The sequence below is a fragment of the Curvibacter sp. GW821-FHT01G03 genome (assembly GCF_059422285.1).
The window spans coordinates 1-52,524 of the sequence record NZ_JBWKWP010000029.1 but is presented as its reverse complement, the minus strand read 5'-3'; the positions used below and the strand labels follow the sequence as shown (position 1 = coordinate 52,524).

The 52,524-nt window shown below is 63.6% G+C and carries 47 protein-coding genes and 2 pseudogenes; 16 read left to right on the top strand and 33 right to left on the bottom strand.

The window, feature by feature from the left end; all coding sequences use genetic code 11:
- Positions 1–225: 225 nt before the first annotated feature.
- The gene (locus tag AC07VS_RS27280; protein WP_494658719.1) at positions 226–1,068 is read right to left on the bottom strand and encodes an NADPH-dependent oxidoreductase; all 843 of its coding nucleotides are present in this window, start codon (positions 1,066–1,068) and stop codon (positions 226–228) included.
- 30 nt (positions 1,069–1,098) lie between these two features.
- Positions 1,099–3,312, bottom strand: a complete 2,214-nt coding sequence (locus tag AC07VS_RS27275) for a rhodanese-like domain-containing protein (RefSeq protein ID WP_494658720.1) — start codon at positions 3,310–3,312, stop codon at positions 1,099–1,101.
- Between the two features lie 236 nt (positions 3,313–3,548).
- On the opposite strand from AC07VS_RS27275, the gene AC07VS_RS27270 reads away from it, so the two are divergent.
- The 3 genes from AC07VS_RS27270 (at position 3,549) to AC07VS_RS27260 (ending at position 7,411) form a co-directional block, all read left to right on the top strand.
- Positions 3,549–4,559 (top strand): tripartite tricarboxylate transporter substrate binding protein, encoded by a 1,011-nt coding sequence (locus AC07VS_RS27270; protein WP_494658721.1) that lies wholly within the window; start codon positions 3,549–3,551, stop codon positions 4,557–4,559.
- 411 nt (positions 4,560–4,970) lie between these two features.
- Positions 4,971–6,065, top strand: coding sequence for an ABC transporter substrate-binding protein (locus AC07VS_RS27265; protein ID WP_494752529.1), 1,095 nt, complete (start codon positions 4,971–4,973; stop codon positions 6,063–6,065).
- Positions 6,062–7,411 carry a sulfatase family protein gene (locus AC07VS_RS27260; RefSeq protein ID WP_494752528.1) on the top strand — a complete coding sequence of 450 codons (1,350 nt, stop codon included), beginning with the start codon at positions 6,062–6,064 and terminating at the stop codon, positions 7,409–7,411. Before AC07VS_RS27265 ends, AC07VS_RS27260 begins: the two co-directional genes overlap by 4 nt.
- Before the next feature lie 60 nt (positions 7,412–7,471).
- Here the strand turns inward: AC07VS_RS27260 and AC07VS_RS27255 are convergent.
- The 8 genes and pseudogenes from AC07VS_RS27255 to AC07VS_RS27220 all read right to left on the bottom strand — a co-directional run bounded on the left by AC07VS_RS27255 (position 7,472) and on the right by AC07VS_RS27220 (position 15,662).
- Positions 7,472–8,386: pseudogene (locus AC07VS_RS27255) on the bottom strand (TauD/TfdA dioxygenase family protein).
- Positions 8,387–8,449: 63 nt separating this feature from the next.
- Positions 8,450–9,799, bottom strand: coding sequence for an LLM class flavin-dependent oxidoreductase (locus tag AC07VS_RS27250; protein WP_494752527.1), 1,350 nt, complete (start codon positions 9,797–9,799; stop codon positions 8,450–8,452).
- A 25-nt stretch (positions 9,800–9,824) separates the two neighbouring features.
- Positions 9,825–10,931: an ABC transporter substrate-binding protein gene (locus tag AC07VS_RS27245; protein WP_494752526.1), complete on the bottom strand. Its 1,107-nt coding sequence runs from the start codon at positions 10,929–10,931 to the stop codon at positions 9,825–9,827.
- Positions 10,932–11,130: 199 nt separating this feature from the next.
- The gene (locus AC07VS_RS27240) at positions 11,131–11,670 is read right to left on the bottom strand and encodes a c-type cytochrome (protein WP_494752530.1); all 540 of its coding nucleotides are present in this window, start codon (positions 11,668–11,670) and stop codon (positions 11,131–11,133) included.
- Between the two features lie 76 nt (positions 11,671–11,746).
- Positions 11,747–13,045, bottom strand: coding sequence for a sulfite dehydrogenase (gene soxC, locus AC07VS_RS27235; protein WP_494752525.1), 1,299 nt, complete (start codon positions 13,043–13,045; stop codon positions 11,747–11,749).
- Positions 13,046–13,049: 4 nt separating this feature from the next.
- The gene (locus tag AC07VS_RS27230) at positions 13,050–13,877 is read right to left on the bottom strand and encodes an ABC transporter ATP-binding protein (RefSeq protein ID WP_494658728.1); all 828 of its coding nucleotides are present in this window, start codon (positions 13,875–13,877) and stop codon (positions 13,050–13,052) included.
- Between the two features lie 58 nt (positions 13,878–13,935).
- Positions 13,936–14,763 carry an ABC transporter permease gene (locus AC07VS_RS27225; RefSeq protein ID WP_494752524.1) on the bottom strand — a complete coding sequence of 276 codons (828 nt, stop codon included), beginning with the start codon at positions 14,761–14,763 and terminating at the stop codon, positions 13,936–13,938.
- Positions 14,764–14,777: 14 nt separating this feature from the next.
- Complete coding sequence (locus tag AC07VS_RS27220; protein ID WP_494752523.1) at positions 14,778–15,662, bottom strand: ABC transporter permease; 885 nt, start codon at positions 15,660–15,662, stop codon at positions 14,778–14,780.
- Positions 15,663–15,935: 273 nt separating this feature from the next.
- Between AC07VS_RS27220 and AC07VS_RS27215 the strand changes: the two are divergent.
- Positions 15,936–16,347: pseudogene (locus tag AC07VS_RS27215) on the top strand (ABC transporter substrate-binding protein); the annotation flags it as partial.
- 33 nt (positions 16,348–16,380) lie between these two features.
- On the opposite strand, the gene AC07VS_RS27210 reads toward AC07VS_RS27215, so the two are convergent.
- Positions 16,381–16,641, bottom strand: a complete 261-nt coding sequence (locus AC07VS_RS27210; RefSeq protein ID WP_494658731.1) for a TauD/TfdA dioxygenase family protein — start codon at positions 16,639–16,641, stop codon at positions 16,381–16,383.
- Positions 16,642–16,648: 7 nt separating this feature from the next.
- On the opposite strand from AC07VS_RS27210, the gene AC07VS_RS27205 reads away from it, so the two are divergent.
- Positions 16,649–16,951, top strand: coding sequence for a TauD/TfdA dioxygenase family protein (locus AC07VS_RS27205; protein ID WP_494658732.1), 303 nt, complete (start codon positions 16,649–16,651; stop codon positions 16,949–16,951).
- 506 nt (positions 16,952–17,457) lie between these two features.
- Here the strand turns inward: AC07VS_RS27205 and AC07VS_RS27200 are convergent.
- Positions 17,458–18,918, bottom strand: coding sequence for an APC family permease (locus AC07VS_RS27200; RefSeq protein ID WP_494752522.1), 1,461 nt, complete (start codon positions 18,916–18,918; stop codon positions 17,458–17,460).
- Between the two features lie 339 nt (positions 18,919–19,257).
- Here AC07VS_RS27200 and AC07VS_RS27195 point away from each other — a divergent pair, with 339 nt between their 5' ends.
- Together AC07VS_RS27195 and AC07VS_RS27190 are read left to right on the top strand one after the other, a co-directional pair.
- Entirely contained in the window at positions 19,258–20,298 is a 1,041-nt protein-coding gene (locus AC07VS_RS27195; protein WP_492349747.1) for a Bug family tripartite tricarboxylate transporter substrate binding protein, read from the top strand.
- 103 nt (positions 20,299–20,401) lie between these two features.
- Positions 20,402–20,998 (top strand): nitroreductase family protein, encoded by a 597-nt coding sequence (locus AC07VS_RS27190; protein WP_492349746.1) that lies wholly within the window; start codon positions 20,402–20,404, stop codon positions 20,996–20,998.
- Between the two features lie 24 nt (positions 20,999–21,022).
- Here the strand turns inward: AC07VS_RS27190 and AC07VS_RS27185 are convergent, their stop codons facing one another.
- The 15 genes from AC07VS_RS27185 to AC07VS_RS27115 all read right to left on the bottom strand — a co-directional run bounded on the left by AC07VS_RS27185 (position 21,023) and on the right by AC07VS_RS27115 (position 36,676).
- Positions 21,023–21,763, bottom strand: a complete 741-nt coding sequence (locus AC07VS_RS27185; protein WP_492349745.1) for an IclR family transcriptional regulator — start codon at positions 21,761–21,763, stop codon at positions 21,023–21,025.
- Between the two features lie 139 nt (positions 21,764–21,902).
- A complete protein-coding gene (locus tag AC07VS_RS27180; protein ID WP_492349744.1) occupies positions 21,903–22,643 on the bottom strand; it encodes an IclR family transcriptional regulator in 741 nt (246 codons plus the stop codon).
- 298 nt (positions 22,644–22,941) lie between these two features.
- Positions 22,942–23,868, bottom strand: coding sequence for a Bug family tripartite tricarboxylate transporter substrate binding protein (locus tag AC07VS_RS27175; RefSeq protein WP_494752521.1), 927 nt, complete (start codon positions 23,866–23,868; stop codon positions 22,942–22,944).
- Positions 23,869–23,986: 118 nt separating this feature from the next.
- The gene (locus AC07VS_RS27170; protein WP_494752520.1) at positions 23,987–25,024 is read right to left on the bottom strand and encodes a Bug family tripartite tricarboxylate transporter substrate binding protein; all 1,038 of its coding nucleotides are present in this window, start codon (positions 25,022–25,024) and stop codon (positions 23,987–23,989) included.
- Positions 25,021–26,472: an NADP-dependent succinate-semialdehyde dehydrogenase gene (gabD, locus tag AC07VS_RS27165; RefSeq protein WP_492349741.1), complete on the bottom strand. Its 1,452-nt coding sequence runs from the start codon at positions 26,470–26,472 to the stop codon at positions 25,021–25,023. The genes AC07VS_RS27170 and gabD overlap by 4 nt, the downstream gene beginning before the upstream one ends.
- Positions 26,473–26,601: 129 nt before the next feature.
- Positions 26,602–28,029 (bottom strand): NAD-dependent succinate-semialdehyde dehydrogenase, encoded by a 1,428-nt coding sequence (locus AC07VS_RS27160; RefSeq protein WP_494752519.1) that lies wholly within the window; start codon positions 28,027–28,029, stop codon positions 26,602–26,604.
- Positions 28,030–28,099: 70 nt separating this feature from the next.
- Entirely contained in the window at positions 28,100–29,074 is a 975-nt protein-coding gene (locus AC07VS_RS27155; protein ID WP_492349739.1) for a Bug family tripartite tricarboxylate transporter substrate binding protein, read from the bottom strand.
- Between the two features lie 116 nt (positions 29,075–29,190).
- On the bottom strand, positions 29,191–30,816 hold the full coding sequence (locus tag AC07VS_RS27150) for a bifunctional 3-(3-hydroxy-phenyl)propionate/3-hydroxycinnamic acid hydroxylase (RefSeq protein WP_494752518.1): 1,626 nt from the start codon (positions 30,814–30,816) through the stop codon (positions 29,191–29,193).
- Positions 30,817–30,843: 27 nt separating this feature from the next.
- A complete protein-coding gene (locus tag AC07VS_RS27145; RefSeq protein WP_494752517.1) occupies positions 30,844–31,140 on the bottom strand; it encodes an NIPSNAP family protein in 297 nt (98 codons plus the stop codon).
- Positions 31,141–31,188: 48 nt separating this feature from the next.
- Positions 31,189–32,034: an alpha/beta fold hydrolase gene (locus tag AC07VS_RS27140; protein WP_494752516.1), complete on the bottom strand. Its 846-nt coding sequence runs from the start codon at positions 32,032–32,034 to the stop codon at positions 31,189–31,191.
- A gap of 12 nt (positions 32,035–32,046) precedes the next feature.
- On the bottom strand, positions 32,047–32,649 hold the full coding sequence (locus AC07VS_RS27135; protein ID WP_492349735.1) for an amino acid synthesis family protein: 603 nt from the start codon (positions 32,647–32,649) through the stop codon (positions 32,047–32,049).
- A 30-nt stretch (positions 32,650–32,679) separates the two neighbouring features.
- Positions 32,680–33,162 (bottom strand): VOC family protein, encoded by a 483-nt coding sequence (locus tag AC07VS_RS27130; protein ID WP_494658738.1) that lies wholly within the window; start codon positions 33,160–33,162, stop codon positions 32,680–32,682.
- 14 nt (positions 33,163–33,176) lie between these two features.
- Positions 33,177–34,214, bottom strand: coding sequence for a WD40/YVTN/BNR-like repeat-containing protein (locus AC07VS_RS27125; RefSeq protein WP_492349733.1), 1,038 nt, complete (start codon positions 34,212–34,214; stop codon positions 33,177–33,179).
- Positions 34,215–34,242: 28 nt separating this feature from the next.
- Positions 34,243–35,037 carry an SDR family NAD(P)-dependent oxidoreductase gene (locus AC07VS_RS27120; RefSeq protein WP_492349732.1) on the bottom strand — a complete coding sequence of 265 codons (795 nt, stop codon included), beginning with the start codon at positions 35,035–35,037 and terminating at the stop codon, positions 34,243–34,245.
- 70 nt (positions 35,038–35,107) lie between these two features.
- Positions 35,108–36,676: an acetolactate synthase large subunit gene (locus AC07VS_RS27115; protein WP_494658739.1), complete on the bottom strand. Its 1,569-nt coding sequence runs from the start codon at positions 36,674–36,676 to the stop codon at positions 35,108–35,110.
- Between the two features lie 765 nt (positions 36,677–37,441).
- Between AC07VS_RS27115 and AC07VS_RS27110 the strand changes: the two genes are divergently transcribed.
- A complete protein-coding gene (locus tag AC07VS_RS27110; RefSeq protein WP_492349730.1) occupies positions 37,442–37,873 on the top strand; it encodes a MarR family winged helix-turn-helix transcriptional regulator in 432 nt (143 codons plus the stop codon).
- Positions 37,874–37,889: 16 nt separating this feature from the next.
- Here the strand turns inward: AC07VS_RS27110 and AC07VS_RS27105 are convergent, their stop codons facing one another.
- Genes AC07VS_RS27105 through AC07VS_RS27085 form a run of 5 tightly spaced genes read right to left on the bottom strand, consistent with a single transcriptional unit; the run spans position 37,890 to position 44,058 of the window.
- Positions 37,890–39,185, bottom strand: coding sequence for an amidase (locus tag AC07VS_RS27105; protein ID WP_494752515.1), 1,296 nt, complete (start codon positions 39,183–39,185; stop codon positions 37,890–37,892).
- A 37-nt stretch (positions 39,186–39,222) separates the two neighbouring features.
- On the bottom strand, positions 39,223–40,011 hold the full coding sequence (locus tag AC07VS_RS27100; RefSeq protein WP_494752514.1) for an ABC transporter ATP-binding protein: 789 nt from the start codon (positions 40,009–40,011) through the stop codon (positions 39,223–39,225).
- Positions 40,008–41,864, bottom strand: coding sequence for a branched-chain amino acid ABC transporter ATP-binding protein/permease (locus tag AC07VS_RS27095; RefSeq protein ID WP_494752513.1), 1,857 nt, complete (start codon positions 41,862–41,864; stop codon positions 40,008–40,010). Before AC07VS_RS27095 ends, AC07VS_RS27100 begins: the two co-directional genes overlap by 4 nt.
- On the bottom strand, positions 41,861–42,883 hold the full coding sequence (locus AC07VS_RS27090) for a branched-chain amino acid ABC transporter permease (RefSeq protein WP_494752512.1): 1,023 nt from the start codon (positions 42,881–42,883) through the stop codon (positions 41,861–41,863). Before AC07VS_RS27090 ends, AC07VS_RS27095 begins: the two co-directional genes overlap by 4 nt.
- A gap of 20 nt (positions 42,884–42,903) precedes the next feature.
- On the bottom strand, positions 42,904–44,058 hold the full coding sequence (locus AC07VS_RS27085) for an ABC transporter substrate-binding protein (protein ID WP_492349725.1): 1,155 nt from the start codon (positions 44,056–44,058) through the stop codon (positions 42,904–42,906).
- A gap of 367 nt (positions 44,059–44,425) precedes the next feature.
- On the opposite strand from AC07VS_RS27085, the gene AC07VS_RS27080 reads away from it, so the two are divergent.
- Genes AC07VS_RS27080 through AC07VS_RS27045 form a run of 8 tightly spaced genes read left to right on the top strand, consistent with a single transcriptional unit; the run spans position 44,426 to position 50,597 of the window.
- Entirely contained in the window at positions 44,426–45,604 is a 1,179-nt protein-coding gene (locus tag AC07VS_RS27080) for an acyl-CoA dehydrogenase family protein (protein WP_494752511.1), read from the top strand.
- A gap of 31 nt (positions 45,605–45,635) precedes the next feature.
- Entirely contained in the window at positions 45,636–46,010 is a 375-nt protein-coding gene (locus tag AC07VS_RS27075) for an IacB protein (protein ID WP_492349723.1), read from the top strand.
- 8 nt (positions 46,011–46,018) lie between these two features.
- Positions 46,019–46,552: a nuclear transport factor 2 family protein gene (locus AC07VS_RS27070; protein WP_494658745.1), complete on the top strand. Its 534-nt coding sequence runs from the start codon at positions 46,019–46,021 to the stop codon at positions 46,550–46,552.
- A 17-nt stretch (positions 46,553–46,569) separates the two neighbouring features.
- Positions 46,570–47,844 (top strand): aromatic ring-hydroxylating oxygenase subunit alpha, encoded by a 1,275-nt coding sequence (locus AC07VS_RS27065; RefSeq protein WP_494752510.1) that lies wholly within the window; start codon positions 46,570–46,572, stop codon positions 47,842–47,844.
- Between the two features lie 20 nt (positions 47,845–47,864).
- On the top strand, positions 47,865–48,341 hold the full coding sequence (locus AC07VS_RS27060) for an aromatic-ring-hydroxylating dioxygenase subunit beta (RefSeq protein WP_494752509.1): 477 nt from the start codon (positions 47,865–47,867) through the stop codon (positions 48,339–48,341).
- 9 nt (positions 48,342–48,350) lie between these two features.
- Positions 48,351–49,097 carry an SDR family NAD(P)-dependent oxidoreductase gene (locus AC07VS_RS27055; protein WP_492349719.1) on the top strand — a complete coding sequence of 249 codons (747 nt, stop codon included), beginning with the start codon at positions 48,351–48,353 and terminating at the stop codon, positions 49,095–49,097.
- Between the two features lie 25 nt (positions 49,098–49,122).
- Positions 49,123–50,085 (top strand): PDR/VanB family oxidoreductase, encoded by a 963-nt coding sequence (locus tag AC07VS_RS27050; protein ID WP_494752508.1) that lies wholly within the window; start codon positions 49,123–49,125, stop codon positions 50,083–50,085.
- A gap of 11 nt (positions 50,086–50,096) precedes the next feature.
- A complete protein-coding gene (locus tag AC07VS_RS27045) occupies positions 50,097–50,597 on the top strand; it encodes a flavin reductase (protein ID WP_492349717.1) in 501 nt (166 codons plus the stop codon).
- 56 nt (positions 50,598–50,653) lie between these two features.
- Here the strand turns inward: AC07VS_RS27045 and AC07VS_RS27040 are convergent, their stop codons facing one another.
- Positions 50,654–52,276, bottom strand: coding sequence for a methyl-accepting chemotaxis protein (locus AC07VS_RS27040; protein WP_494752507.1), 1,623 nt, complete (start codon positions 52,274–52,276; stop codon positions 50,654–50,656).
- Between the last annotated feature and the right edge of the window lie 248 nt (positions 52,277–52,524).

Genomic DNA, 52,524 nt, shown 5'->3' with positions numbered 1-52,524 from the left:
GAGACATCGCAGAAGCACAAGGAAAAAATCCCCTCCATTGGATCGATGAAAGACCCAATCGATTTCTGTGCTCCGGATCTATTTTGTGACAGACGACAAAATGGGGTGATCATTATTTTGCATATCCATGGTTGGAGATAATCAACCAGCATTCACCTTAAAAATCAAATCCAATCAAAAACCCGGCGCCGGGCCGGGCTCCAAAGGCGGCATCCAGGAGAAGCTTCAAGTCAGCTCAAACCCCTGCCAGGTAATGAAGCGCCGCAAGTGATCCCGCCCCGACAGGCTTTGCGGCCCGGCCACGCGTTGGCTGGCCTGCTGCGACCACGGCACGGGGGGCAGGCCCTGATCGCGCTGAAAGGCCTGGATGGACTGGTCGTACCGCGGCACCTCGCCGGCTTCGGCCTCGGGGCTGTAATGCTCGTGGTGCAGCACCACCGACTGCGCCAGGCGCGGCTTGACGGCCGCGGGCTGGGCTGGATCAGGGTGACCCACGCACAGGCCGAACAGTGGAAACACGTGCGACGGCAGCTTCAGTTCAGCGGCCACCTCGGGGGCGCGGTTGCGCAGGGCCCCGATGTAGACGGTGCCCAGGCCCAGGGCCTCGGCGGCGACCACGGCATTTTGCGCGGCCAGCGAGGCGTCGATGCTGGCGACCAGAAACTGCTCCAGGTACTGGTTGGCATCCGAGGGCTGGCCCAGGCGCTGGGCCAGCCGATCCAGGCGCGAGAGGTCGGCCAGCCAGACCAGGAACAGCGGCGCCTGGCGGATGTGAGCCTGATCGCGCGACCACTCGGACAGGCGCGCCTTGCGCTCGGGGTCGGTGACGGCCAGGACGCTCCAGGCCTGCAGGTTGGATGAGGTGGGTGCCGATTGGGCGGCGGCCACCAGATGGGCCAAGGTGCCTTCTGGCAGGGCGTCGGGCAGGTAGGCGCGCACGGATCGGTGTGCCAGCAGGTGCTGCAGCACCGCGGTCTGGGCCTGTGCGGGCGGGGTGGGCAGCGTGGCCTGCGGGTTGCCGTAGCGGGCGGTCAGGGCTGGGTTCAGGTCAAAGGTTTCGTGGGTCATGGAGATCTCCAAGGGGTGGGTGCCGGCGGGTCAGGCCGGGATCAGCTGGATGCCGATATCGCCCTCGCGCTCCAGCTGGGCCACCAGGCCCAGCTCCCAATCGAGGTAGGCCTTGAAGCCCGCATCGCGCTGGGCCAGGTCGGCATGGGCATAAGGGCTGTACCAGTGGTCGTCGTCCCCCGTGAGCACGCCGTCGGCACCGCTTTGCAGGGGCAGGCCGGCAGCGGCCCAGGCCTCGGTGCCGCCGGCCAGGCTGCGCACGGTGCGCGCCAGCAGGCGCCGGGCCAGCTCGGCCGCCACGGTGGCCGCCAGCACGCCATCGGGCGAGGTGATGACGATCGGTGTCTGGTCGTCGGCACCACCGGCAAATTCCTGTAGCCGGTCGGGCACGGCAAAGCGGCTCCCGGGGATGTGGCGGCGCTCAAATTCGGCACGGCGATCGACATCGAAGACCTGCACGTCGCCCTGCTGTTGCCAGGCCTGCAGTTGCAGCGGCGACAGCCGGGCTGCGGCAGGTTGCGAGGCCAGCACACGCACCGGCTCGGGGCCGGTCACCGTGGTGGCCTGGGCAGGCGGGGTGAACACATAGACCTCATGTCCACCGAGCTGGGCCAGCCAGGCGGCCGTGGTCAGCGCACGCACACCGTCCCAGTCGGCCAGCACGATGCGGCTGCGGCGCGTGCCCACGTATTCATCGGTGGCCTGCACCAGCTGCCCACCCGGGGCCCAGCGCCAGCCCTCGAGGTGGCCGGCCTGGTACTCATCACGGGTGCGCACGTCGAACAGGTACAGCGATCGCTCATGGCGGTGGCGCTGCAGACGGACCAGGCCCGCTGCGTCGAGGCGCTGTACACCGGCCCGTTCGGCCACCCGGGCAGCCTGCTCACGCGCCCGGGCCAGGCCCTGGGGCGAAGGCTCGGGCAGGGCCGCGCTGCGCCCGTGCGCCAGGCTCTGCCCGGCCAGCAGCCAGGCCATGGTGCCGTCCTTGAGCGAGACCACGCGGTTCGGGATGCCGGCGTCGATCAGCGTCTGGGCACCCACGATGCTGCGGGTGCGCCCGGCGCAGTTGACCACCACCAGGGTGTCGGGATCGGGCGCCAGCTCATGGATGCGGTAGACCAGCTCGGCCCCGGGCAAGCTGTGCGCAAAGGGCAGGCTGAACTGCCCGAATTCCTCGGGGGTGCGGCTGTCCACCACCACCAGGTTCTGGCCCTTCTCCAGCGCCTGACTCAGGCCGGCCACGTCGATCCAGGGGGTATGCTTGTCGTGCTCGATGACCTCGCCAAAGGCCTTGCTGGGCACGTTGGTGCCGGTAAAGATCTCGAAGCCGGCGGCGGCCCAGGCCTCGGAGCCGCCCTCCAGCACCGACACCTGGGCATAGCCCAGGCGCACCAGCTTGCGGGCCGCCTCATGAGCCAGCGACTCGTCACCGTCGACTAGCACGATGCGGGTGCCACGGCGTGGCACCAGGCGGTCGATCAGCAGCTCCAGCCGCCACAGCGGGGCCGAGGCGGCCAGCAGCAGGTGGCCGTGGGTGTAGACGCCGGTTTCGCGTACGTCGAGCAAGGCGATCTCTTCGCCGTCAAGCAGGGCCTCACGCAGGGCCGCCGGGCTGATCAGCGGGTGGCGGATCAGGGCCGGGGGCGCAAAGGTGCGGTAGCTGCCACCGCTGCGGCTTTCAAACACCACGCGCCCGGGCAGGCGGTCCAGCCCCAGGCCGTAGAAGTGCAGGTGCAGGCCGGTCTCGGCCCCCACCAGCTCGATGGTGTGCACATCCGTGGGCTGCAGGGTGATGTAGCTGCCAGGGCCCACGTCGACGGTGCGGAGGGGGCTCAGGCTGACACGTGCCGGGTCGGCCGTTGGGCTGCGCTGGTAAAGCACGTTTTCTTCATGGCCCTGGATGCCGGCGATGATGGCCCAGGTGGTATGGTCGTGCGGCGGCTGGGCCTTGCCCGGCTGGCCGGCCGACACGTACAGGGCATAGTGGCCGTCCAGGTCTTCGTACAGGCGGTAGACCCGGGCCGGCACCTCTTCGCTGAGCGGAAAGTGCGCCTCTGGGAACAGCTCGCGGCGCAGGCCCAACTGCGCCAGGGCCTGGGCCACCTCGGCCAATTGGGCATCGCTGGCCTGTTGGGGGTCGAGCACGGTGCGGCGCGCATGGGCGATGAAATCCAGCACCGCACGGGTGCGGCGGCTGGCGAGGTCACTGCCGCTGAAGTCGAGGCTGAGGTCGGTCTGGCTCATGCGATGGGTCTTTCAGATACAAGTACAGGTGCAAGGGTGGGTGCAAGGCAACGCAAGGTTGCGGTCGCGCAAGGCTAAAAGCGCCCGCCGGCTCGCCCAAGGAATGATTTCGGCTAACCATATGCGCGCCGGCCCGCGCGCCCCGTTGCGCGCCCGGTTCTACGCCTGGTGCGCATATGCTTAGCCGAAGAACTTCGTTCACGGCAGCGCTACCCCTGCCTAGAGTAGCGCCCACCATGCATGCCACCCCCACCCTGCCCCGCCGCTGCCTGCTGCGCGCCCCGCTGATCCTGCTGGCCGCCCTGGGCCTGTTGACCGCCGCTGCGGCCACCCCAGCGGCCGAGCCCCCGGCCTTCCCGAACCGGCCCGTGCACATCGTGGTACCCGTGGCCGCCGGCGGCAGTGCCGATAAGCTGACACGCGCCCTGGCCGAGAAGCTGACCGCGCGGTGGGGGCAGCCCGTGGTGGTCGACAACGTGCCCGGCGCCAGCGGCAACATCGGTGCCGCCAAGGTGGCCCGGGCTGCCCCCGACGGTTACACCCTGCTGCAGCAAGGTGAGGGCCTGACGCTGAACAACATCCTGTTCACCGAACTGCCCTACGACGCCAACAAAGCCTTTGCCCCGGTGATCAAGGCGGTGGTGAATCCGCAGATCCTGGTGGTGAACCCGAACAGCGGCCTGAACAGCTTTGCCGACTACCTGGCACGCGCCAAGGCCCAACCCGACACCCTCACCCTGGGCCTGCCGGGCAACGGCGGCATCGCCCACGTGGCCCATGAGATCCTGAGCCAGGAGACCGGCGCCAAGGTGCGCTACATCCCGTATTCGGGTGGGGCCCCAGCCGCACTGGATGTGCTGGCCGGGCACACCCAGGCCACCCTGATCACGCTGGCCGCCGTGACCGAGCATGTGCGCAGCGGCAAGCTGCACGCCCTGGCGGTGACCACGAACTACCGCTCGCCCGCCCTGCCCCAGGTGCCCACCATGGCGGAGGCCGGCGTGCCGGGCTTTTCGGTGGAAAGCTGGCAGGGCTACTTCGTGCCGGCGGGCACACCCGCTGCCGTGGTGGCCAAACTGAACCACGACATCGACACGGTGCTGCACTCGCCCGAGCTGCGCAACAAGCTTGAGGACATGGGCTTCAAAGTGGCCGGCGGCAGCGCCGCCGACCTGGCCACCAGCCTGCAGCAAGAGCGCCCGCGCTACAGCCGGGCGATTCGCACGGCAGGGATCTCGCTGCGCTGAGGGGACCAGCCACTGCGCTTCGGCGGCAGGCTTGAGGGTGGTCGTCACGCCTGCCAGGGATGGAGACGGCCAGGCCAGCCTGCTGAAAGGCCAGGTCGCGGCATGTGCAACGATCGAGGATCGGGCGCAAGCGAGGGCCGGCAGACAGAGCGTTTGGATGACCTGCGCATCCATCCGAGCCGACACCCGGCCCGCTGGCTCGCCTCGGTGGACCTCATCGGGCGGGTTTCGAGCGGTGATGATCGCCACAGGTGTCCCCTTCCAGAACAAAACGACGGGGCATGTGTTGGAAGTGCTAGCTTATGCATCAAACTTCTTTGGCTATGAAGTCGGGTTTTCATAACATTCCGCCATGACGGGAGCGCGCCTGAAGGCCGCCCCGATGTTCCAAAGACTTCAAGCCCCCATTTCATGCCCTCGACCCCCTCCAAGCGACTGGCCCTGACCCGTCGAGCCTTGATCGCCAGCGCTGGCCTGCTGCTGGCCGCAGCCGCCACGTTCACCCATGCCGAAAGCGCCCCCGCCATGATCCGCATCGGCTCGCCCGAACTGGGCACGGGCACCAAGCCCTTTCCGGGGGCCAATCCGCTCGCGGTGCTGAAGGCCCGAGGTTGGCTGGAGGAAGAATTCAAGGCCGAGCACATCAAGATCGAATGGACCACCTTCCGCGGCGCCGGCCCAGCTGTGAACGAAGCGGTGGCGGCCAAGCAACTCGATGTGGTGTTCCTGGGCGACCTGGCCTCGGTGATCGGCAAGTCGCGCGGCCTGCCCACTCGATTGATCGCGGTGGTGGGACGCAACTCGAACAGCTACCTGGCGGTGGCACCGGGGGCGGGCATCCAGAGCTTTGCCGACCTCAAGGGGCGCAAGGTGTCGGTGCTCAAGGGGACGGCCTACCAGCGCCCCTTCGATGCCTTTCTGGCCGAGGCCGGCCTGACCGAGAAAGACCTGAAGGTCGTCAACCTCGACTGGCCCGGCTCCAAGGCCGCCGTGGTCAACCGCGACATCGATGCCACGTTTGGCGGCGCAGACCTGCACCTGCTGCTGGACAAGGGCGTGACATTGCCCGTCAGCACCAAGGGCAAGGGCCCAGCCTTCAGTATCTACGCCGGCCTGCTGGCCACCGATGACTTCATCACGCGCTACCCGGCCCACACCACACGCCTGGTCAAGCAGCTGATTCGCGCTTCGCAATGGGCCAGCGACGAAGCCAACCGCAACGCCCTGCTGCAGCTGTGGGGCGATCAGAGTGGCCAGGGTGAAGCGGTGTACAAGGCCGAGTTCGATGGTGAATCACTCAAGTCACGCCATTCGCCCCGCATCGACGAGGCGGCGGTGTCGGTCTACAAATCGGTGGTGGCAGACGGCCTCAAGCTGGGCCTGATCAAGCAGAACGTGGACGTGGACGCCTGGGTAGCCCCGCAGTTTGTCGAAGCCGCCCTGAAGGAGTTGAAGGCCGAGAAGTTCTGGCCCGCCCTGGACCGCAACGGACGCCCCCTACCATGAGCCACGCCAACCAGCACGACGGCCGCCCCAACATCATCTTCATGATGGCCGATGACCTGGGCTGGGCCGATTTGGGCGTGTACGGCCAGACCGACTACCCCACGCCGCACCTGGACCGGCTGGCCGACCAGGGGGTTCGCTTCACCCAGGCCTATTCCAACTCGGCCGTGTGCTCGGCCACCCGCTTCGCGCTGATCACCGGGCGCTACCAGACCCGCCTGCGTGGCGGCCTGGAAGAGCCGATCGCCAAACCCGCCCACTACCTGGGTCTGCCGCCCGAGCACCCCACCCTGCCCTCGCTGCTGGCCGAGGCCGGCTACCACACAGCCCTGATCGGCAAATGGCACCTGGGCGCCATGCCGCACTTCGGGCCGCTGAAGAGCGGATATCAGAAGTTCTTTGGCAACTACAGTGGCGTCGTCGACTATTTCACCCACAAGCCGGGCGTGGGCGAGCATGTGCCGCGGGACCTGTGGGAAGACGATGTGCCCGTGGAACGCGTGGGGTACTACACCCAGATCCTGGCCGATGAGGCCTCGCGCTATGTGCAGCAACAGGCCCGGGCCGACAAGCCCTTCTTTCTGTCGCTGCACTTCACTGCGCCGCACTGGCCTTGGGTGGGGCCTGAGGACGAGGCGGTGTCGCACAGCCTGAACGACCTGTTCCATTACGACGGCGGCAACCTGGCCACCTACGGCAAGATGGTTCAATCACTGGACACCGCCGTGGGCCAGGTGCTCAAGGCGCTGGACGAATCGGGTCAGGCGCACAACACCATCGTGGTCTTCACGAGTGACAACGGTGGCGAGCGCTTCTCCAAGACCTGGCCCTTCACGGGGCAGAAGACCGAATTGCTGGAGGGCGGCCTGCGCGTGCCCACGCTGCTGCGCTGGCCCCAGTGCCTGGCCCCACAGGTCAACGAGCAGGTCACCATCACCATGGACTGGCTGCCCACCCTGCTGGCCGCCATGGGCCTTCAGCCTCACCCTGACTACCCCAGCGACGGCGAGAACATCCTGCCCGTTCTGACCGGAGACCGCCGCCCCTGGCAGCGCACGCTGTTCTGGCGCTACAAGTCGCAGGGCCAGCGTGCCGTACGCCAAGGCAACTGGAAGTATCTGAAGATCAACGACAACGAATTCCTGTTCGATGTGGTGAACGACCAGCGCGAACGTGCCAATCTGCGCCACAAGCACCCCGAGGTGTTTGAACATCTCAAGAGCCTGTGGGCACAATGGGACAGCACCCAGTTGCCCATCACCGACGAGGTGTTTACCCACGGCGTGACGCCCGATATCCAGGCCGATCGCTATGCGCCGGACAGGGGGCAACGGGTACGGGCTTGAGCCCGCGCCCATAACAGCGCACGCTTGTCGAATTCGAGGCGCTAGCAGCGCCTCGAACCCTCAATTGACCGGTTGACGCGGACGGCTGCGCTGCCCATCCACCGACACCGGCACATCCCCGGCCACGGTGACGCGGCGCACCACGCGGTGCTGGTCGCCATAGTCGTTGATGGCGTAGTGCTGGGTGGCACGGTTGTCCCAGATGGCCACATCGCCCTCGCTTCAACGCCAGCGCACGGTGTTCTCCAGCCGGGTGATGTGGTTCTGGAACAGTTCCAGCAGGCTGCGGCTGTCCTGACCGTTGTAGCCCACGAAGCGTTTGATGAAATGGCCCGAAACCAAGGATCGCTCGCCCGTCTCGGGGTGCACACGCACCAGAGGGTGCTCGGTCTCGATCAGGCGAGAGGTGAACACTTGGCGGTATTTCTGGGCGCCATGGGCGTCGGGCTTGGCGCGGGTGGCGGCGTAATCGTAGTCATTGCCGTGCAGGGCCCAGAGCTGATCGGCCAAGCCCTTGAGCGGGGCAGGCAGTTCGTTGTAGGCCGCCACGGTATTGGCCCAGACAGTGTCGCCGCCGGTGGGCGGGATGACCACCGAGCGCAACACCGCCACCTGGGGGTAGTCGACCTCAAAGGTGACGTCGGTGTGCCAGGAGTCGGCCCGACCGCCATGGGCCGAATCCAGCTCCAGGATCTGGGTGCCATCGCGTGAGGGCACCGTCGGGTGTTCCACCAGCGGCCCGAACAGGCGGGCAAAGGCCTGGTGCGAAGCATCGTCCAGGTGCTGTTGGCCCTTGAAAAACAGCACCTTGTGGCGCAGCAGGGCTTGCTTGAGGGCGGCGAAGGTGGCGGGGGCCAAATCGCCCGACAGGCGCAGGCCACGCACCTCGGCACCAAGCTTGCCCGCCAGGGGCTGCAGTTCAAAGAACGCCGAGCTTGAGGCGGCGTGCGTGGGTTCCAGAACGGTGTTGCTCATCGTGGGTTCTCCTGATCGATGGACGTGGACGGAAGGCGGGACAACATGAGAGGTCGCGGTGGCTCAGGCCGCCTTGGCCTGTTGCGCGTAGCGGCTGGCGGGACGCTCCAGACCGAGGTTCTCGCGCAGGGTGCGGCCCTCATAGGCGGTGCGGAACAGGCCGCGGCGTTGCAACTCGGGCACCACCAGGTCGACAAATTCGTTGAGCGACTGGGGCAGCACCGGGGGCATCACGTTGAAGCCATCGGCCGCGCCGTTCTCGAACCACTCCTGCATGCGGTCGGCGATGGTGCTGGGGGTGCCCACCACCACCCAGTGGCCGCGGGCGCCGGCCAGGTACTCGTAGAGCTGGCGCACGGTGAAGCGCTCGCGTCGGGCCAGCTCGATCACCACATGGGCACGGCTGTTGATACCCTTGGGTGGTTCGGGGTAGTAGGGGGGCACGGCGTCCAGATCCCAGCGCTGCAGTTCCTCGCGGGGCCAGAAAGGCTCGAGCGTGGCCAGGCCCACCGAGGGGTGGATCAGGCCTTGCAGCTCGGCCCATTTGGCCTGGGCCTCTTCCTCGGTGCGACCGATGACGGGCGAGATGCCGGGCAACACCAGCAGTTGCTCGGGGCGGCGGCCATAGCGCGCCAGGCGGCCCTTCACATCGCGGTAGAAGGCCTGGGCCTCGGCCAGGCTGGTCCAGGCGGTGAAGATGGCCTCGGCGCTGGCGGCGGCCAGTTCCTTGCCGTCTTCCGACGAGCCGGCCTGCACGATGACTGGGTAGCCCTGGGGCGGGCGCTCGATGTTCAGCGGGCCCTTGACCTTGAAGTATTTGCCGACGTGGTTGAGCGCGTGGATCTTGTTCGGGTCCACATACACGCCACTGGCGCGGTCACGCACCAGGGCATCATCGTCAAAGCTGTCCCACAGCCCTTTGACGACGTCAACAAACTCATGCGCCCGCTCGTAGCGCACGGCAGGGTCGGGGTGAGCCTCGATGCCGAAGTTGCCGTGCACATTGTCGGCGCTGGTGGTGACGACGTTCCAGGCGGCGCGGCCCTTGCTGATGTGGTCCAGCGAGGCGAACTTGCGCGCCAGCAGGTAGGGGTCTTCGTAGGTGGTGGAGGCAGTGGCCACAAAGCCGATGTGCTTCGTGACCGCTGACAGCGCCGCCCAGAGCGTGACCGGCTCGAAGTACGAGACCCGACCCTGGCGGCTCAGCGATTCATCATCGCCGCGGTGCCACAAACCCGGGCTGTCGGCCACGAAGACCTGGTCGAACAGGCCGCGCTCCGCTGTTTTGGCCACCTCGATGTAGTGGTCGATGTTGACGCCCGAATCGATTTGTGACCCGGGGTGGCGCCAGGCGGCCACATGGTGGCCCGTGGCCATGACGAAGGCGCCCAGGCGCAGTTTTCTTTGACTCATGAGATCTCCGTTCTTGAGGTTTGGGTCAGTGCTTGACGCCCTGGCTGCCCACCAGGTTGCCGTCGGCGGCGTACTCGGGCCAATAGCCGTCAAGCTTTTGTTCCTTGAGGGCGGTGTTCAGAAAGCGGCGGTCAAACCAGCTGTCGATCTCGGGCTGCTTGCGGATCAGCTTGAGCTTGAACGACTCGTCGGCCGCATCCTTGTAGCGGGCCACCAGGAAAGGGTCGAGCAGCGGTGACAGGCGCACGCGCAAGGGCTGGCCCACAAAGTCTTCGCGCCATGATTTCTCGGGCAGCTCGGCCTTGCCCCATTGGGCAAACAGGTCACCTCGGCGCGATTCCTCGGAGTACTCACGCGCCGTGCGCACCACCACGTTCACCACCCGCTGCACCATCTCGGGGTGCTCGGTGGCAAAGGCCTCGGTGGCCAGCAACACGGTCTGCCGCGTGAAGCGGTACGAGTCCGCCGCGGCCGACCACACCACCTTGACCAGGCCGCTGTCGCGCAGGCGAAACAGGTCGACATAGCTGAAGGCGGCATCAATGTCTTTGGTGGTGAGCGCTGCCTGGGTGCCGGCCGGGTCGAGGTTGATGAACTTCACATCGCTTTCACGCAAGCCATGTGCAGCCAAGGCCCGCACCGCCGCCAGGTGCAGGTTGGTGCCCTTGAACACCGCCACGCGTTTGCCCTTGAGGTCTTCGATGCGGCTGATGGTGGAGTCAGGCGGCACACCCAGGTACAGGCCGGTGCGCACGCCGGTGCCCAGCACGATGCGGGTTTTAACGCCGTTGGCGCGGTGCACGATGGAGGGCAGATCGCCCTGCCAGGCCAGGTCGAGTTGCTGGTTGACCAGGGCCTCGTTGACGGCGGGGCCGGCACCCTTGAAGAAGATCCACTCGACCTTGATGCCGTCCTTCTCAAACTCTTTCTCGATCAGGCCCTGGGCATTGACGATGCCGACGGTGGAGCCCCCCGTGCGTGGCGGACTGCCCACGCCGCCGGTGGCGACGCCGATGCGGATGGCGCTTGGCGCAGGGCCGGCGGCTTGGGCAGAGCCGAGGGCGGCCAGCAGAGAAACAGACAGCGCCAGCAGCGCGTTCAGCCATCGCCGGGGCGATTTTTCGGGTGTCATGGGTGCGATCCTTGGTTGGCGGATGTGGGTGTTCTGCCTTCAAAGGTAAGACGCCCCCGGCCAGCCGTGAACGCAGGTTTTCAGATTTGGATATGACGAAGTGCGGGCCGCCCCCTGACGGGCACACCAAGCCCAAAGCCCCGTGACCGAGGTCTGCGGGGCATCGATGCAGCGTAGATGAAACGAGGCGGAATCCGCCTCAGCGACAGGTGCGGCAGGCCCAGTTGCTGACGTCGGGCCGGGCATCACTGACAAAGCCCGCCTGGTTCGGCATCTTGAGTGCGCTCAGGCGCGGGGCATCCAGCACCGCATCGGCAGGCAGCACGCCGTTGGCGTTGAGGATCCAGGCCGTCAGCGCATACGCCTCGTCGGGCTTCAGGCTCTGCGGCGCGTTGTAGGGCATGGCGCGGCGGATGAAGTCGAACAAGGTCGTGGCATAGGGCCAGAAGTTGCCCACCGTCTTGAGCGGCGTGATCTTCTGATCGCTGAGCGGCACGTTGCCACCCACCAAGGCATCGGCCGGCTTGCCCTGACCATGGTCGCCGTGGCATGCGGCGCATTTCTCGGCGTACAGTCGGGCCCCTTCGGCCACACTGCCCTGGCCGCGAGGCAGACCGTTGCCCTTGGCGTCAATGTCGATGTCCCAGGCTGCGATGGCCGCCGGGCTGGCAACCGTGCCGAAGCCGTAGGGCGCGCCACCCGGCGTGCCCTGGGCCTGGACAGACGAGACGCCGCCCATGCCCACGGACAGCAGCAACGCACAGGTAAGTGCCAGCCGCCGCAGGGCCGGGCTGCAGGGCAGGGTGAAAGCGCGCTCAGGCATGGACATTCTTCAGACTCCCGTCGGCGGCCAGTTGCCAGCTCTGGATGGCGTTGTAGTGGTAGAGCGAGTTCAGGCCACGTGCAGCAATCAGTTGCTCGCGGGTGGGCTGCACATAGCCGGTCTCATCGATCACCCGGCTTTGCAGGATGGCCGGCAAGCCGTCCCAATGCCAGCCCAGGCTGAATCGCGTCAAGGCACGGTTGAGCACCGGCTCTTGCAACTGGGCCTCGCGCCACTGGCGCCCGCCGTCGACCGACACCTCCACCCGCTTGACACGGCCCAGACCGCTCCAAGCCAGGCCGCTGATCTCGTGGAAGCCGCGCTGGCGCAGCACCTGCCCAGGCGAGGGCCGGGTGATGACGGACTTGGCCTCCATCAGGAAGGTGAACTGGCGCGCCGTGCCATCGGGCAGCGAATCGGTGTACTTGGAGGTCTCTTCGCGGGTCTGGAAGGGCTCGGTGCCGATCTTGAGCCGGCGCAGCCACTTGATGCTCATATTGCCTTCGAAGCCGGGCAGGAACAGGCGCAGCGGGTAGCCACTCTCGGGGCGCAGGCGCTCACCGTTCTGGGCATAGACCACCAGCGCGTCTTCAAACGCCTTGTGCACCGGGATGCTGCGCGACATGGCCGCTCCATCGGCCCCTTCAGCCAGGATCCAACGCGCCTCGGGCGCAATGCCCACCTCGTCGAGCAACACGGACAACGGCACGCCTGTCCATTCACAACACGACAGCAGGCCATGGGACAGCTGCACAGTGGCCGAAGTGGAGGTGCGCCATTCGGTGCCGGTGTTGCCTGAACACTCGAGGAAGTGGATGCGCGACACCGACGGGAAGCGCACCAGATCGTCCATGGTGAACACGCGGGGCCGCTTGGCCAAGCCGTGGATCACCAGGCGGTGCTGCTCCGGGTCGATCTGCGGAATGCCGGCGTGGTGGCGCTCGAACACCAGCCCGGTTGGGGTGATGATGCCAAACAGATCGGCCAGCGGCGTCATCGAGGAAGCCGCCCCCGGGAAAGGCGCATTGCCGCGGCTGCGGCGCACCACGTGGCGCTCGTGCTCGGAGGGCTGGCCATAGGGGTGCCACAGCACGGGCTCCCCGGGCTGGCGGCTCCAGTCGGGCACCGCCAATGGGCCGGTCTCGGCGGGCACGGCGCTTTGTACCGCAGTCTGCGCCATGATGGGCGCGGCGGCCACGGCACCCAGGGCAGCGGTGGCGCGGCGGAAGAAGGCACGGCGAGGGGCAGACCCAGCAGCGGCAGCCAGTTTGGGGGCTTGGGAGCTCAGCATGGCGTCAGACGGCAAATTGCCACTGGGAAGCGGCAGGGGCTTCTTGACGCAATGGGGCTTCGATCAGCTCGGCAGCCGGGTGGCCCGAGAACTCGTGCAACACCGACTCCTTGAGCTGGGTAAAAGCGTAGCTGACACGGTCGCGCGGGTGCGGCAAGGGCACAGGCAGCACCCGGCGGATGCGGCCGGGTCGGGGCTCCATCACCACCACCTTGTCCCCCAGGTAGACGGCCTCTTCCACATCGTGCGTCACCAGGATCATGGTGATGCCTTCCTGTTGCCAGATGCGGTGCAGCTCCTGCTGCAGGTGGGCCCGCGTGAGGGCATCGAGTGCGCCGAAAGGTTCGTCGAGCAGCAGGATGTCGGGCCGATTGACCAGCGCGCGCGCAATCGCCACGCGCTGCGACATGCCACCCGAGAGCTGGTGCGGGTAAGCGGTCTCAAAGCCGTTCAAACCAACCAGCTCAATATGCTCGTTGACAGCCAGGCGCTTCTGCCCTTCGGTCAGATCGGCATTGAGCAAGCCCAGGCCGATGTTGTCGCGCACATTGAGCCAGGGGAACAGGCGGTGCTCCTGGAACACGATGCCGCGGTTCAGGCTGGTGCCTTTGATGCGCTGGCCGTCAAGCAGGATCTGGCCCTGGTAGCCCTCCTCCAGCCCGATGATCAGGCGCAGTAGCGTGGACTTGCCGCAGCCGCTGGCGCCCACGATGCTGACGAACTCACCTGGGGTGATCGAAAGCGAGATGTCTTGCAACACCGGCAGGGCAGCGCCCTTGACCTCGTATTGCTTGCTGACGTTTTGCAGCGTCAGGGTTCCTGCATGTGCCATGGTGAATTGGTCCAGGAAAGTGAGAATGACAGGGGTTGTGCTGCACGTGGCAAGCTTCTTATTCGTACTGGGCCACCGAGCGCCCGCGCCAGGCCAACAGGCGGTGCTCGAGTTGGCTGGCCAGCCAGTTCAGGGCAAAGCCCACCAGCCCGACCACGATGACGCCGAACAGCACCAGGTCCATCTTGAAGTGCTCGCGCCCATCGATCAGGGTGTTGCCAATGCCCTGGCCTGACACCAGCAGATACTCAGCGCCCAGGGTGGCCAGCCAGGCATAGATCAGACCAAGGTGGATGCCGGCGAACACCGAGGGCAGGGCCGAGGGCAGCACCACACGGCGCAGCATCTGCCAACGCGAGAATTCAAACACCCGGCCCACCTCGATCAACTCGGGCGCCACGCTGCGAATACCTTCGAAGGTATTGAGCACCACCGGAAAGAACGCGGCCAGCGACAGGAAAGCTACCTTGGCCGCATCGCCCAGCCCAAACCACACCGAGAGCAGCGGGATCCACGCAAACAGCGAGATCTGCTTGAGCGTGTGAAAGCTCGGGCCCAGCAGGCTCTCGAACAGGCGGGACAGGCCCAGCACGGTACCGAAGATCAGGCCCGCGCTGGCGCCAATGGCAAAGCCCAGCAGATCGCGCCACAGGCTGGAGCGCAAGGCGCGCCACAGTTCGCCGCTCACGGTCTGCTCAACCGCGGTGTGCCAGACCTGGCTGACCGGCACCAGCAAGGGCGACTTGGACCAGCCCAGCGACACCGCCAGCCACCACAGCAGCAACAGCAGCAGGGGCAGCACCCAGCCGCGCATGGCCCGGGGCAGGCCAGGCAAGCGCCGGCGCGCAGCCCCTGGGGAAACAGAAATGGACACGGGTTCAGACATGCGACGCCCTTGCATCAAAAGCCAACGCGGCGCCAGCGCAGCAGGCGCACCTCGACCAGGGCCAGCACTTTGTCGAGCGCAAAGCCCACCGCCCCCACAACGATCACCGCCGCCATCACCACATCAAGCTGAAACAACTGGCGGCCATAGACGATCATGAAACCCAGCCCCTCGGACGAGGCCAGCAGCTCCACCACCACCAGCGCCAGCCAGGCATGGGTGAGCCCGTAGCGGATGCCATTCCAGATCGGCGCGGCAGCGGCCGGGAACACCACCCGCGACAGTAGTTGCCAGCGCGTGAAGCCGAACACCCGTGCCACCTCGACATAGCGGTTGGGCACGTTTTCGATGCCCATGGCGGTGTTGAGGGCCACCGGCACCAGCGCGGCCTTGGAAATGAGGATGATCTTGAGCGCCTCGTCAATGCCCACCAGCAGCATCAGCAGCGGCAGCCAGCCCAGTACCGGCACCTGGCTGAAGGCCTTGAACAAGGGGTAAACGTAGTCTTTGAAGCGCGACGACAGGCCCATGCCCACGCCCAGCAGCAAACCGGCCGAAGCGCCCACACCAAAGCCGAACAGCACCCGCTGAGCGCTGATCCAGAGGTTGTCGGCCATTTCGCCGCTGCGCACCAGCTCGACCAGGGTGGTGCCCACCTCCTCGGGCGAAGGCAGCACCTGGGGGGCGACCCAACCCTGCCGGGCGGCCACCCACCACAGCAAGAGCAGCAGCAAGGGCACAGGCCAGGGCAACAACCAGGAGCGCAGCGCCCTCCCAGCCCGTTGCAACAGCCGCAACAGTTGCAACTGCCCGCCGGGCAAGGCACCCGCAACAGTCGCCCCCTGGGACGGGGCAGCCTGGGCCAGCGCCCCATCGGGCAGCCGCAAGGTCTGGCTCATGATTGGCACTCCTGGAAAGAATCGTTGGACCGATCTGACCGGTGCGCGCAACAGCCTGCCTGAGCAGCTTCAGCAACGCCAGCTCAGCCTGTCTTGACACGGGTCATGGTGGCGCCATTGTTCGTGCCCAGGCTGTGTTGAAAAACGAATATTTGCGACGCTTCTTATGCAGAAAACAAGACTCCCCGCGTGAGCGGGCAGTTCGGGTGCAGAAGGATGAGCGCAGGATGGGCGCAAAGAAGGCTGTCAGGTCGTCAAAAACCATCCAGGGGCAGAACATTGGCCTCAGGCGCTATCCAGATCAGCGAGGCCGGCTCCTCGCAGGTGGCCGCCGCCGTGCCGCAAGGCGTCGAGATCGAGGTCTTCTGGATCTTCGACCACACTCACGAAGCCGAGGCACTGATCGCACGCCAGGGCTGCTGGATCCAGAGCCTGGCCCACCTCAAGGGCGAGAAGCTCGGCGTGCCCTTTGTCTCGACCAGCCATTTCCATGCGCTGGTAACCCTGCAGGACGCCGGCGTGAACATGCGCGACGTGAAGATCCTCAACCTGCGCCCCCGAGATCCTGGCCGCCAGGGAGCGTGGCGACATCGATGCCACCTTGGTCTGGGACCCTGTGTTGGCCAAGATCAAGCAAAACGGGAGCCTGATCACCTTCTCGGGCCAGATCGCGGCGAGGCCAGGCTGAGGCCCTGGAGGGGGCGCGTCTGAGCCGAAATCAGGCCTGCGGGCCGTGGCCCTGCGAGACAGACACCCGCTCGCCCCAGCGCTCATAGGGGGAATAGTTCCACACGGCGTGGTGCACCGTGGCCCAGTTGTCCCAGAACAGCAGCGTGCCCGCCTCCCAGTGCACGCGCACCTGAAAGGCCAGGTTGCGCTCGATGTGGCGGTACAGGGCCTGCAACACGGCCTGACTCTCATGGCGTGCCAGCGGCACGATGCCGGAGGGCAGGCGCCCGCTGTACCGAAGCCCCGACATCGAGGCCTTGACGCCCTGGGTGGCCCACCCGCTGGTGCGCACCCACCCCGAGAGCGGCCTGCGGGCCCTGTACCTCGATGAAAGCACCGAGGTCGAATTGGTGGGCTACGACCCGGTGGCGGGCGCCGCCCTGATCGCCCGCCTGCGCGAGCACCTGCTACAGGAGCGATTTGCCTACACCCATCGCTGGCAGGTAGGCGACATCGTCTACTGGGACAACCAGATCACGCTGCATGGACGCTCCGTGTTCGACCCCTCGGAGCGCCGGGTGCTCAAACGCATCAGTCTGTCAGGCAGCACGCCGTTCTGACGATGGGCAGGGACTGCCCGAGTCCGTGGTTGAAAGTGAACGAGGCTCGGCACCTGGAGCCTGGTCAGCGCGCCTCCGCATGCCCGGCGAACCAGGCCCCACGACTGATCGGGCCATTGCTTCTCACCACATCTCTGACGCTTGCCAGTGAACACTCAACCTGCTGGATATTGCACCTGGTCAACCGATCGTTTAGCAAAGGAAGGGCGACGCGGCCGTCACCGCAAATGGATAGGGCAAGGATGACAGGCCTCCGTGGCCTCAGCCGCCAGCGTGGCGTGGATGCGCTCATCAACCCGCGCCACCAACACCCCGAGGTACTCGAGCAGTTGAAAGCCCTGTGGTGCCAATGGAGCAACACCCAGCGGCCGATCACCGACGAGGGCGTCACCCACAGCGTGACACCGGACCTTCAGGCCGAACGCTACCCGCCCGACCCGGCGCAGCGGGTTCTGGCTTGTCCGATCAGGGGCTCAACGACGGCACAAGCAGAACGGGTCTGCCCCTTACTTTCGGTCATGTCCCAAGGTGGCGTAGGCCACAGGGTCCAAGGACTTCAAGCGCAGAGCCGCGCCCCATCCTGCGAGCCCTGCACAGGGCAACAAGGCGAGCAGAGCCCAAGACAAGGTCTGGCTGGCCCCTGTCAAGACTTGAAAGTTGGGCACTGCGAGAGCAAACACAAAGCTCAGACCCAGCAGGGCCGCGAGCGGCATCCAGAAAATTCGAAACCGGGTGAAAGCGTGCGCATCGCGACGAAAAAACACGATCACTGCGATCGCGGTCGCCATCATCAACAGCAATAGGCACACGGTCGCGATGTTGCTGAGCCACGAGAAAAGGTGAAGAACGGGGTCGGCCTTGAACACAGCAAACAAGGCCACCACGATCAGGCACAGCACGGTCTGCAACAGCGAGGCCACATGGGGGCTTTTGTACTGTGGGTGGGTGCAGCCAAGGCGCCTGGGCAGCAGGCGTTCCCGACCCATCGAATAGAAATACCGGGCGGTAGAGTTGTGAAACGCGATCAATCCCGCATAGATGCTGATGATGAACATGCCGCGCAAGAGAACGGTCAATGAATGGCCCGCATAGGTGTCCGACAGCAGGTAGAGGAAATTGGTCGGATCACTCAGCCCGGTAATCGTCGCTTGCACGCGCTCGGAACCCGTGCCGATCACCAGGCACCACAGCGAAAACGAATAGAAGCACCCGACCAGTATCAGGGCCGAGTAGGTGGCAATCGGGATACTGCGTTTCGGATCCTTGGCCTCCTCGCTGTAGATGGTGGTGGCCTCAAAACCGATGAAGGCTGCGAAGCAAAACAGGATCCCGATCGAGGGATTCCCGGCACTGAGGGCCGCAGGCTGAAATGACGAAAACTCGATGCCATCGGCACCGCCACGGTGCAGAATCAGCACGTCCAACAGCAGCACAAATGCGTACTCGGCCACCACGAAGCAGGCCAGGATCTTGGCCGAAAAATCGATCTGGTGAAACCCGAAGTAGGCGACAGAGGCAATCGCCGCGATGGCGATCGCCCACCAAGGCACGCTGAGGTCGAACTGGGCACGCAATGACTCCGAAACCACCTCGCCGAGCAGGCCGTACAGCCCAAACTGCAAGGCCAAAGAGCCCAGAATGGCGATGAATGCTGCAGCCCCGCCTGCCGAACCGCCAATCCCACGCGAGACCATGGCGTAGAAACCACCGGCGCTGGTGACGCAGGTGCCCATGGCGGTGTAGCCCGCAGCAAACATCAGCAGCAGCAGCAGGGCCAGGACCACCAGTGCGGGCGTTCCAGCGCCATTGCCCAACATCATCCCGATGGGAAAGCCACCGGCCACCACACTCAGCGGGCTGGCTGCGGAGATCACCAACAGCGTGATGAACCACGAACTCAAGGTTCCTGAGCGCAGGCCCGTGGCGTCATCGGGCAGGCGGGGCATCGAAGGGGTGCGTGAATCCATAGGTATTTTGATCAGCAAGTGAGGTCTGTTCGCGGGTGTCATGCGAACGATTCCGGTGTCGTTCACGCGTCCATTGGTCTGAGGGCTGACGCAAAGTCTAGGCCGACCTCCCTGGAGCCGATAGCCCAGATTGGCATGCGGGAACACCGGTCCAGGCACCAAAGGAGTGCAGCCAAAACGAAATTTCAAAACCCCTCACCAAAAGCTATCATTTCTCAAAACAAAATTTCAACAACACAAACTCAAATATTTTTCTATTTGTTTTGCTTTTTTATTTCATTGTGATAACTTTGCATTTCGCCATTCGTCAAAAGAAAGACGGATGACAACCCGTACTGCTTGGCCCATCAGCTCAAGCCAGTGTCTTCCAGGAAGATTGACAAAGGACTTGGAATGCTTGCTGCACTCAAGAAATGGGCCGTGTTGGGCCTGTTGCTCGCCACCACCACGGCATGGACTGAATCGGCCGTGGCGCAAACGAATTGGCCTGCGCGGCCGGTGAAAATCATGGTGCCCTATCCCCCCGGCACTGGCCCGGATGTGATGGCCCGATTGGTCGCTGAAGGGCTGGCCAAAGAGCTGAACACCAGCTTCATCGTGGACAACAAGCCGGGTGCCAACGCCATCATCGGCACTGATGCGGTGGTGAAAGCCCCTGCCGACGGCTACACGTTCTTGCTGCTGGATCGCCTGACCTTGTCGGTCAACCCGCTGCTTTATCAACCGCTGCCGTTTGATGTCCGCAAAGACCTGGTCTCCGTCAGCAACATTGCCGATGTGAACCTGTATCTGGTCACCAGCGCTCAGTTGCCGGTGACCGATTTCGCCTCGTTTCTTCAGTACGTGAAGGCCAACCCAGGCAAGGTCACCTTTGGCACGGGAGGGGTGGGCAGCATCATGCATCTGAACATGGAACTGCTTCAGGCCCGGACCGGGATGGAGTTTCTGCACGTACCGTACAAGGCCCTTGCGGAGGTCATCCCGGCGATGCTGGGAGGCCAAGTGCAAGTGACTTCGGGCGGGGTCGAGGCACTGCTGCCCCATGTCGAAAAGGGCACGTTGAAATTGCTCGCGGTGGGCGCGCCTAAAAGAGCACCCATCACACCCCAGGTCCCCACCATCCTCGAAGCTGGCGGCGCCGACATGCTGCTCTCCACCTCTTACACCCTCCACGCCAAAGCGGGCACGCCGCCCGAAATACTGGCCAAGGTGAATGCCAGCCTGTTCAAAGTGCTGGGCAGCCCTGAATTGCAAGCCTGGACCGCCAAACGGGGGCTTCATGCGGCGGCATCAAAGCCGGCTGAATTGGACGCGCAGATTGCCCACGATTCAGAACGTGTCGGCAAGCTCATCCGCGAACGCGGCATCCGGGTGCAGTGAGCACAGTGTCGCGCCCACCGCAATCAACCCGCCCAAACCGCCCCCTGACCCACCCGACCTGTGCGCCATGCTGCAGGTCACATCACCTACCGGAGCCCTCCCTGTGTCATCTACCCGACAAGCCGAACACCCCATCCATCCACTGTTCACCCAACGCTGGTCACCGCGGGCCTTCACCGGTGAACCGATCACAGAAGAGCAGTTGCTGACGCTGCTTGAAGCAGCGCGTTGGGCGCCGTCGGCCTACAACGCTCAGCCCTGGCGTTGGATCCATGTGCGCCGCGACACACCACACTGGCGCCCCATTCTCGAATCGCTGGTGGAGTTCAATCAGGGCTGGGCGCAACACGCGGCAGCGCTTCTGGTGTTGGTGTCCGCCAAGCAGGCGGTGTTTCCAGGAAAGCCCGCGGCGGCGCCCAACGCCTGGCACTCATTCGACTGCGGCGCAGCTTGGGCCAGCCTGGCCTTTCAGGCCACCTTGTCCGGTTTGGCCAGCCACGCCATGGCGGGCTTTGATGAACCACGTCTGCGCGCTGCCATTCAACTGCCTGAGACCCACGCCATCGAAACCGTGATTGCGGTCGGGAAACCCGGACGCCAGGATCGCTTGCCCGAAGCGCTGCTCGCCCGCGAAAGTCCGAATGAACGCCTGCCGCTGGCAGACGTGGCCTTCGAGGGCCATTTCCAGAGCAAAGGCTGAAAGGTGTGGCGCCTCAGGCAGCAATCAAGCCGCTGAAATATGTGCCGTGATGCTCGCAGCCGCCCCGACGACCAGATTTGCAAGAAATTCTTCGTTGAAGGCTGCAAAGCGCTCGCTGGGGCCCACCAGGGTGATGCTGCCCAAAATGCGCTGCTTCTCATCAAAGATCGGCGCGGCCAGGCCTGTCTTTTCAGGATCGAGTTCACCCACGCTGATGCAGAACCCCTGTTTGCGGATCTGCAACATGGTCTTGGAGAAGACCTTCCAGTCGCCTCCAATGCGCTGCACGCCGGGGTGATCGGTGTGGGCATCGAATATCTTGCGCAATTGGCGCGGCAACAGGTAGGCCAGGATCACCCGGGATGTGGCACTGCGAAACAGATCCATGGGTCGCCCGCGCCCAAAGTTCAGGGGATCGACGCTGGCCCCGGGCTGGTGATAAATTGAAATCACGGTCGAGCCATACAGCTCGCTGATCAGCACGCTGAGCCCGGTCTGCTCCACCAGGTGCTGAGTCAGATCGCGGCTGCTGGACAACAGCGGGTGGTACTCGGTCATCAGGCGATCCAGCTCGATCACTCTCGGACCCAGAGCATAGCCACGGGGCAGACGCACCAGCAGGCCGACGTCGCTCAACTCACGCACATAGCGGTAGGCGCTGGCCGGTGCATAGCCCAACTGGGAGCAGATCAACTCCACATCAATCACGGCCTGCTCGGGCTTGAACAGGCTCAAAACATCCAACATGCGTCGAAGGCTATTCATCAATTTATCGTTCTGTGGGAGGGTTGAAGGTCAGATCGACAAGCGTAATCGAACTGCAGTCGAAGCCCGAGACAAAACGCCAAAGAAGGCGCAACGGCCCCCTGCCTGACCCAGGCCCCCGACTTCAGACATGTTGCCGCTATTGGGCCACGATGCGATCCGTCAATCGGGCGGCGGCCCGCACGACCAGATCACACAAAAAGGTTTCCTGAAAGGCCTGAAAGCGCTCACTGCGCCCCACCAGGGTGATGCTGCCTAGCACCCTGCCCTTTTCATCGAACACCGGTGCGGCTACACCGGTGCGATCCGGGTGAAGCTCCCCCCGGCTCAGACAATATCCTTTTTTGCGGATGTCCAGCAGGCTGCGGGAGAAGTCCTTCCAGGCCAGCCCCAAGTGCAGCAATTGGGCACTTTCAGCATGCAGATCGTAGATCCGCCGTATCTGGCGCGGCAGCAGGTAAGCCAGCACGACGCGCGAGGTGGCGCTGTGGAAAAGGTCGATCGGCAAGCCCCGCCCACCGCCTACCGGTCCGGCATCGCTGCCCCGTTGAAGCAGCACATTGATGACAGAGTGACCATGGAACTCGCTGATCAGGGCGTCCAGCCCCGTCTGGGTGACCAAGTCGTCGACCAGGTCGCGACCCCATTGCAGCATGGGGTCATAGGCTGTCATCTGATGCTCCAGCGCGATGATGCGCGGCCCCAAGGCGTAGCCACGAGGCAAGCGCACCAACAAACCCACAGCACCCAATTCACGCAGGTACCGGTAGGCACTGGCTGGGGTATAGCCCAGCTCACGGCAGATGACATCGATGTCGATCACCGACTGGTCAGGCCTGAACAGGCCCAAGACATCCAGCATCCGGCGCAAGCTGTTCATGGTGGGTTCGGGAAGGCTAAGAATGAGAACGCATTGGCAAGACAGCCCAGCGCTGCCAACGATATCGAGGTACCTGAACAATCGGAACCATTGAACAGCAATCGGACAAGGCCGCCCGATATATTGCATTATTTTGCCTATTGGATTCTATAGCACAATAAAGTGTTATTTTTTTGCCATATTAATACATATATTTTCATCAATGAAGAACTCATGGACGAGTGATCGCACCAAACGAAAGTACTGTGCTGGACAGTGGCGATTCATGAAAACGGTGCCCGACAGACAGGGCAGTCTCTCATTCGACCGCCATATGGCTTTGCCGTACAACGTCGGCAATCAGGCCTCGTTCGCTGCGCATCAGGCGCTCGAAATCTGCCCCCACGATCAGCTGAGGCTCGATGCCCCGTGACTGCAGCATCTGCTGAAAAGCCTCGCCATCGGTCACCTTGCGGATGGCTTGCTGCAGCCGATCAACCTCGCTCTGCCGCAGGCCAGCCGGCGCCAGCAACCCCAACCATGAGCTCAGGGCCAGGCCCTTCATGGCCGGCAGTTCAGACAGTGCAGGCACCTGGGGCATCACACCGATCCGCTGCGCAGAAGTCACGGCCAAAGCTTTGATTCGGCCGTCTTGCACGTGCTGCTGCACCAAAGCCACGGGCAGGATCGCCAGGTCCAGTTGCCCGCCCACCACATCGGTCACGACCTGGGGCGCCGCCTTGTAGGGAACATGCACCCAATCAAGGCCTGTGCGCAGATGGATCAGCTCACCCGAGATGTGCAACAAGGAGCCGCGACCATCGGTGCCGAAGTTCAACACCCCGGGATGGGCGCGCGCCCAGCGGATCAGCCCCTCCAGCGAGTCTGCCGGCAAGCCCAGGCGCCCCACCACGGCAAAGGGCATCTGACCCACCACGGCCAAGGCCCGGAAGTCGCGAAAGCTGTCATAGCGCACCGCACTGGGGGTGAGCACAGGAGCCACATTGAGCGGGCTGCTGACCGCGAAAAGCAGCGTCTGACCATCGGCAGCGGCATGGGCGACCTTTTGCGTCCCGAGGGTGCCGAAGGCGCCTGTGACGTTCTCGATCACCCAGGTCTGTCCCAGCAACTGGGCCACGGGCGCAGACAACTGACGGGCAACCCCATCGATGGCGCCCCCCGGTGCAAAAGGAACGATCACGGTGACCGGCTTGCCCGACACCGATTGCGCCATCAAGGGGCTCACCCCAGCCACCCCTGCAAGACCCAGACTCTTCAAGCAAAGCCGCTTGCTCAGCAACATACTGCCCTTTCAGGGCCGATTCAAGGCCCAAGCGTTATGGAAACCCGACAGGACACCGGCCTCAGGGGAACTCAATGTGGGCGCGCTTCACCACCGGTTCGGCCTGGTGAAACGCCTCCGCCCAGATGCGCCGTGCCTGCTCAGGCGTACTGCCGATCGGCTCCACTCCCTGCGCCAGCAAGCGCGACCGCAGCTCGGGCGACTGCAGCACCTGACGCAAGGCTTTGGCCAAGGCCTCCTGGACCACGGCCGGCGTGCCGGTGGGCGCAAACAGCGCAAACCAACCCGACTCGGCCATTTGGGGCCAGCCCAATTCGACAAAGGTGGGGGTGGAAGGCAAGGATGGGAATCGACGGGTACCGGTCACGGCCAACGGGCGAACTCGAGCACTTTCAACGCCGGAGCCGATGGCTGAGACCGTGAGAAACACGCTGTCAAGGTGCCCGCCCAGCAAATCCGTGAGCGCAGGAGCAGAGCCTTTATAGGGTACATGCACCCACTGCAGATGGGCCGCATCGGCCAACACCTCGCCCATGACATGGCCCGAGGATCCCACCCCGAAGCTGCCGTAGCTCAGGCCTTGCGCCTTGGCCCGCTGCACGAACTCTCCCAGGTCGCGCTCCTTGGCATCAGACCGAACGGCCAGGACCAATGGGGCCTGGCCCACGATGCAGACGATGGCAAACTGCGACATCACCGCCTGGGGACTCTGCGGAGGCTGTGCAGCCAAAGGTGCAATGACGTGCGTCGAATGGCTGCCCAGTAGCAAGGTGTAGCCATCGGCCGGCTGCCGCTGGACACTGCGCCAGGCCACCGCGCCATTGGCACCAGGCCGGTTGTCAACCACCACCGCCTGCCCCAACACCTGCTGAAGCTGCGTTGCCAGAAGACGGGCCAGCGCATCCGTTCCCCCTCCACTGGCAAAGGGCACCACCAATGTGATGGCCTTCTGGGGAAAGGCCAGATCGACAGCGCCGGCGTCGCGTAGCACGCCAGCCCAACCTACCAGTGCCAAGCCAAGCCCCACCAGGCCGGTGCGCAGCCAAGCGCCGCGCGCGCCAATGTGCGCCCGACACCGCAGAGCCAGCGCCGTGTTCATTGGATGCCTGCCATGTTGATGTACTTGATGACCAGGTAATCATCCATTCCGTAGTGCGAGCCTTCACGCCCCAACCCTGATTGCTTGACCCCGCCAAAGGGGGCCACCTCATTGGAGATCAGCCCTGTATTGACGCCAACCATGCCGTATTCGAGGCGCTCTGCAACCCGCCACACACGCCCCAGATCGCGAGCGTAGAAATAGCTGGCCAGACCGAACTCAGTGTCATTGGCCAGGGCTACGACCTCGTCCTCTGATTCAAAGCGGAACAGCGGCGCCAGCGGGCCAAAGGTCTCCTCCCGAGCCACCGCCATGTCCGAGGTGACATCCACCAGAACGGTGGGCTCGAAGAAGGAGCGCCCGAGCGAGTGGGGTTTCCCACCTGTCAGAACCCGAGCCCCTTTGGCAAGTGCATCGGCGACGTGCTCCTCTACCTTGGCCAGGGCCTTTTCGTCGATCAGGGGCCCCACACGCACCCCCTCGGTCATGCCGTCGCCGACCGTCAAGGTCTGCACCGCAGCCGTCAATTTGGCAGCGAAGGCGTCATAGACCTTGGCATGGACATACAGGCGGTTGGCACACACGCAAGTCTGCCCCGCATTGCGGTACTTGGACACCATCGCCCCTTCGACCGCCGCATCGAGGTCAGCATCGTCAAAGACGATGAAGGGTGCATTGCCGCCCAACTCCATGGAAACCTTCTTGATGCTGTCCGCGGTCTGCTTCATCAACGTGCGCCCAACCTCCGTCGAACCTGTGAAGCTCAGCTTGCGGACCGCGGGATGGGTGGCCAGCACCCGACCGATGTCGCCCGCCGAGCCGGTCACCACCGACAAGACACCCGCGGGAACGCCTGCACGCTCGGCCAACGCCACCAAAGCCAGGGCCGTCAAGGGCGTCTGCGAGGCCGGCTTGAGCACCATCGTGCAGCCCGCGGCCAGGGCCGGGCCTGCCTTGCGAGTGATCATGGCGGCCGGGAAATTCCAGGGCGTGATGGCGGCACACACACCAATCGGCTCCTTGGTTACCACGATGCGCTGACTGCTCAAGGGCGCCGGAATGGTGTCGCCATAGACCCGCCTTGCCTCTTCGGAAAACCACTCGATGAATGAGGCGGCATAGGCAATCTCGCCCCGGGCCTCGGCCAAGGGCTTGCCCTGCTCGGCGGTCATGATGCGCGCCAGATCGTCGACATTCGCCTGGATCAGCTCATACCAGCGGCGCAGGACCGCGGCACGCTCTTTGGCCGTGCGGGCTCGCCAGGCGGGCCAGGCCGCCTGGGCCGCCAGCACGGCCTGCTCAGCTTCGGCGGCACCCAGGCGCGGCACGGAGCCCACGCGCACGCCGGTGGCAGGGTTGCGCACATCAATTCGATTTTCAGAGGAAATCCACTGACCATTGATCAGGCATTGGTCGCGCAGCAGGAAAGGATTTTGAAGATTCAGCATCGCCATTGAGAGTAGAGAAAGCCCCCGAGGCGCGATGCCCCGGGGAAAAACCTGGAGAACAGGCCGTGAAACATTGGATAAGGAGCACGGGCGGTGAAGCCTTGCCCATGGCATGGGAAGCGGCAGGCTTTAGATCTGGGTGATCATCTTGGTTGCCAGGTAACCATCAAACAGCTCGGTTCCCCCCTCGCTGCCAATACCGCTGTCCTTGATGCCGCCAAAAGGCAGCTCAGGATGCGCCATGCCAAAGTGGTTGATGTTGACCATGCCTGCCTCCAAACCGTTGGCCACGCGCGTGGAGGTTTGAATCGAGTGGGTAAACACATAAGACGCCAGACCAAACGGAACACTGTTGGCCCTGCGCAGCACCTCGTCCAGATCAGTGAACCGGGTGATGGGCGCAATGGGACCGAAGGGCTCCTCATTCATGACCCGGGCCGTGTCAGGCAGGCCAGTGATCACCGTCGGAGCAAAGAAGTGGCCGGCCCCCGGGAGACGGCCGCCACCGCTGAGCACCTCGCCCCCCTGGCGTGTGGCGTCATCCACCAAGGACTGCACGGCCTCAAGACGTCGTGCGTGCACCAGGGGGCCCATCTGCGACTCGGGCTGCAGGCCATGGCCCACCGTCACCGAGTTGATGACTTCGGCGAAGGTACTCACAAAGCGGTCATACACCCGGCTCTGCACATAGAAGCGTGAGGGCGAAACGCACACCTGCCCGGCGTTGCGCACCTTGAAACGGGCCAGCAAGGTGGCCGCCTGCTCCACATCGGCATCATCGAACACCAGCACGGGGGAGTGGCCCCCCAGCTCCATGCTGACACGCTTCATGTGGGCACCAGCCAGGGCGGCCAGGTGCTTGCCCACCGGCACAGAACCCGTGAACGAAATCTTGCGCACGACAGGCGACTCGATCAGGTGCTTGGAGATGGTAGAAGGCACGCCCCACACCACATTGAGCACGCCGGGCGGCAATCCGGCGTCATGGAACAAGTGGGCCAGGGCATCCACCGCACTGGGCGACTCTTCGGGTCCCTTGAGAACCACGGTACAGCCAGAGCCAATGGCGGCCACCACCTTCTTCATGGCCTGGCCCATCGGAAAGTTCCACGGGCTGAAGGCCGCGCACACGCCCACGGGTTCGCGCACCACCCACTGCCGCACGAGGGGATTGCGGGGCGGCACGACGCGGCCGTAGATGCGCCTGCACTCTTCAGCCGCCCACTCGGCGTGCTCGGCGCTGTTGAGCACCTCGGCCACCGCTTCGGCCAAGGGCTTGCCGTTGTCCTGCGTGATGGCCCGCGCAATGTCGCTTGCGCGTTCGCGGGCCAACTCGCCCACCCGACGCAAAACGGCGGAGCGCTCCATGGGCGAACTGCAGCGCCAGGTCTGAAAAGCAAGGTCTGCAGCCTGAAGCGCGGCATCCAGGTCTTCAGGGGTGGCCCAGGGTAGTTCACCCAGGGGCTCCAGCGTGGCGGGATCCCGGATGGCCTGGACATCACGTCCTTGGGCGCTCAGGAATCGGCCGTTGATGTAGAGAGAAAGTGGTGGGTACATGGTGCTCAGAGAATGGATGGAGCGGAGGATCTGCCGCGCATCGGCGGCAAAGGCCCAGGGGGAGCGTGCGTCACTCCAGCTTGATGCCAGCCTCACGGATGATTTTTCCGTAGCGCACGGCATCTTTTTTCATGGCTGCCAGGGTCTGCTGCGGCGTTGTGGTCGCCACATCCATGCCCCGAACGGCATAGGTCCCACGGACCTGAGGCGACTCCATGACCTTGACCACGGCCTGGTTGATCTGCGACACCACTGCATCGGGCACCTTGGCGGGGGCAAACAAGGCGAAGACGGTCGAGGGAATGGTGCCGGGCTTGCCTCCGGCCTCCGCCAGTGTTGGCACATCAGGCAGGTACATGGCACGTTGCGTGTCACCCATGGCCAACAATCGAATCTTGCCGCTCTTGGCGTGGGCCTGCATCACCATGCCACCCGCCATCACGGCATCCACTTCGCCCGACAACAAGCCCAGCACAGCGGGTGCCACACCACGGTAGGGCACGTAGGAGAAATTCAGGCCATGGGCCTGCTTGAGCATCTCCATGCCGATGTGGTTGACATGGCCATTGCCTCCTGTACCGATGTTGACACCACCCGGTGCGGTCTTGGCGTATTTCAGGAACTCGGCAAAGTTCTTGACCGGAAGACCCTCACGCACCCCCACGAACAGGTTGACCCCTGCCAGATCGGATACCGGCTTCAGGGCCATCTCCCACTGATAAGGCATCTTGGCGTATAGCACCGGATTGGTGACCACGGCCAGGCGGTCCACCATCAGCAAGGTACTGCCGTCACCATCACCCTTGGTCACCACCTCCGTCCCGACGATGGCGTTCGCCCCGGGGCGGTTGTCCACCACAAAGGCCTTGCCGGTCTGCTTGCTGAGGGCATTGCCCAGGTCGCGGGCGAGCACATCAGGTTCTGTTCCTGGCGGGTAGGGGACCACAATGCGCACGGTGGCCGGCGGCCAGGACTGAGCCAACGCTGAGGTGGCACCGAGCGCCATCAGGCAGGCACTCAGAAGACAAAATTTCGAGCGGTTCATGGGGGGGCTTTCTTGTTGGAACGAAACACGGAAAACAGCCATGTCGGCCGCCGCCTGAGCGCGACCAGACACGACCCTGCAGACACGACCCTGCAGTCACGACGCGATGGAAAAAATCAAGCCTGACGCACCACCGTGCGACAGAACTCAGCCAGCTGTTCGGCTGCACCCGCCGCAGTGCCGGCAGCAGCCACAAAGCGGTCAGGGCGTATCAACACCCAGTCCACACCTCGGGCCTGAAACCAAGTGCCCAGGAGGTTCTCGGTGTCCTGAATGACATTGACCATCGGTGCCTCACCTGTGCAGCGATTCACCTCCCACGCGCTGCTTCGGGCCCTGACGGCAACAAACTGATCGCACTTGAGCAGTCGCAGCTGTTCCGCCAACGCGGGACTCATCTGCGCCAAGGGGTTGCACCGCCAACTGACCAGCGCAAAGCACCCACCGATCACGTCGTCCAGCTTGCGCGGCTCACCCGAAATCTGTTCGACCACAGGCTGAATGAACATGCGCCCCACCAGATCGTCGTGGCCGGCATGACCGCGGTTGAGCACCACGCCCTTGACAAAGCGCGGCATGGGCTTGAATTTCATCTGAAGCACGTAGTCGCGCACGCGCGGGACATCCTTGATCGCCAGAAAAAAGCGGTCCCTCAGCCAGGCCAGCGCACGATTGCGCTGCGACAGCACCGACCCGAAGAGGTCTGCCAGATCGATCATGGCCTGGGCGTGGGCATGGCGCTCGTCGTGGTAGCTGGCCAGCAATTCGGGCTTCATGCGGCCGCGCACGATCCAGGCCAGTTTCCAGGCCAGGTTGAAGGCGTCGCGCAGGCCGGCATTCAGGCCCTGTCCGATCCAGGGCGGCGTGATGTGGGCCGTGTCCCCCGCCAGGCAAACCCGATCAATCACAAAATCCTTGGCCACCCGCGAGTTATGGGTGTACACCCGGGCTCGGATCACCTTGAGTCGCTCGGGGTGCTCTACATGAAGGCTCAGCAACATCTGCACCTTGTCAGGCGTCAGCATCTGGTCGCCGTCCTCGCCCGGGAACAGCATGAACTCCCAGCGCCGCAGGCCGTAGGGCAGGCGAAGGCAGACATAGGGCCGGCGGGGCTCGCAATGCAGCGCGGTGTAAGGGGCATCGAGGGGGTCGTCCTCGCACTCGATGACCACCCATTTGTGCGGGTGCGTCTTGCCCTCGTAAGGCACCTTGAGGATGCCTTCACGCACGGTGCTGCGTGCGCCATCCGAAGCCACCAGATACTGGGCGCGCACCGTGCTCAAGCTACCATCGGCCTGGCGCAGAGTCGCGTCCACGCCCTGGTCATCTTGCACCAAAGAGATCAGCTCCACCCCCAGTGCCAACGTAACGTGCGGGTAACGAGCCAGCCCCTTGCGCAGGGTGGCTTCCCCCAGCGGCTGCGAGAACAGATTGCGACGGCACCAGCCGAATTCACGCGTGCTTGGCAGGATTTCGGCAAAGCACTGCTTGGCGGCCGTGTACATGCGCATGGGCACGTTCTGGATCATGTCGCGCAGCATGTCTTCGGCCAAGCCAGCGGCCTGATAGGTACGCAAGGCTTCATCGTCCAGGCCTACTGCACGCGGGAAATCCAGAATCGCCGGGCTTCGGTCGATCAGCAGGGTCTCGATCCCATAGCTGCCCAGCAGGTTGGCGATGGTGACCCCGCAAGGGCCAGCGCCAACGATCAGGACCGGAATTTCTTTCTTATCTTGGGTCATGTGGGGGTGATCGTGATTCGAGGGATGTCAAATAGGGCTCAGCAACTGGTTTTCCTGGCGGATCAACAGGTGTCGCACCGCTTTGCGAAACTCCGTGAAGCGCGGGTCTTGCAGCAACTGGGCACGCCGTCGGGCTCGTTCTTCGAAGTTGTCGAATGCCCACAGGAACTTCAGTTCATTGAGGTCGCCGCTCTCGGGCTGCAACAGGCTGACCAATTGCCCCAGGATGCCAACCTGGACCTCGCGCCCCAGTTCGTTGTAGGTTTTCACGTAGTCCCGCAGGCCGCCAGGGACCAGGGTGTAGGTTCTCAGTTCGTAAATCATTTGTTCGGGTTTCCGTCGAGCAGAAAAGACATCAGGACTGCAGTGCGATCAAGGCTGACGCGACAGGAATTGCCGCACCACCTGGTTGAAACTTTCGGGTTGATCGTCATGGATGTAATGGCCTGCATCCGCAATCTCGGTGGCTTGCAGCGTCGGGTTGAGGCGCAACATTTCACTCACCATCTCCGGCTGCAAATAGTCTGAACGGCTGCCACGGACCACCAGCACGGGGCATCGGATGGCTTGCACGCAGGGGCGCAAGTCGACCGCACGCGCCGGATCAGGCCCAAGCCGCGTTGCGGCGATGCCGGCATGGTCGTAACGCCAGGTCCATCGCCCCTCGGGGGTCTGTTTGAGCATCTGCTGCAGGCGCTGCTGCCGAGCCGCCTCAGACACGGTGGGACGAAGCGCCCGCATGAAGTCTGCAGCCAGTTCCCAGCTCTCGAAATGGCTCGGGGTGGTCGCCAGTTCCTTGCGGATCCTGGTCGCACCAGCGCTGACGTCGAAGGCACCTGGGCCGGCATCCTCGATCACCAGCCGATCCACCCGACCCGGGTTTTGCGCGGCATAGACCAACGCATTGATCCCTCCCATCGAATGCCCGAGCAGGTCGAAGCGGGGCAGTTGCAGGTGATCGACGAGCGCCGCCAGATCGGCCACGTAGGCATCGGTGTAGTAGTTCCACGCGGGATCCCAATCCGTCTGTCCGCGGCCACGCTGGTCAAAGCCGATGACACGGCACCCGGGCTGGAGCGCCGCGGCCACACCGGCGAAGGTCTCTGCATAGCCCCGGATGCCGTGCATCGTCACCAGCGGATGCGCGCTGGGTTCGCCCCACTCCGTGACATGAAAATTGAGCCCATTGAGAGGCAGTGTGTAGTCGCGACGTTCCATCACAGCCTCAGATCAGACAAGTCCGTCCACGCCCTTGACGTCAGCCGCCTTCAAGCCTCCCAGGCGGGCGTTGAGACGACCACGCGTGGCAAACGCCCAGCACACGATCACCTCATCTCGATTCGGACCGTCATTGAACAGCGCGCTGACCGTGTCATAGTGAGAACGCACATACAGTGCGTCCTTGTGTGCCAGCGGAATGTCCAGCACCGTGCCTGGGCTGCCTCGCTTGCCCGTGGACGGCACCCAGGATTTGCCGCCGCCCAGCGCGTCGCGGATCGGATTGGCGGCGGGGTTGGTCAACAGGGCGTTGCCATGCTCGTATTCACCGTCGATGCCAACCAGGATCGCCTTGCCATAGCTTTCGATGGCTTGCCCGTTGGCAGCTTGCTGGATACGGCGGCCGAACTCCTGGCCCAGTGCCACAGAGCCTTCGATCCAGGCGCTGAGGTCTGCTTCATAGCGACCGGCATAGGGGTTGTGAATGCATGCCGCCAGCACGAACTTGCGCAAGGGTTCACCGTCCGCGGGCGCGCCGGTCTCGCCGGCCAAGGTGTCTTCGACCTGCAAATACCACTTGCGGATGTGGAAGGCACCGAAATTGGGGGTTCTCATGGAAAGGCTTTCAATTCAAAGTGGATGGATTCAAAGTGGCGTCAGATCAAAAGGGAGGCTCGGGGCGTCGTAGTCACCCAGCAAGCGTTTGCCCTCTTCGTCGTCGTGAACGGTCTCAAGGAAGAACTCGAAGCGATGCCCGTCCGGATCTGTGAAGTACAGGCCATAGCCCACCGCGTGGTCCGTGGTCTTCACCACCGGCACGTTCTTGCGCAGCAACATGCCGTAGAGCCGGCGCAGGTCGTCCATCGACCCCTCGATCTCCAGCCCGTAGTGCTGCATGTTGATGTCGCCCCGTACCTCCGCAGTCGGACTGGCCGGGTCGACCTGGATCAGAGCGATGTCGTGGTGCTTCTGCCCGAATGAGAGAAACACCCACCGATCGCCCCGCGCCGTGACCTCCATGCCCAGCACGTCCTCGTACCAGGAGGCGGTCTCGAAGGGGTTCTTGACGAACAACGCCAAGTGGGTACGTCGGATGCGGGGTCGTACTTCAGTTAGTGGCGTAGACATGAAGCTCCCAGGGATCAGTTGATGGATTGCGGATGCGCATGGACCGGGGCCTCAAACGGTGTCCAGGCAATCGAGGTGATTTCACTGAACTCGCGCCACTCCTTGAACCAGGTACGACCTGCATCCGTAGAACGCAGCAGGTCGCCATACTTGGTCCCGGCAAAGACCAGGTCGGGGTCGGACGCATGCGAGCCGAAAGCCCAGACCGTTGAGTTGGGCGCGGTGTGCAGCAAGGTCGTACGCCAGGTCTGGCCGCGGTCTTCCGAGCGGTAGATCTTGGTGCGCGTGCCCGGTGTGCCATCGCCGATGGCCAGCAACAGCGCCTGCCCTCCAGCCCCGGTCACCTGGACCGTGCGGGTGTAGTACATGCCGTCAAACCGTTCTCGCGAAGGCTTGTGGACATACGACTTGCCGCCGTCAGTGCTTTCGCAGACCGAGTTCACCGTCAGCACGAAATGACGCATCGGGTCCTGCGCCGTGGCTGGCAGGATGGTGATGGCATGGATGTCAGAATTGTTGATGCCTGCACCGGGCACGTCCATCCGTTCCCAATGGTCGCCCTGGTCGGTGCTGCGCCAGGCGCCGCCCTCCTCCACGCCGAACCACACTTCGTGGTGATTCACCGGGTTGACGCACATCGTCAGAATCCGCGGTCGGTTGACGCCCTGACAAAACTCCGGAAGCTCGACACCCAGCCGCTCCCAGCTCAAGCCGCCGTCACGGGAGCGGCAGGTGAAAGCGCGAGAGGGCGCCCCGGTACCGGCGTAGACGACCTTCGGGTCCACCGGGTCGAAAGCGATCGCCCAGACCGTCTGACCATCCATGGGTGAGCTGACCCGGCTGAAATGAGCACCACCATCGGTGCTGAGGCACAAACCAGCATCGGCGCCCGCCAGCACTCGACTGGGGGCAGAGGGATCCACCGCCAGGGCTCGCACCGTGCCGTCGAACTCGATGGCCTCCTTGAGCCCCAGGCGATGCCAACTCGCACCGTTGTCAACGCTGCGCAAAATACCCTGGCCCGCAGTGGCCACAAGAATGGTTCCCTTCATGGGTGCTCCTTTGGGGTTGAATGAGCCATCAGATGAAGATGCCGCGGGTGATGCCACCGTCGACAGCGATCGATTCGCCCGTGATGGCGCCCGCTCTTTCGGAAGCCAGGAACAGCACGGTGTCTGCGATTTCCTGCGGCTGGAGCACGCGACGGATCGGGGTCACCTTGGCGTAATTGGCCTCGACTTGCTCGGGCGTGAGGCCCTGCAACTTGGCTTCCTTGGCGTACAGCTCATGGATGTGGGGGGTTTCCACCACACCCGGGTGAATCACATTGACGGTGATGCCCGAGGGGCCCAATTGGTCGGACAGTGTCTTGGTCAGGTGACAGATGGCCACATTGCGCATGCCCGACAGCTGCTTGCTGCCACGGCCGGTGAGGCCGCCGATGTTGATGATGCGGCCATAGCCGTTCTTCTTCATGTGTGCTGCCGCCGCCTTGGCGCAGCGCATGTAGCCCACCACCTTGATGTTGATGTCTTCCAGCAGGCCTTCAGGGCTGGCATGCTCGATTTCGCTGCGCACCAAACCGCCCGGATGGGCCGCCCCGTTGACCAGGATGTCGATGCGCCCGAAGTGCTGCGCAACCTGTTCAATCATGGCCTCGACCTGCTCGGTACTGCTCACGTCGGCCGGTGCGGCCAACACCTCGATACCGTACTGTTCGCTGATGTCGCGGGCCGCAGCCTGCAGAGGGCCCGCGCTGCGTGCGACGATCGCCACACGCACGCCTTCGGCGGCCAGTGCCTCGGTCACGGCACGGCCGATGCCCAGACTGCCGCCGGTGACCACAGCGACTTTTCCTTTGAGTTTCAGATCCACATTAGCTCCTGGTGATGGATGAGCGCAGCTGGCGCCCGGTTGGTTGGGATGACGCTGTTGAAGCCTGGGCTCACAGCGCCATTTCGATCAGGCTGGGCCCGGAAGCGGTGACCGCCTTGGCAAACTGCTCAGCCAATTCCTCGGCCGTCTGGGCACGCGAGGCTTTGACGCCGTAGGACTGCGCCAGCAAGACCCAGTCGATGCGTGGGTTCTCCAGACTGGTCATGGCAGCGGCTCGATCGCCGAGCGTGGCCCCGCCACGCCGCAGTTCGTTGCGCAAGATGGCGTATTGGTGATTGGCGGCCACCAGTACCACCACATTCAGCCCTTCATGCGCCATGCTCCACAGGGTTTGGATCGTGTACTGCGTGCTGCCGTCAGACACCAGGGCGACCACGCGCCGTTCGGGGCAGGCGATGGCGGCCCCCATGGCCACGGGCAGGCCCTGACCGATGGCCCCCCCCGTGTTGGTCAAGGTGGTGTGCACACGGGCCGCGGCAGAAGCGGCATAAAAGGGATACCCACAGGTTCCGCCTTCGACCGACACGATGGCCTGGTCTGGCAGCTCACGCGCCAGAACGGCCGCGATCTTCTGGGGCGTCAACTCACCCGTGGGCTGCTCCGGCATCGGCACCTGTGGCGCCACGTAAGCGGGTGCTGCCAGCGCCTCTGCCAGCGCCTCCAGCCGGGTGGCCGCGTCTTCGCCGGGCTGGCTCAGCAGCAGCAGACGGTCCTTGTTGACCATCTCACTCGCATGGCCCTCGTAGCCAAAGTAGGTCACCGGTGGCAGCGCCCCTGCCAGCACCACCAGATCGGATGCGTCGAGCACCTGGCGGGCGGGTTCCGGGAAGTACGGCAGGCGATCAAAGACCGGCAAGCCCTGCCCACGCTCCGAGCGAGCCGGGAAGGTCTCTGCGTAGGCGCGGCCTTGCAGCACCTGGCACAGGCGGGCCACGGCCTTTTGAGCACGCTCACCCAATCCGCTCAAGGCACCGCCACCGCCCAGCAAGAACATGGGGGACTTGGCTTGGCGAAGCGCCTGCACGCATGCGGCCAGGTCGAAATGCGAAGGCGACGACACGGCCGCGGCCTCGCACTCGCTGGCGCCGGCCTCTGTGCCAAGCGTGCCGTACTGATAGTCGGCCGGGAAGATCAGCGTCGCTGACTGCCCGCCATGGGCCAGGCTCTGCCGCACGGCCTGCGCCGCAGCCGGTGCGGCATCGGACACGCTGTCAATGCGATGCACCCAGCCGGACACAGGACGGGCCAGGGACTCGATGTCGGAGCTCAAGGGCGCATCGAACGGCAAATGCCAACTGGTGTGATCGCCGATGAGGTTGACGATCGGGGTGTGGGCACGCTTGGCGTTGTGCAGGTTGGCGATGCCATTGGCAAATCCGGGGCCCAGATGCAGCAGGGTGGCCGCAGGACGACCCAGCATGCGGCCATAGCCATCAGCGGCGCCCGTGCACACGTTTTCCTGCAATCCGATCACACAACGGACCGCATCCTGCGTCTCCATGGATCGAACCACGTCCAGTTCCGTGGTCCCGGGGTTGGCAAAGCAGGTATCCACGCCCTGAGCGGCCAGTTCGGCCAAAAGCAGGTCTGCGCCAGTGGTGTATTTTTCAGTGGTCATGTTTGCCACTTTATCGCATAGACGAAATTTAGCAATTACATACACTGATTGTCAGGATTTATATTTGTGTTTTGCTTTGCATTTTTTTGTGATATGCGTATGTTGATATTTTTTCAAGCAATCAACAAAAGTTACTGATCACCATGGCTGATGGCACAAAAGGGGCACCGTGGGGGCATGGGGCGGCGCGAGTCCGCGCGGCACCATGGCCAAAAGACCTCAAAAGGGGAGGTGGCGCGCGTGTGGCTCAACCACCTGGCAAACGGCGCATGCGGCCGACAGTGGTCCGGGCTTCGTACTGTGCCGATCCGGTTCAAACCCTGGGTCGTGCCTCCCAGAAGTGCCAGGGCAGGCCGCAACGCTTCGCTCAGCCTGCTGACAAACGGGCAGCCTCGGCCTCACACAAACCCATCGACGTTTGTTGCCGACAGCGGCCGCCATGCGGCCCTGCCTCGTCCGGTGCGATGGCAGACGCCGCACAAAACCTGGCCAAGATGAGGCGCCGAGGGCAATCACCCCGGTTGATCAGGCTCAAGACATTGCACGCCAATCGATGGCGTAATCCGCCCGCCGCGTGGGCACGGCCTTTGGGCGCCCCACTCCGGTCAAACAAATGCGTCCGCCGGCTTTGCCAGGCACGCCATCCGCTAAGATCCAAGTCAGTTTTCAACCCGGACAATCACGGCTGTGCGCTCTTCCAAACGCTCCAATCCATCCGACCCCGAATTTCATCGGGCCGATTGGCCCTTTTACTGGATTGCCCGAGTGAACACCCTCTACACGCAGGAAATTGAACGCGTGCTGAAGGCCGTCAATTGCGATGTACCGACCTACCGGGTCCTGGCCATCCTTCAGGAGCAAGGTGTCAGCAGCGTCTCCGAGATCGCCGTGCACGCAGTGGGCAAACTCTCCACCACCACGAAGATCGTCTACCGCATGAAGGCCGAGGGTCTGGTGAGTACGGAGACGTCCAAAAGTGACGGCCGGGTGACGATGGTGTCGTTGACGGACGCCGGCCGAGTCGCCCTGGGACGGGTGAAAGATGCCACCCACGGCCTGTTCGAGCGCAGCTTCGATGGCCTGACACCTGCCAAGCTCGAGAGACTGAATGAATCGCTGCGGATCGTGTTCCGCAACCTCAACGGCGGCGATCATCCCATTCTGGACGCAGTGGCATCAGACCCGGACCCTGCCTAGGTCCAGGTCGCAGCAATCACGCGGTGATGACCCGGTGCAGCGACTGCGCCACGGCAAGGAGCTTGCGTTCCTCGCGCGGGCGCCCCACCAGTTGCAGCCCCACCGGAAGCCCCCCAGGACCCAACAGCCCCGGGACGTTGACACAAGGCAGACCAAGCAGCGTCCACACCCGACTGAAGACCGGGTCGCCTGTGGCGCTCAGCCCGAGCGGCGCTTCGCCCGGCGCAGCGGGCACGAGCAGAGCATCGGCCTCGCCCATCAAGGCCAGAACCTCAAGCACACCTTGCTCAGCCAAGGCCTTCGCTGCGGCGTAAGCCTCCTGGGTGATGCCATGGCCAAGGGCAACCAGATCGCGGATGTGCTCGCTCACCCGGGTACCGTATTCGCTGATCTCGCGGCCCAGGTTCTGCGCCGCCTCTTTCGCCATCACAGTTTTTTGCGCCTGCAACAGGCCCGACAGCGACGCGGGCATGTTCAGGGAACTCACAGGCACCCTGGCGGCGGACAGCAAGCTGTGCGCCCTTTCCCAGACCTGCCCCCCGCCCGCATCGGCGCAGTCCCATTCATGGGTACGACAGCTCAGCAGGCGCATGCCGACAGCGTCTGGCAAAGGCTCGAAGCGCTCACCCGCGAGTGCCGCACGCATCAATTCCAGATCTTCCGTGCCGTTGGACAGCCAGCCCATGGTGTCAAGCGAAGGCGCAAACGCCTTCACACCCGCACCGCTGACCAGGTCATGGGTTGGCTTGAGGGCAAATACACCGCAATAGGACGCGGGGCGAATCAACGACCCCGCGGTCTGCGATCCAAAGGCCAGTGGGACCATGCCACTGGCCACAGCGGCGGCGGACCCACTGGACGACCCCCCTGGCGTGTGCGCAGTGTCCCAGGGGTTGGCCGTGGGTCCAGGAGTGAAATAGGCGAACTCGGTGGTGACGGTCTTGCCCACAATGACGGCATCGGCGGCTCGCACCAGCCGGACGACTTCTGCATCGGCTGCGGGGCGATGTCCCTCGTAGACCGCAGAGCCGTACCCGGTCGGCATATCTGCTGTGTCGATCAGATCCTTGACGCCCATCGGTACGCCGCCGAGCAGGCCTGCGGCTGAGCCGGTGGCCATGCGCGCATCCAGCGCACGGGCCTGTTGCAATGCGACGGCGGGATCCAGATGCTTCCAGGCCTGCAATGCAGGTTCGGCGTTGGCGATGCGTTCCAGGCTGTCCAGGAGCACGGCTTCCGCCGTGGTTTCGCGGCGTGCGATGGCCGCATGGATGGCCACCGCACTGGAGCGCGGGAGAATATGGCGGGTCATGTCTGAATCAAGCTTTCGAATCGGTCAGTTGCAAATATCATGAGCTCAACATCGCTTGATGCTTCGCCTGACTACCGAGATAGGCCTGCACGACCCGCGGATCGGCAGCCACAAGGTCTGCCGGGCCCGCCATCGCAACCTGCCCCAACTCCAAGACATAGGCGTAGTCGGCGATCTTGAGGGCGGCGAACGCGTTCTGCTCCACCAACAGGATCGAGACCCCCTGTTCACGCAGGCGCACGAGGATGCGGAAGATCTCACGAACGATCAGTGGCGCCAAACCCAAGCTGGGCTCGTCGAGCAGCAGCAGTCGTGGCCGGCCCATCAGGGCACGCCCCAGGGCCAGCATCTGGCGCTCGCCACCAGAGAGCGTCGAAGCCTCTTGCTGGCGGCGCTCCTTCAGGCGCGGGAACAGCGTGAAGACCTCCTCCAAGGCGTCGGCATGTCGGGCCTTGGGCTCTTTGCGAAACCGGAACGCACCAAGCCGCAAGTTGTCTTCGATCGACATACTTGAAAACAAGGCGCGGGTCTCAGGCACCATGCCGATGCCACTGCGCACGCGGCTGGCGATGCCGCGGCCCTCATCACGGCCCGAGCCGGTTTCATCTGCGACAACGATGCGTCCACTTGATGGCAACACCCCCATGATGGCCGACATCAGCGTGGTCTTGCCTGCACCGTTGGGCCCCACCACGGTGACGATCTCACCCTTCCGCACCCGCAGCGAGACACCGCTCACCGCACTGATCTTGCCGTAACTCACATGCAGATCGGACACATCCAGCAGCGGTGACTCGACCACCGCCGGTTTGGGCACAGCATTCATAGCGCAACTCCCAGATAGGCTTCAAGGACTCGCGGGTCCGACTGGACTTCAGCGGGCAGGCCTTCGACGATCTTGTCGCCAAACACCACCACCGCCACGCGATCAACCAGGTTCATGACGAAGTCCATGTCGTGCTCGACCAGCAGCACGGTCATGCCTTCTTCGCGCAGCTTCTGCAGCAACGCGCCCAGCGCCTGCTTCTCGCCATGGCGCAAGCCGGCTGCGGGCTCGTCGAGCAGCAGCACGCAAGGGTCACCACAAAGCGCGCGGGCAATTTCAATCAAGCGCTGCTGGCCCAAAGAAAGGCTGCCGGCTTCCGCTGCGAGATGGGCGCCCAAGCCCACGCGCTCCAGTTGGCGGCGAGCTTCGGCCAGCAAGCTCGCCTCTTCACGGCGGTCCAGCCTCATCACACTGGCCAGCAGGCCCTGTTGACCACGCAAGTGCGCACCAATGGCTACGTTCTCCAGCACGCTCATCTTGGGCAGCAACTTCACGTGCTGGAATGTACGCGCCAGACCCGCTGCTGCAATGCGCCGGGCATCCCAGCCTTGTACCGGCTGACCCAGGAATTCGATGTCACCAGAGGTCGGCACATCACAACACGAAAGAAGATTGAACAATGTGCTCTTGCCTGCGCCGTTCGGGCCGATCACGGCCAAGACTTCACCCGCACGCAAGTCCAGGTCGATCTCCTTGTTGGCGACCAGGCCCCCGAAGCGGCGACTCAGCCCACGTGCCTTCATCACCACACTGCCACGGCTGGGCATCTCCCGTCGCGGCAGCGACGCGGCAGCGCTTTCATCGATCCGCGGCAACGTGGCCCGGCGAGGCCCCAGATGGGTCTGGCACCACCCCGCCACGCCAACCGGCGCTCGGTGCATCAGCCAGATGATGAGGGCCCCGAACACAATCGCCTCGTAGTTGCCGGTGCTGCCAAACAGCTTGGGCAGCAGGTCTTCCAAGCCGTTTTTTGCCAAGACAAACAGCCCGGCGCCAACGATGGCGCCCCACAATTGACCGACACCGCCAATCAGTGCCATGAACAGGTAATCGATGCCGGCGTTGATGCTGAAAGGGGTCGGACTGACAAAGCGCTGCGTATAGACGTAGAGCCAACCCGACACACTCGCCATCGCTGCGGCCAACAGAAAAGCGGTCAACTTGGCACGAAACACATGGACGCCCATCGAGGCGGCCATGGCCTGTCCGCCGTTCAGCGCGCGGATGGCGCGCCCCGAGCGGGAGTCCAGCAGGTTTCGGATAGCGACGGCTCCCAGCAACACCAGCAACCAGATCAAATAGAAGATTTGCTCACCGCGTTCCAACGCCACACCAAACAGACGCAATCCAGGCAGATTGGCCAAGCCGGAATAGCCCCCCAGAGATTGAAAAGTGCCGAACAGGTAGTACAGAGCAATCCCCCAGGCAATGGTGCCCAGCGGAAGGTAGTGGCCGGACAAGCGCAAGGTAATGGCCCCCAACAGGCCGGCCACAAACAGTGTGACCAAGGTCCCCATCAGCAGCGCCGCCAGCGGCGAGCCGCCAGCCCAGGCCAACCAGCCCGGCAACGCTGTGCTGCTGGCCAGCCAGGCCGTTGTGTAGGCCCCAATGCCGACAAAGGCGGCCTGGCCAAAGCTGGTCAGGCCGGCTACTCCGGTCATCAGCACGATGCCCAGCACAACCAATGCCGCGAGGCCGATGTTGTTGAACAAGGTGACATAGAAACTTGGCAACAGAGGCACGAGCGCCAACAGGGCCACCGCCACGAAGAGCAAGGCCATGCTTCGCAGACGGGAGGCTCCATGCCAACGGGCCGGGCCGTGTTCAAGGGTAGGGGTAGAAATGGCGCTCATGCTTCCTCTTCGGAATGGCGGGTTGTCAAAGAGCGCCACAGCAGGAAAGGCAAGATCAGCGTGAACACGATCACCTCCTTGTAGTCACTTGCCCAAAAGGTCGAGAACGATTCGACCAAGCCGACCGACGTGGCGCCAAGCGCAGCGATCGGATAGCTCAACAGCCCGCCGGTCACTGCACCGACAAAGCCCTTGAGGCTGATCAGAAAGCCGCTGTCGAAATACAGCGTGGTCAGCGGCGCAATCAGAATGCCCGAGAGGGCACCAATGAAAGCCGCCAGGCCAAAGCTGAGCTGCCCTGCGAACTCAGGCGAAATACCCATCAGCTCCGCCCCGAGTCGATTCACCGAGGTTGCACGCAGCGCCTTGCCGTACAGCGTTCGATCGAAGAACACATAGAGGGCCGCAATGAGCAGCATGGAAGCGGCGATGACCCAGAGCGCCTGTGACTTGAACATCACCGGCCCGATCTCCACGCCGCCCTCGGAAAACGGCTCGCTGCGCGCACCTTCGGCGCCGAACATCAGCAGCGACAGCCCCACCAACACACCATGCAGCGCAATCGACACGATCAGCAGCACCAGGGAGTGTGCGGACGCAATCGGCTTGAAGGCGATGTCGTACAGCAACGGCCCCATGGGCACCACCAGCGCGAGCGTCAGCAGTGCCTGCACCACCATCGGCAAAGCTTGCAGTGGCAGGAGGCGCAACAGCGCCCAAAGGCCCGCGGCATAGCCCAGCATGAGCCAGTCGCCAGGACCCGGCCACTGACGCCTTGTCCAGAGGCCGCCCACGGCCCGTGCCACGGCCAGTCCCAACAACAGCCAGGCCAGGGCCATCGACTGCCCCGCCTGCATGCCCGCCATGGCCATGGCGCCGAAGGTGACAAACTCGCCCTGCGGTACCAACAGCACGCGTGTCACGCTGAACACCAGCACAATGGACAACGCAAGCAAGGCGTAAATGGCGCCGCTCGTGAGGCCATCCTGCCCCAGCAATAGAACGATCTGTGAATCCATGTCGATCAACTGTGGGCGGCTTACTTCAAGGCGGCCCACTGACCGTTCTTCACCGTGATGAGTTCGCGGCCCCGTTTGTCAAAGCCGCTGTGGTCCGCTGCGGTCATGTTGTAAACACCTTGGGTGGCAGCAAGCTCTTTGGTGTGCTCAATCGCATCGCGCAGCGCAGAGCGGAACTCCGGGCTGCCCGGCTTGCCCTTCTTCAAGGCGGCCGGAATAGCCGCCTGCAGCAACAGACCGGCGTCGTACACATTGGCGCCAAAGGTGGCTGGCTTGCTGCCATACAGTTTTTCGTAGTCGGCCACGTACTTGGTGGCGATGGCCTTGATGGGGTTGCTGGCTGGCATGTCGCCCAGCACCAGCATGCCGCTGGCAGCCAGGATGGTGCCCTCCACTTTCTTGCCGCCCAGTTTCAGGAAGTCGTCCAGCGCCGCACCGTGGGTTTGGTAGAACCTGCCTTTGTAGCCTTGATCGAACAGCGTGGTCTGTGGCAACACGGCCGAGCTCCCGGGTGCAGCGATCAGCACGGCCTCCGGGCGGGCTGCGAGGGTCTTCAGTGCCTGCGCCGTCACGGAGGTGTCACGGCGCTGAAAGCTCTCCGAAGTCAACAGCTTGATATTGGCTGCCGCCAGCAGCTCGGTCATGACCTTGGCCCAGTTCTCGCCATAAGGGTCGGCCGTGCCGATCAGGCTGACGCTCTTGATGCCGGTGGCCTTCATGTGGTCCACCAACGCGTTGGCGATCAGATCGTCGTTCTGCGTGGTCTTGAACACCCACTTCTTCTGTTCGGTCATGGGCAACACCACGGCTGCCGTGCCAACGGGCGCAAACATGGGCACACCGGCTTCTGCGGCGAACTGGATCACCCCCATGGCGTTGGGCGATCCGCTCGGGCCAATCAAGGCATCGACCTTGTCCTCGTTGATGAGCTTCTTGACGGCAGAAACCGAAGCCGTCGGATCTGAAGCATCGTCCAGCGAGAAGTACTCGATCTTCTGACCAGCCACCTCCTTGGGCAACAACGCCACGGTGTTTTTCTGGGGAATGCCGACCAAGGCAATCGGACCACTGGCCGAGGACACAACGCCGATTTTGACCTGAGCGAGCGCGCAGCCGGCAAAGCACAGGGCGCCGGCAGCGGCGATCAAGGCGGGGAAAACGCTTTTCAGAACCATGGAGAACCTCTTTGTAGTGCGGGTGGAAAGTTTGAATTTTGGTGGCGCAAGTTCTGCATATTTCATGCCAGATTCACGTTCCCATTCATGCTTTTCGCCGAGATTACAGATGGAATACGTTTCCTTACCCTAGGGAATTCCCGAAGATGAAGATCCTTAAATTAATCCAAAAGCGGCGATAAATCCCACTTTTGGTGCGATTTTCGCCTGGTGGCTGCACCAACAACTTCTTCAACTGCCCTGTTATTGTGCGAAAAATTTTTTCATTAATTAGTTGCCAATTCACGTTGTTTTGAGCTAACTTAAAAAATAGCTTCAACGCGTTGAGCCCTTTTTCGACGCAGCAACCCCACTACCGGAGACCCCGATGCTGACCCTGGAACCCGAGCGCACCACGCATGCCAGCCCCCCTTCGCCGGGCGGCGTGGCCCATCCCTCTTTTGACGATCTGCTGACCGACATCCGCACCCGCAGCGCCGAATTCTCGAAGCAGCGCTTCATATCGCCCGACGTCGTCGAGAGCTTCAAGCACCACGGCATGTATCGCGCGCTGGTGCCGCGGGCACTGGGAGGCGAAGAACGTTCGCCACGCTATTTCTGCGAAAAAGTGGAGCGCATTGCACAGGCCGACGGCTCGGCCGGCTGGGTAGCCAGCTTCGGCATGGGCATCACCTACCTGGCCTCGTTGCCCATCGAGACGCTGCGCCAGGTGTACGCGGCTTCGCCCGATGTGGTGTTCTGCGCGGGCGTGTTTCCACCCCAGAGCGCACCGGCCGTCGAGGGGGGCTTCGAGGTGTCAGGCCGCTGGAGCTTTGCCAGCGGTTGCATGGGGGCGAACCTCGTGGGTGTGGGCATTGCGCCGACGGGCCTGGCGGGCCAATCCCTGCCGCGCCTGGCCGTGATGCCGATCGCCAAAGCACGAATCGACCCCACCTGGGACGTTATCGGCCTGACCGGCACAGGGAGCCACGACATCGTGGTGGACAAGGTTGTCGTCCCCGAAGAATGGACCTTCGTGCGCGGCAGTCCGTCCACGCTGGACGCCCCCATTTGTCGCTACCCCAGCCTGTCGTTCGCCACGCAAGTATTGAGCGTGGTCTCGCTCGGCATTGCCCGCGGAGCGATCGAAGAATTGAAGGACCTGGCCACGGGCCGCACCTCTGTCACGGGCGCCCCACGCACCGCGGACCGGCCGCAGGTCCAGATGGACCTTGCACGTGCCGAAGCCACCCTGCGCGCCGCACGCGCGTTCTTCTATGACGCCATGGACGAGGTCTGGGAAACCCTGCTGCGGGGCGACACCCCCACTCAGGAACAGGTCAGCATGCTGCGCCTGTCGTCCACCCACGCCACCCGTGCGGGTGCCGAAGTCACCCGCAGCGTGCAGATGCTTGCGGGCATGACCGGCATCTACCGCAGCTGTCCACTGTCTACCCAGGTGCAAGACAGCCTGGTCGTGACACAGCACGCCTTCATGGGCGACATCACCTACCAAAACGCCGGCGCCATGTTGTTCGGCCTCAAGCCCTTGCCGGGCTACCTCTGATCTGACCTCATCGCCAAGGAGAACCCACACCATGACCACTGAAACCAAAATTCCACTGCGCACCCTGTTTTGCATCGGCGTGAACCAGAATTTCTTCGACGCCACCCAGGCGGAAACCAAGGACATCTGGAGCGCCTTCGTGCAGATGATGCAAGGCATTGCCGCCCTGCCCGGCGTCAAAGTTCTGGGCAACCTCGACGACGATCGCTCCATGGTAGGGCCGTCGGCGAGCTGGCCTTGGACGACCTACGTGCTGGCCGATGTGCCTGACCTGGAAACGGTGCATGCAGCTTGCAACCTGTTTCGCACCATCGGTGTCGGTGACGGCACCTACAAGCTGTGGAAGTACTGCAAGGTCGAAGCACGCGTGGGCCGCGAGCTGAGCATTCCGGCCTACGCGGCCTGAGCACCGCAATGACACTGCAACAGCAGATCGCCGACCTGCAACTGCAGGTGCAGCGCCTTCAGGCCGAAGGCTTGATCCGCGCCTGCATCACCCGCTACATGGCACTGTGCGATCGGCTCAACGCCGAGACACCGCTGCAGGAGCTGGCCGGCCTTTTCACCGACGACGCGACCTGGGAAGGCCGGGGTGCGCTCTATTCCGGCCGCTTTGGTGGCTACCGGGGCCGTGAAGCCATTGCTGCCATGTTCCGCACCTACATGCGGACCCCGGCGCACTTCGCCTTGAACGTCCACTTTCTCTGTTCCGAAACCATCGTGGTGTCGTCCGATGCCCTCAGCGCCGATGCGAGCTGGGTGATGTTGCAGACATCGACCTTTGCCGACCAGAGCTCCCACCTCAACGCCGCGCAGCTCACCTTGAAGCTGCGCTCTGAAGGCAGCGCCTGGCGCATCGCCCAGTTCCAGACCGAGAACCTCTTCAGCCGCCCCACCAGCGCCTGGAACAGCAGTGCGCTGCTGCCAGTCCCTGCCCAAGATCATTAATTCACAGAGCCACTCCCATGAATGCTCCTGCTCAACCGATTCATTTCCACCGCCCCATCGGCGACCTGGTCCAGTCCGACAAGGTCCACACCTCGCTCTACACCGACCCTGCCATCTTCGATGACGAGATGGAGAAGGTTTTCCGCAACACCTGGGTCTGGGTGGCGCACGTCAGCGAGGTGCCCGAGGTCGGCAGCTACAAGACCCACTGGGTGGGCAAAGAACCCGTCATCGTGGTGCGCGACCGCAAAAAGCAGGTGCGGGTATTGCTCAATCGCTGCCGTCACCGCGCCGCCACGGTGTGTGAACACAAGAAAGGCAAGGCCAACACCTTTGTCTGTCCCTACCACGGCTGGAGCTACGCGCTCGACGGCACCCTTCGCGGTGTGCCGCACCCAGAGAGCTATGGCGACATTCTCGACAAAGCGGAACACCCGCTGGTGAACCTGCGGGTCGAGGAATACGCCGGCATGGTGTTCGCCACCTTCAAGGACGACATCGAGCCCCTGGTCGACTACCTGGGCCCCGCCAAGAAGTGGATGGACCTGTTCATGAAGCAAGGTGGCAGCTTTCCGATCAAGGTCGGCGGCGAGCATCGCTTCACGTTTCCGGGCAACTGGAAGATCCAGCTGGAAAACACCACGGACGCCTACCACTTCCCCCTGGTGCATCGCTCATTTCTTCACTCCGTGGACAAACAGACCGAAGAGATGCTCGACTTCGTGGGGGGCAAGGGCTATGTCGAAGACCTGGGCAATGGCCACAGCGTGATGGTGATGATTCCGGACCTGATCGACCTGGAAGCGGATCTGGAGAGGCCCATCCCAGACCGGTACATCGAGTTGGCCGACGCGTTGCGCGCCGAGGGCCACGAAGAGGCCAAGGTGCGACAGATCGTGCGCGCCGTGGGGGGCTCGGGCTTCAACCTGAACCTGTTCCCCAACATTGCCTGCTCGATGGCCTTTTTTCGGGTTTTGCAACCGATTTCGGTCAACGAAACCGAGATCCACCACAGCGTGATTCTGATGGACGGAGGCCCCCCGGCCGGCAACCGAGCCCGGCTGCGCATGCACGAGCACTTCCAGGGCCCCTTGGGCTTTGGCACGCCGGACGACTCGGAAGCCTGGGAACGGGTTCAGGCCGGCGCCCATGCCGGGCGGGACCTCTGGGTACTGCTCAACCGCGGCCTGCCCGCGGAAAAGAAGACCGCCGATGGTGTGGCCGGTGATGTGAGTGCCGAGACCGGCATGCGCGCTGCCTACCAGCAGTGGAAAAAACTGATGACCGCCTGAGTCACGGAAGAGAGAAAAAAATGAACACGACGCTGCTGCAAGAAGCAACCGCCTTCATCTGGGCCGAAAGCGATATGCTGGACCACAACGAGTACCAGGACTGGCTCCTGCTTTGGGCGCCGGAAGGCCTCTACGTGATCCCGATCGACCCGAACGAGACCGACCACGAGAACACCCTGAACTACGCCTACGACGACGCCCAGATGCGCAGCAAGCGCGTGGCGCGATTGACCGGTGGCGAAGCCATCTCATCCGCCCCGGTGGCGCGCACAGTGCGCAACGTATCGCGCCTGCGCCTGCTGAGCGACGACGGCACCAAGGTCACGGTGCGTTGTGCCCAGGACTTGCGCGAGTTCCGCAAGGACCGATTTCGCGAGCACACCTCCGATGTCACCTACGAACTGCTGCGCGTGGGTGAGGGCTTCCGCATCCACCGCAAGATCGTCAAGCTCATCAACTCGACCGACACGCTCACCGCCGTCGGCTACATCCTCTGAGGCCAGGCCATGGCAGAACGACAAAACGCCCTGGTCACAGGTGCCGCCAATGGGCTGGGCCTGTTCATCGCACAGGCCTTGCACGCCGCCGGCTACCGCGTTGCGTTGAGCGACCGCGACGGCGTGGCCGCCGAACGTGCCGCGCGGGAGCTGGATCCCAGCGGCGACAGCACCCTGGGCCTGGCCCTGGATGTGGTGTCCAAATCAGCGTTCGAGCAGGCGGTCGATGCCCTTGCAGCACGCTGGGGGCAGCTGCATGTGGCCGTGAACAACGCAGCCGTGACGGTGACCACACCGGTGATGCAGATCACCCCTGAAGAGTTTGAAGAGGTGCTGCGAATCAACCTGCGCGGGACCTTCCTCGGTTGCCAGGTGTTTGGCGCCCGCATGGCCAGCCACGGCTATGGCCGCCTGATCAACATCGCCTCACTTGCCGGGCAGAACGGCGGCACGGCCTCGGGCGCGCACTACGCTTCGTCCAAGGCGGGCATCCTGACCCTGACCAAGATCTTCGCCCGCGAACTGGCCGCCAGCGGAGTCACCGTCAATGCCATGGCCCCCGGCCCGCTGGACTTGCCCTCCGTGCGCAAGGCCGTGCCGGCCGACAAGCTGGAGAAGCTGCTGGCAGCCATCCCCGTCCAACGCCTGGGCAATCCGCGCTTCATCGCAGCACAAGTCGTGCAACTGGCCTCGCCTGAAGCTGATTCATGCACTGGCGCTGCATGGGACGTCAACGGCGGCATCTTCATGCGCTGAAGAGCATCGAGAGAAGGAAACAACCATGAACGCCACCACCCACCAGGTTGTCGTCAAGCGCAGAGAGATTCAAGGCGACGGCGTCGTTGTGCTGGATCTGCAAAGCGCAGACGGCCGCAGTTTGCCCAGCTTCGAGGCTGGCGCCCACATCGACGTCCATCTGGCGCCCGACCTCGTGCGCCAATATTCGCTGTGTGGCGACCCCGCCGAAAAAAGCCGGTATCGATTGGGCGTGCTGCGTGACCCATGCTCCCGCGGCGGTTCGCTTGCGGTCTTCGATCGGTTCAACGAAGGCACGGTCATCACCATCGGCGCGCCACGCAACCATTTCCCCTTGGTCCCGGAGGCGCAGCACAGTGTGCTGGTCGGTGGCGGTATCGGCATCACGCCCATGATCGCCATGGCGTATGCCCTGTCAGCGGCGGGCAAGGGCTTCGAGTTGCATTACTGCGCGCGCTCCGCCGCAAGCAGTGCCTTTTTGGAGGAACTGGCCACGGCCCCCTTCGCCGACAAGGTGCGCCTGCATTTCGACGATGCGGGTGACGCGGGCCGACTCCAGATCGCTCCGGTGTTGGCTGCAGCGGGCACGGCCTCTACCCACCTGTACGTCTGCGGCCCATCGGGCTTCATGGACTGGGTGATCGGCAACAGCGAACAACATGGCCTGCCCCCAGCGCAGATCCACCGTGAATATTTCAACGCCGACGTCGACACCCACGGTAGCGCCTTTGAAGTGGTGGCCGCGGCCAGCGGCAAAACAGTGCAGGTGCAAGAGGGACAGAGCATCGTGGCGGCGTTGAAGACGATCGGCATCCTGGTGCCGGTCTCGTGCCAGGAAGGCGTCTGCGGCACCTGCGTCTGCACGGTCCTTGAGGGTGAATGCGATCACCGCGACGTCTACCTCACCGACGAAGAAAAGACTGAAAACGACCAGATCATGACGTGCTGTTCGCGCGCCCAATCTGCCCGACTGGTGCTGGACATTTGAAGGGGTTCACCATGATTTCGATTCCTGAATTCAGAAACGGCATGTCATTGCTGGCCGGTGCGGTCAACGTGATCACCACCGACGGAGCCGCCGGCCTGGCGGGCTTCACGGCGTCAGCGGTCTGCAGCGTCACCGATCAGCCGCCCACCTTGCTGGTCTGCATGAACCGATCGTCTTTCGCGCATCGTTTCTTTGTGGAAAACCGCTCGATCTGCGTCAATGTGCTGTCGGCCGCGCAGCAGGACCTGTCGGCCCTGTTTGCCAACCGCGATGTGACGATGGAAAGCCGCTTTGCGCAGGTGGCCTGGCTGCCCTTGAGCACCGGCGCGCCCGCCTTGGAAGGCGCGCTGGTCAACTTTGATGGCGTCATCACCCACATCCACGACGTGGGCTCGCACAGCATCTTCATCACGGAATTGCGCGACATTCGCCTGGCCTCTGAGAGTTCCCAGGGACTGGCCTACTTCAACCGCGCCTACCACCGCTTGGGCGAAGCACAAGCCAGCGTCTGACAAGATCAGGGATAAGGTCGACCATTCACAGGCCGGCCAACACAGGCCCCCAGCGCTCAGCTCAAGCGGGGAGGTGGGGGGTGACCCAGTGACCGTGGGTTGCCGTGCGCTTGGAACTTGGTGTCAAGTTGACGCAACGGCGGCTGACTGGCACCAACCTGGAAGAAAGCCAGCACGCTGTCCAGGGCCTCCGTCTGACTTCTGAGGCTGTCGGCCGCAGCAGCAGCCTCTTCGACCAAGGCAGCGTTCTGTCGCAGGCCCTCATCAATTTCGCTCACCACACCATGGATCTGAGCGACACCCTGAGCTTGCTGGGCCGTGGCCTCGGAGATCCGGATGATCAGATCAGCCGCCAACTCGCTGGCCTTCACCATCGACGCCATCGTGCTGCGGGCCTCAGTCACCTGCACAGATCCGGCTTTCACGGTCTGCAGATTGCCCTGGATCAGATCCTTGATCTCTTTGGCAGCCTGGGCGGAACGCTGAGCCAAGCCTCGCACCTCATTTGCCACCACCGCGAAGCCCCGCCCCTGCTCGCCCGCTCTTGCCGCCTCCACCGCCGCATTCAGGGCAAGTATGTTGGTCTGGAAGGCGATTCCATCAATCACACCCAGGATGTCTGCCATGCGCCTGGAGGACGCCGATATGGCCTCCATGGTCTGCACGATGTGCTCTGTTTGCTGACCTCCGGAGCGCGCCTGCCGCGAAGCCTCACGCGCCTGCACCTGCGCCTCTTGCGAGGCATCAGCGTTCTCGTGCACCGCGTTGGCGATCAATTCAATCGAGTGCGTGGCCTGTTGCAATGCAACGGCCTGCCGCTCAGTGCGGCTGGAAAGGTCCAGGTTTCCCGCCGCGATTTCTGTCGAAGCCGCATGGATCGAGGCAGACGAACGTATCACCATCTCCATGGCTTCATGCATTCGCTCGACCATCCGTCCAAGGGCACTCATCATCCGCCCAGTCTCATTGTTGGCCTGTGCCCCGATGTGAAGCGTAAGGTCACCGGCTGCCACCCGGTCGGCCATGTGAACCGTGGTGTTCAAAGCCATGGTCACTGATCGGTAGAGCAGCACGCCAGCCAATGTCGCCAACACAGCGCCCGCCAGCGCCGTGATCCATGTGATGCGCCGACTCTTGTCGCCCAGCGTGACGATCTCGGCGAACGATTGATCCTCTGCTGCCTTTTGTTGCCTCGCGAACTCAAGGGCCGCTGCTTGACTTTGCTGAATCAAGGGATCCAACTTGTCTTCAAAGACTTGGTTGACCTCATCGGTCTGCAGTTGCCGACCCAAGTCGATGACCTTGTCACGCGCAGAACGTGTGCTTTGAAGGGTCTGCTGGAGGCTTTTCAACGCTGTGGCATCTGCACTGCTCAGAGGCAGGGACAGCAGCCTCTTCAAAGCCTGATCGATCTCTGCACTGGCATTCAACGCAGAGGCAATTTCTCGCTCCACCTTGTCGGGCTCAACCTGCACCGAAAGACGGCGCAGATACAGCTCTTCAGCCTTCCCTGCCGATTTCAGCATCATCGCCAGCTCATAACGTGCGCGGGCTTGCGCCACCGGGCCCTGCACCAGATCCTGGGACTGGACGGCTGCCCAGTAACTCATGGCACTTTGCCCCAGCAGAATCATCACCACCAAACCAAAGGCCACACTGAGCCGGTGAGCAATCGTCATATCTCGAATCCCGTGGATGACTTCGGACGGCCCTGCTACGATGAACAGTGGCGAAAGCCCCGACTGACGAGGCTGGAAATTGGAGCGTGGATCAGTCTTTCACCAGTCCCTGCTTGGACAGCAGCACCAGCTGCCCCTGCGCATTCACCACCCCCGCCGTCAGCCCCAGGTGATCGGGCCTCACCTCGGTCTTGAAGCTGACCCCACCGTCCTGGCTTTGCAGGCGCAGCCCATCCAGCCCCACACCA

What these genes read in the sequence shown, in the direction of transcription:
- AC07VS_RS27280 (WP_494658719.1), bottom strand. Translation starts at nt 1,068, where the DNA reads ATGACCCACGAAACCTTTGACCTGAACCCAGCCCTGACCGCCCGCTAC.
- AC07VS_RS27275 (WP_494658720.1), bottom strand. Translation starts at nt 3,312, where the DNA reads ATGAGCCAGACCGACCTCAGCCTCGACTTCAGCGGCAGTGACCTCGCC.
- AC07VS_RS27270 (WP_494658721.1), top strand. Translation starts at nt 3,549, where the DNA reads ATGCATGCCACCCCCACCCTGCCCCGCCGCTGCCTGCTGCGCGCCCCG.
- AC07VS_RS27265 (WP_494752529.1), top strand. Translation starts at nt 4,971, where the DNA reads ATGCCCTCGACCCCCTCCAAGCGACTGGCCCTGACCCGTCGAGCCTTG.
- AC07VS_RS27260 (WP_494752528.1), top strand. Translation starts at nt 6,062, where the DNA reads ATGAGCCACGCCAACCAGCACGACGGCCGCCCCAACATCATCTTCATG.
- AC07VS_RS27250 (WP_494752527.1), bottom strand. Translation starts at nt 9,799, where the DNA reads ATGAGTCAAAGAAAACTGCGCCTGGGCGCCTTCGTCATGGCCACGGGC.
- AC07VS_RS27245 (WP_494752526.1), bottom strand. Translation starts at nt 10,931, where the DNA reads ATGACACCCGAAAAATCGCCCCGGCGATGGCTGAACGCGCTGCTGGCG.
- AC07VS_RS27240 (WP_494752530.1), bottom strand. Translation starts at nt 11,670, where the DNA reads ATGGGCGGCGTCTCGTCTGTCCAGGCCCAGGGCACGCCGGGTGGCGCG.
- soxC (WP_494752525.1), bottom strand. Translation starts at nt 13,045, where the DNA reads ATGCTGAGCTCCCAAGCCCCCAAACTGGCTGCCGCTGCTGGGTCTGCC.
- AC07VS_RS27230 (WP_494658728.1), bottom strand. Translation starts at nt 13,877, where the DNA reads ATGGCACATGCAGGAACCCTGACGCTGCAAAACGTCAGCAAGCAATAC.
- AC07VS_RS27225 (WP_494752524.1), bottom strand. Translation starts at nt 14,763, where the DNA reads ATGTCTGAACCCGTGTCCATTTCTGTTTCCCCAGGGGCTGCGCGCCGG.
- AC07VS_RS27220 (WP_494752523.1), bottom strand. Translation starts at nt 15,662, where the DNA reads ATGAGCCAGACCTTGCGGCTGCCCGATGGGGCGCTGGCCCAGGCTGCC.
- AC07VS_RS27210 (WP_494658731.1), bottom strand. Translation starts at nt 16,641, where the DNA reads ATGTCGGGGCTTCGGTACAGCGGGCGCCTGCCCTCCGGCATCGTGCCG.
- AC07VS_RS27200 (WP_494752522.1), bottom strand. Translation starts at nt 18,918, where the DNA reads ATGGATTCACGCACCCCTTCGATGCCCCGCCTGCCCGATGACGCCACG.
- AC07VS_RS27185 (WP_492349745.1), bottom strand. Translation starts at nt 21,763, where the DNA reads ATGAATAGCCTTCGACGCATGTTGGATGTTTTGAGCCTGTTCAAGCCC.
- AC07VS_RS27180 (WP_492349744.1), bottom strand. Translation starts at nt 22,643, where the DNA reads ATGAACAGCTTGCGCCGGATGCTGGATGTCTTGGGCCTGTTCAGGCCT.
- AC07VS_RS27170 (WP_494752520.1), bottom strand. Translation starts at nt 25,024, where the DNA reads ATGAACACGGCGCTGGCTCTGCGGTGTCGGGCGCACATTGGCGCGCGC.
- gabD (WP_492349741.1), bottom strand. Translation starts at nt 26,472, where the DNA reads ATGCTGAATCTTCAAAATCCTTTCCTGCTGCGCGACCAATGCCTGATC.
- AC07VS_RS27160 (WP_494752519.1), bottom strand. Translation starts at nt 28,029, where the DNA reads ATGTACCCACCACTTTCTCTCTACATCAACGGCCGATTCCTGAGCGCC.
- AC07VS_RS27155 (WP_492349739.1), bottom strand. Translation starts at nt 29,074, where the DNA reads ATGAACCGCTCGAAATTTTGTCTTCTGAGTGCCTGCCTGATGGCGCTC.
- AC07VS_RS27150 (WP_494752518.1), bottom strand. Translation starts at nt 30,816, where the DNA reads ATGACCCAAGATAAGAAAGAAATTCCGGTCCTGATCGTTGGCGCTGGC.
- AC07VS_RS27145 (WP_494752517.1), bottom strand. Translation starts at nt 31,140, where the DNA reads ATGATTTACGAACTGAGAACCTACACCCTGGTCCCTGGCGGCCTGCGG.
- AC07VS_RS27140 (WP_494752516.1), bottom strand. Translation starts at nt 32,034, where the DNA reads ATGGAACGTCGCGACTACACACTGCCTCTCAATGGGCTCAATTTTCAT.
- AC07VS_RS27135 (WP_492349735.1), bottom strand. Translation starts at nt 32,649, where the DNA reads ATGAGAACCCCCAATTTCGGTGCCTTCCACATCCGCAAGTGGTATTTG.
- AC07VS_RS27130 (WP_494658738.1), bottom strand. Translation starts at nt 33,162, where the DNA reads ATGTCTACGCCACTAACTGAAGTACGACCCCGCATCCGACGTACCCAC.
- AC07VS_RS27125 (WP_492349733.1), bottom strand. Translation starts at nt 34,214, where the DNA reads ATGAAGGGAACCATTCTTGTGGCCACTGCGGGCCAGGGTATTTTGCGC.
- AC07VS_RS27115 (WP_494658739.1), bottom strand. Translation starts at nt 36,676, where the DNA reads ATGACCACTGAAAAATACACCACTGGCGCAGACCTGCTTTTGGCCGAA.
- AC07VS_RS27105 (WP_494752515.1), bottom strand. Translation starts at nt 39,185, where the DNA reads ATGACCCGCCATATTCTCCCGCGCTCCAGTGCGGTGGCCATCCATGCG.
- AC07VS_RS27100 (WP_494752514.1), bottom strand. Translation starts at nt 40,011, where the DNA reads ATGAATGCTGTGCCCAAACCGGCGGTGGTCGAGTCACCGCTGCTGGAT.
- AC07VS_RS27095 (WP_494752513.1), bottom strand. Translation starts at nt 41,864, where the DNA reads ATGAGCGCCATTTCTACCCCTACCCTTGAACACGGCCCGGCCCGTTGG.
- AC07VS_RS27090 (WP_494752512.1), bottom strand. Translation starts at nt 42,883, where the DNA reads ATGGATTCACAGATCGTTCTATTGCTGGGGCAGGATGGCCTCACGAGC.
- AC07VS_RS27085 (WP_492349725.1), bottom strand. Translation starts at nt 44,058, where the DNA reads ATGGTTCTGAAAAGCGTTTTCCCCGCCTTGATCGCCGCTGCCGGCGCC.
- AC07VS_RS27080 (WP_494752511.1), top strand. Translation starts at nt 44,426, where the DNA reads ATGCTGACCCTGGAACCCGAGCGCACCACGCATGCCAGCCCCCCTTCG.
- AC07VS_RS27075 (WP_492349723.1), top strand. Translation starts at nt 45,636, where the DNA reads ATGACCACTGAAACCAAAATTCCACTGCGCACCCTGTTTTGCATCGGC.
- AC07VS_RS27070 (WP_494658745.1), top strand. Translation starts at nt 46,019, where the DNA reads ATGACACTGCAACAGCAGATCGCCGACCTGCAACTGCAGGTGCAGCGC.
- AC07VS_RS27065 (WP_494752510.1), top strand. Translation starts at nt 46,570, where the DNA reads ATGAATGCTCCTGCTCAACCGATTCATTTCCACCGCCCCATCGGCGAC.
- AC07VS_RS27060 (WP_494752509.1), top strand. Translation starts at nt 47,865, where the DNA reads ATGAACACGACGCTGCTGCAAGAAGCAACCGCCTTCATCTGGGCCGAA.
- AC07VS_RS27055 (WP_492349719.1), top strand. Translation starts at nt 48,351, where the DNA reads ATGGCAGAACGACAAAACGCCCTGGTCACAGGTGCCGCCAATGGGCTG.
- AC07VS_RS27050 (WP_494752508.1), top strand. Translation starts at nt 49,123, where the DNA reads ATGAACGCCACCACCCACCAGGTTGTCGTCAAGCGCAGAGAGATTCAA.
- AC07VS_RS27045 (WP_492349717.1), top strand. Translation starts at nt 50,097, where the DNA reads ATGATTTCGATTCCTGAATTCAGAAACGGCATGTCATTGCTGGCCGGT.
- AC07VS_RS27040 (WP_494752507.1), bottom strand. Translation starts at nt 52,276, where the DNA reads ATGACGATTGCTCACCGGCTCAGTGTGGCCTTTGGTTTGGTGGTGATG.